Below are 55,457 nucleotides of genomic sequence, written 5' to 3'. Positions count from 1 at the left end.
TGGTGGTCAGCGCCACCCTGGTCGGCACCAACTGGAGCAGCAAGCAGGGCTTCGACTACACCCTGCCGGGCACCGGCACCAAGAACCTGGCCGGCAGCACCCTGGTGCTGGGCCTCAAGAAGAATTTCTAATTCCTTAACCCGTCGAGGAGAAGACATGAAACTCGTAACGGCCATCATCAAACCGTTCAAGCTGGACGAGGTGCGCGAAGCCCTCTCCGGCATCGGGGTGCAAGGCATCACCGTGACCGAAGTCAAGGGCTTCGGCCGTCAGAAAGGCCACACCGAGCTGTACCGCGGCGCGGAGTACGTGGTGGACTTTCTGCCCAAGGTCAAGATCGAAGCGGCGGTGGCCGACGAGTTGGTCGAGCGCGTGATCGAGGCGGTGGAGGCTGCGGCCCGCACCGGCAAGATCGGCGACGGCAAGATCTTCGTATACAACCTGGAGCAGGTCGTCCGCATCCGCACCGGCGAAACCGGCAAGGAAGCGCTGTAAATCTGCAGCCCTCAAGAAAGAGACGAACATGAAAAAACTACTTGCCTCCCTCGTGCTGGGAATCGGTCTGCTCGCCGGCAGCACGGCAGCGCTGGCGCAAACGCCGGCTGCTTCGGAACCTGCGGCCGCTGCCGCCTCTGCGGCGGCTCCTGCCGCTGCAGCCGCAGCGCCCGCGGCGGCGGCCGCACCTGCGGCCCCCGCTGCTGCACCGGCGCCCAAGCTCGACACCGGCGACACCGCCTGGATGCTGACCTCGACCATGCTGGTGATCCTGATGACCATCCCCGGCCTCGCGCTGTTCTACGGCGGCCTGGCCCGTTCCAAGAACATGCTGTCGGTGCTGATGCAGGTGTTCGTGATCTTCTCGCTGATCACCATCCTGTGGGCCATCTACGGCTACAGCCTGGCGTTCGGCGGCGAGGGCACCTTCTTCGGCGGCTTCGACAAGATCTTCCTCAAGGGCATCGCGCCGGACACCTTGTCCGCCGCCTTGCCGACCATTCCGGAATACGTGTTCGTGGCCTTCCAGTCCACCTTCGCGGCCATCACGGTGGGCCTGATCGTCGGCTCCTTCGCCGAGCGCATCAGGTTCTCCGCCGTGCTGCTGTTCTCCGTGATCTGGTTCACCTTCAGCTACATCCCGATGGCTCACATGGTCTGGGGCGGCGGCCTGCTGGGCAAGGACGGCGCGCTCGACTTCGCCGGCGGCACCGTGGTGCACATCAATGCCGGTGTCGCCGGCCTGGTGGGCGCCTACCTGGTCGGCAAGCGCATCGGCTTCGGCAAGGAAGCGCTGACGCCGCACAGCCTGACGCTGACGATGGTCGGGGCCTCGCTGCTGTGGGTCGGCTGGTTCGGCTTCAACGCCGGCTCCGCGGGCGCCGCCAACGGCATCGCCGGCCTGGCCTTCATCAACACCATCCTGGCCACCGGCGCTGCCACGCTGGCCTGGATCGGCGGTGAAGCGCTGTCCAAGGGCAAGGCCTCCATGCTGGGCGCAGCCTCCGGCGCCGTCGCCGGCCTGGTGGCGGTCACGCCCGCGGCCGGCTTCGTCGGCCCGATGGGCTCCATCGTGCTCGGCCTGCTGGCCGGCGTGGTCTGCCTCTGGGGCGTGAACGGCCTGAAGAAGATGCTCGGTGCCGACGATGCCTTCGACGTGTTCGGCGTGCACGGCGTCGGCGGCATCCTGGGCGCCCTCCTGACCGGCGTGTTCGCCGCGCCCAGCCTGGGCGGCGTGCAGCCGGCCGACTACGCCATGGGCCATCAGCTGTTCGTGCAGCTCAAGAGCGTGCTGCTCACCATCGTGTGGTCCGGCGTGGTGGCCTTCATCGCCTACAAGATCGCCGACCTGCTGATCGGCCTGCGCGTGCCCGAAGAGGAGGAGCGCGAAGGCCTGGACATCAGCTCGCACGGCGAGACCGCCTACAACCGTTGAGCGACACCGGCCCCGGCGCCCCTCCAGGCCGCCGGGGCAGAGCAAAGACAGCGAGAGTCTCCTTTGGATGTTGGGCCCGCAGCGATGCGGGCCCTTTTTTCTTTTTTATGCGGCAACCGCCTGCGGCGCTGGTGAGGGTTGACGCCGAGTCGAGGCCGGGCCGTCCCCGGGCACAATGAAGCCGAGGAGACAAAATCCGGCGATGACCGCTGCTGTGATCGAACTGGCCTGCGAAGGCCTGCGCTGCGAGGTACTGCCCGCCCTGGGCGGCTGCATCGCGGGCCTGTGGCTGGACGGCGTGCCCGTGCTGCGCGCCGCGGCCGATCCGCGAGCCCTGCGCTCGGCGCGCCAGGCCGGCTGCTACCCGCTGGTGCCGTTCTCCAACCGCATCGGCCACGCCACGCTGCAGTGGCAGGGCACCAGCCACCCGCTGGTCCGCCCGGGCGGCGACGAGCCGCATGCCATCCACGGCGTCGGCTGGCAGCGGCCCTGGGCCGTGCTGGAGCAGGACGCGCGCACGCTCATGCTGTCGTATGAGCACCAGCCCGATGCGGCCTGGCCCTTCGCCTTCGACACCTCGCAGACCCTGCGCGTGAGCGCCCACGAGCTGGCACTCACGCTGAGCCTCACCAACCAGTCGCCGCAGCCCGCGCCGGCCGGTCTCGGCTGGCATCCGTCCTTCGTCAAGCGCGCGGGCAGCCGCATTGCGTTCGAGGCCACGGGCCGCTGGGAGATGAACGCCGAGAAGCTGCCGACCCACCGCCTGCCGGCCCAGGGGCTGGACGCCGACTGCGCCGGGCTCGAGATCGACCACTGCTTCGACGGCTGGCACGGCAGCGCGCACCTGCGCGACCCGCTGCTGCGCACGCGCATCGACTCGTCGCTGAGCCACCTCGTGGTGTTCACCGGCGAGGCGCACGACTTCGTTGCGATCGAGCCGGTGAGCCATGTGAACAATGCCGTCAACCTGCTGGCCGCGTCCGCCATGCGGGCCGGCGACCTGGGCCTGCGCGTGCTCGCGCCCGGCGAGTCGATGACGGCGCAGATGAACATCCAAGTGGAAGGCAAAAACTGAAATGACCTGGCAAACCGTCGTGAAGCAGCCCAGCGGCCTGGGCGAATCCCCGTTCTGGCACCCGCAGGAGCAGCTGCTGTACTGGGTGGATATTCCAGGGCGGCGCATCCACCGCGCCAACGTCTTCATGGGCACGCTGGAGAGCTGGGAGCTGCCGCAGGAGCCGGGCTGCATCGCCCCGGCGCAACGCGGCGGCCTGGTGATCGCGCTGCGCGACGGCATCTACCGCGCGCCCGAGTGGGGCGGTGCGCTCACGCCGATCGCGCGCTTCAACCACGATCCGAAGACCACCCGCTTCAACGACGGCAAGGCCGACCCGCTGGGCCGGCTGTGGGCCGGCACCATGTACGAGCCGCGCGATGCGCGCCGGGCCGAGCTGTACTCCATCGACTGCCGCCCCGACAACGGCAACGGCGGCAAGCCGGTGGTTCAGCTCAAGGCGCTCAATGGCGTGATCGCCAACGGCCTGGCCTGGTCGCCCGACCACGGCACGGTCTACTGGAGCGACACCACGAACCATGTGATCCAGGCCTGGGACTGGGAGCCGCGCAGCAGCGCCATGCGCCGCCACCGCGTGTTCCGCCAGTTCCCGGGCAAGCCGGCCGGCTGGCAGCCCGGCATGCCGGGCTACGGCGGCCGGCCCGACGGCGCGGCGGTGGATGCCGAGGGCAACTACTGGGTCGCCATGTTCGAGGGCGGGCGCGTGCTCAAGCTCTCGCCCGCGGGCGAGACCCTGGCCGAGATCGCCGTGCCCGCGCGCTGCCCGACCATGCCCTGCTTCGGCGGCGACGACCTGCGCACGCTCTACCTCACCACCGCCTGCCACGGCCGGCCGGCCGACGAGCTGGCCGCCCTGCCCGAGTCGGGCTGCGTGTTCTCGATGCGCGTGGACGTGCCGGGCCTGCCCGTCAACTTTTTCAGCGACTGATTTCAAAAAGATCACAGCCCGCGTGCGCGGGCCGGGGGGCGGCCGCGCTTACCATGCAGCTCATGGACCCAGCCCTCAGCCAGATCGCCGACCGCATCCGCGCCGCCGCGGCCGCCGGCCAGCCGCTGCGCATCCGCGGCGGCGGCAGCAAGGATTTCTATGGTGAGCCGCCCGTGGGCGAGCTGCTCGACACCCGGCCGCTGGCCGGCATCACCAGCTACGAGCCGAGCGAGCTGGTGGTCACCGTGCGCGCCGGCACGCCGCTGGCCGAGCTGGAGGCCGTGCTGGCCGAACGCGGCCAGTGCCTGCCGTTCGAGCCGCCGCATTTCGGTAGCGCCGCAGGGAGCACAGCGACCGTCGGCGGCATGGTGGCTACGGGCTTGAGCGGCCCGGCGCGCGCCAGCGTCGGCGCGGTGCGCGACTATGTGCTCGGCATGACTTTGCTGAATGGCCGCGGCGAGCTGCTCACTTTCGGCGGCCAGGTCATGAAGAACGTGGCGGGCTACGACGTCTCGCGCCTGATGGTGGGCGCGCTCGGCACGCTGGGGCTGATTGCCGAGGTCAGCCTCAAGGTGCTGGCGCGCGCGCCGGCCGAGGCCACGCTGAAGTTCGAGATGGACCAGGCCGAGGCGCTGGCCCAACTCAACCGCTGGGGCGGCCAGCCGCTGCCGCTGAATGCGAGCTGCTGGGTCGAGGACATGGGCGTGGGCACGCTCTACCTGCGCCTGCGCGGCGCGGTGGCGGCGGTCGAGGCCGCCTGCCGCACGCTGGGCGGCGAGCGCCAGGACAACGCCCTGGTCGCGCCCGACTGGGCGCTGTGCCGCGAGCAGCAGTTGCCCTGGTTCCAGGCGGGCGGCGGGCGCGATCTGTGGCGCCTCTCGGTGCCGCAGACCGCGCCGGTGCTGGACCTGCCCGAGCCGCCGCTGGTCGAGTGGCACGGCGCCCAGCGCTGGGTGCACGCCAGCGCGCAGGACGCGCCCCGCCTGCGCGCCGCGGCTGCGGCTGCTGGCGGGCATGCTACGCTTTTCATAGCAAAAAAAGACCCCACGACAAGGACATTGGCCCGATTTGATGCCCTGAAGCCGCCGCTGGACCGTCTCCACCGCCAGCTCAAGGCCGAGTTCGACCCGGCCGGCATCCTGAACCGCGGCCGCCTGTACCGGGAGTTGTGATGCAGACGAACCTCGCTCCCGAATTCAAGAACACGCCCGACGGCGCCGAGGCCGAGGCCATCCTGCGCAAGTGCGTGCACTGCGGCTTCTGCACCGCCACCTGCCCGACCTACCAGCTGCTGGGCGACGAGCTCGACGGCCCGCGCGGGCGCATCTACCTCATCAAGCAGGTGCTCGAGGGCGAGGCGCCCACGCGCGCCACGCAACTGCACCTGGACCGCTGCCTGACCTGCCGCAACTGCGAGAGCACCTGCCCCAGCGGCGTGCAGTACGGCCACCTGGTGGACATCGGCCGCAAGATCGTCGATGAGAAAGTGCCGCGCCCGGCCGCCGAACGCGCCCTGCGCTGGGCGCTCAAGGAAGGCCTGCCCTCGCCGCTGTTCGGCCCCGCGATGAAGCTCGGCCAGAGCGTGCGCGGCCTGCTGCCCGCGGCACTCCAGGCCAAGGTGCCGCCGAAGCAGGAGGCCGGCGCCTGGCCCGTGCGCCAGCACGCGCGCAAGATGCTGATGCTGGCCGGCTGCGTGCAGCCCGCGATGCTGCCCAACATCAACCGCGCCACCGCGCGCGTGCTCGACGCAGCCGGCGTCCAGGCCGTGGTCGCGCCCGAGGCGGGCTGTTGCGGCGCGGTGAAATTCCACCTCAACGACCAGGACGGCGCCAGGGCCCAGATGCGCGCCAACATCGACGCCTGGTGGCCGCACGTCGAGCCGCAGGACGGCGGCGCCGGTGTCGAGGCGATCGTCATGAACGCCTCGGGCTGCGGCGTCACGGTCAAGGACTACGGCCACGTGCTGAAGGACGACCCGGCCTATGCCGCCAAGGCGCAGCGCATCAGCGCGCTGACGAAAGACCTGAGCGAGCTGCTGCCCGCGCTGGTGCAGGCGCTGCGCGGCCGGGTGAAGCCGCCCGCCGGCCTGCTGGCCTTCCACCCGCCCTGCACGCTGCAGCATGGCCAGCAGTTGCGCGGCGGCGTGGAGCAGCACCTGGGCGCGCTGGGCTTTCAGGTGCGCACGGCCACGAACGAGGCGCACCTGTGCTGCGGCTCGGCCGGCACCTACTCGGTGCTCAACCCCGGCATTGCCACCCAGCTGCGCGACCGCAAGCTCGGCCACCTGGGCGAGTTGGCGCCGCAGGCCATCCTCTCGGCCAACATCGGCTGCATCACGCACCTGCAAAGCGGCACGGCCACGCCGGTGCGGCACTGGATCGAGCTGCTGGACGAGGCACTGCCAGTCTCCTGACAGAGGGCTGTCAGCAGGGGCGGCGCAGCATGGCGTCCTGATCAACTTCTGGCAAGGAGCCAGGCCATGCAACACGCCCTCAACTGGTTTGAGATTCCCTGCGCGCAGATCGACCGGGCGCAGGCGTTCTACGAGCGCCTGCTGGGCGCCGCGCTCGTGCGCGAGAACTACGGCGGCCCCGGCATGGAGATGGCGGTGTTCCCGGCCGATGGCGAGGAGGCGGTGCGCGGCGCGCTGCAGGCCGGCCCCGGCGCCGCGCGGCCCGGCGAGGGCGGCACGCTGGGCTACCTGAACGCGGGCCCGTCGATCGACGCGGTGCTGGCGCGCGTGCAGCCCGCCGGCGGGCGCATCCACACGCCCAAGACCGCGCTGCCGCCGGGCCTGGGGTTCTTCGCCCACATCATCGACACCGAAGGCAACCGGGTCGGCCTGCACGCGCCGGCTTGAGCATGAGGAACTGGATTGCGGTGGCCAGCGCCGAGCATGCGCGGCGCGGCCGCGACGATGCGGGCGGCGGCTTCATGCAGGTGTGCCACGGCCGGCTCGCGCCGATCCGCCGCGTGCGGCCGGGCGACCGCGTGGCCTATTACGCGCCCGGCCTCGCGATGGGCGGCGGGCCGCGCTGCCAGAGCTTCGTGAGCATCGGCGTGGTGCAGCCCGGCGAGCCCTATGCCTTCGACATGGGTGGCGGCTTCGTGCCCTACCGGCGCGGCGTGGCCTATGTGCCGGCGCGCGAGGCGTCGATCCTGCCCTTGCTGGACGTACTGGAATTCGTGGACGACCGGCAGCATTGGGGCTACAAATTCCGCTTCGGCCTGTTCGAGATCGGTGACAGCGACATGCGGCGGATCGCCGAGGCCATGGAGGCGTCTCGTGTTTTGCTACATTTTTAATAGCTACATGCAACGGCTGGACAAGGACCCCAGGCCTAAAAGACCTTCGAAAGCAGGCGTGCCGGCCGCGCGGGCGGTGCGGGCGGCCTTGCCGCGGCCTGTGGCGGCACGCGGCCCGGTCCGGCCGGCCAAGAAAGGCTGAGATGCCCCGGGGCTTGGTTCAGGGACCGTCCTCCGGCGTCGCGGCGCGAGGCGGCAAAGAAAAAGGCGGCCTGCTTGCGCAAGGCCGCCTCGGGCAGGGGGCAGGCTGCTTAGAGCATCATGCCCAGTTCGCCTTCACCGATCTTGCCGGCGCGGTTGGCGGCGACGGCCTCGTTGCGCACGTCCAGGCGGCTGGTGCCGGACGCCACACGGGGCGCCACGCGCGAACCGTTGGGCTCCCAGTTGAAGTTCTTGGAAACCTGGGCTGCGGCCGTCTTGACTTCGGCACGGGTGAGCGTGCTGTTCACATGCTGCTGCTGTTCGGCGTAGTCGGCTTCGCCGGCGGCGAAGCTGGCGGTCGATGCCATGGTGGCGGCGGCAATCAGGGCGGTAGCGATCAGGGTGCGGTTCATGATGGTTCCTTTCAAAAATCGATTGACGTTTCCGGGCAGGTCGGGCTCCATCTCAACCCCGTCTTGTCCAGCCTCGGTGAGTCGTTGTTTTGATTGCGGCTCATCGATGGCTCAACTGTAGATGCCGAACGAAGAAAGAAAAACTACGAAGTATGAAATTACACATTGCGGTAATTGCAATAATTCTTAAATATGTAACCATTTAATTCCTGATTCAGCACGATTTATCACCATGCGCCGCGCCGACCGACTGTTCCATCTCGTCCAGCTCATCCGTGGCCGCCGCCTGACCACGGCGGCCTTCCTGGCCGGCCGGCTGGAGGTGTCCGAGCGCACCATCTACCGCGACGTGGCCGACCTGCAGCACCAGGGCGTGCCGATCGAGGGCGAGGCCGGCGTGGGCTACCGGCTGGGCGCCGGCTTCGACCTGCCGCCGATGATGTTCACCCAGGACGAGGCCAAGGCGCTGGTGGCCTCGGTGCGGCTGGCCGAGGCCTGGCTCGACCCGGCGCTGGCCCGCGCGGCGCAGGACGCGCTCGGCAAGATCCTGCCGCTGTTGCCGGTCGATGCCCGCGTGGCGGCCGAGAGCCTGGCGATCTTCGCCCCCGCCGTGGGGCTGGGGCCCACGGCCCAGCGCACGCTGCAGACCCTGCGCGAGGCGGTGCAGTCGCGGCGCAAGCTGTTCATCCACTATCGCGACCAGGACGACAAGCCCAGCGAACGCATCCTGCGTCCGCTGGGCTGCTTCTACTGGGGCAAGGTCTGGACGCTGGCCGCCTGGTGCGAGCAGCGGCAGGATTTCCGCAGCTTCCGTGTCGACCGCGTCAGCTTCGTGCGCACGCTCGACGAGCATTTCCGCGACGAGCCGGGCCGCACGCTGGCCGACCTGCTGCGCCGCCACGAGGACGAGCAGCGCCAGTGGGGCGCGACGGGCACCGCGCCGTGACGCGGCATGCCATTTACTTCAGAATTGATAGCAGAAAATGACCGCCCCACCTGGACCTCGGGCGGTTTCTGCCTGAAAAAAGGCAGATCAGGCCGCCAGCGCCGCCTCGATGTCGCGGGCCAGGCCCTGGGGCGTGTCGGTCGGCGCGTAGCGCCGGATCACCTGGCCGTCCTTGCCCACCAGGAACTTGGTGAAGTTCCACTTGATGGCCTTGCTGCCCAGCAGGCCCGGCGCTTCCTCGGTCAGCCATTTGTACAGCGGATCGGCCTGTGCGCCGTTGACGTCGATCTTGGCCATCATCGGGAAGCTCACGCCGTAGTTCACCTGGCAGAACGAGGCGATCTCGTCGTTGCTGCCCGGGTCCTGCGCGCCGAACTGGTTGCAGGGAAAGCCCAGCACCACCAGGCCCTGGCCGCCATAGGTCTGGTGCAGCTCTTCCAGCCCGCCGAACTGCGGCGTGAAGCCGCAGGCGCTGGCGGTGTTCACCACCAGCAGCACCTTGCCCTGGTATTTTTTGAGCCGCACGGTCTTGCCGTTGATCTGCAGGGCGTCGAAATCGTAGATGCTGGACATGAAGGGCTCCGGAAGAAGGGCGGCACCACACTGGGCCTCAGGCCATTTTCGCCATAATCGGGAAGCTGCGGCAAGCAGAGGGGGATGCCCAACGCGGGGCGAACAAGAGGAAGAGGGACAGCAAGCGCCACCACACCATGAACACACCGTATCCCATTGCCCTGCTGGGTTTCTCGGCCTTCGAGCGGACGACCTTCGAATCCTTCTTCCGGCTGGCCGCCCGGCGCCAGAACGGCTACCAGATCGTCGACGACGCGGCGCAGGCGGTGCTCCTCATCGCCAATGCCGATGACGCGGCCGTCCTGCAGGGGCTGCTCGCAAAGCCGCCGGCGCAGCATGTGCTGCTGGTCGGCGCGTCGGACGGCGGCAGCGGCTGGCCGCGCCAGCCGCGCCCGATCAAGCTCATGAGCCTGCTCACGGCCATCGACCAGATGCTGGTGCCGCGCGCCGCCGCGGCGCCGTCCGCCCTGGTGCCCGGCTTCGCCGACACCCGGCCCTTTGCGCCGACCGACCGGCAGCCGCCCGCGGCGCGCCCGCAGCCCGACGACGACGGCATCCTGGTGGTGGACGACAGCGACACCGCCCTGCGCTTCATGCAGAACAGCCTGCGCCGCTTCGGCTTCAAGGCCGAGATGGTGCACAGCGGCGAACAGGCGCTGGAGCGGCTGGCCGCGCGGCCCTACCGCTTCGTTTTTCTCGACGTGGTGATGACGGGCATGGACGGCTACCAGACCTGCCGCGCCATCAAGCAGCGCAGCTACCCCGACGGCAAGCCGCCCGTGGTCGTGCTGCTGACCAGCCGCGGCGGCGCCATCGACAAGATCAAGGGCTCGCTGGCCGGCTGCGACGCCTACCTCGTCAAGCCGCTGGACGAAAGCGATCTGGTGGGCATCCTGAGCCGGTACGACACCCAGATCCAGCGCGGCTTCCAGCACACCGACCTGGGCACCAGTATTCCCAACCCCGACGCCCTCAGGAAGCCGCGCTGAGCGGGGCCTCGGCCGGGCTTGGCGACAGCGCGGACCACAGCGCCGCCAGCAGGATCAGCGAGCCGCCCACCAGAATGCGCCCCGGCAGCTCGGCCGCGCCCAGCACCACGGCCGACACGCTGGCGAACACCACCTCGGACAGCATCACCAGCGCCGTGGTGTGCGCGTTCAGGCGCGAGGCGCCGAACTGCAGCGCGATGTTGCCGGCCAGGAAGCCCAGGCTCAGCAGCCCCGCCACCAGCAGCCAGGCCGTGGCGGGCGCCGGCGGCGCGCTCACCAGGCCCTGCGTCATGCCGATCAGCGCGGCGCCGCAGGCCGTCAGCGTGCCGCCGCTGAACATCGCCACCACGCGCGACTCGGGCGGCGCGCGGTGCAGCCGGCGCAGCAGAATGTTGGTCAGCGCGAAGCTGAAGCCGCCCAGCAGCGCCAGCCAGTCGGCATAGCCCTCGGGCACCGGCCAGGCCGAGTGCTCGGTCCTGAGCACGATCACCACGCCCGCCAGCGCCAGGGCCATGCGCAGCAGCGAGGCCGGGGCCGGCTTCTCGCCCAGCACCAGCCAGGCCAGCAGCACGGTCCAGGCCGGCATCAGGTAGAACAGCAGCACCACGCGCACCACGTCGCCCACCGTCACGGCCCAGTTGAAGCCCATGTTGGTGATGCCCGAGGAGAGCGCCAGCAGCCACAGCGCCGGGTGCCCCGCGAAGCCGCGCCAGGCGTTCGGGCGCAGCGCCAGCACGCAGGCCAGCGAGAACACATAGATGATGGCCGTGGCCCACAGCGGATGCAGGCCATGGCTTTCCAGCAGGCGAAACGGCCACCACGAAATGCCCCAGACGAAGGCGTTGAACAGGAGGGCGAGGGCGGGCAGCAGGGGGTTCATGGTGGGGGCGGGCGCCGCGGCGGGAAAGGGGGCCGGGGCGCAGAGGAAGCGGGCATCTGGAAACAGGGAGCGGGCGCAGCCCGCAGGGCCCCTGGATCAGCCGTGCATATTATCGTGCCGCGCGATGTCGAGCAGGTGGTCGACCTCCTCGCGGTACCGCACGCAGTTGTTGTCGTGCCAGTTCTTGATCAGCCACATCACGCCCGCCACCACCACGCCGAACGCGGTGATCGCGCCGAACACCGACAGGCCCAGCTTGATCGACAGGCTGTAGAACGCGCCCAGGCCCAGGATGCAGGCCTGCTCGTTGAAGTTCTGCACCGCGATCGAGCGGCCGGCGCCCATCAGGTTGTGGCCGCGGTGCTGCAGCAGCGCATTCATCGGCACCACGAGGAAGCCGCCCAGGCCGCCCAGCAGGATCAGGAAAGGCACGGCCAGCCACACGTTGTGGATGAAGTTCATCAGCACCAGCAGCAGGCCCATCGAGATGCCCATGGGAATCACGCGCGTCGCCATGTCCAGCCGCATGCGCATGGAGGCCACGATGGCGCCCACCGCCGTGCCGATGGCTACCACGCCGGTCAGCGCGGAGGCCTGCGTGGTGTTGTAGCCCAGGGCCACGGCGGCCCAGGCCAGCACGATGAACTTGAGGTTGCCGCCCGCGCCCCAGAACAGCGTGGTGGTGGACAGCGAGATCTGGCCCAGCTTGTCGCGCCACAGGCGCGAGTTGCAGCTCCAGAAGTCCGGCAGCAGATCCAGCGGGTTGCGCGGCAGCGGGCGCATCTCCACCCCGGTGTGCGGGATGCGCGTGTTGAACCAGGCCGCGACCAGGAACACGAACACCAGCACCAGGATGGCGGCTTCGGGCGGCGTGTCGATGCCGGTGTCGATGAAGGGGAAGTCGAACGACAGCAGCATGCTCGACATGTGGTGCCCGACCAGCTGGCCGCCCAGCAGCACGCCCAGGATGATGGAGGCGATTGTCAGCCCCTCGATCCAGCCGTTGGCCTTGACCAGCTGCGAGGCCGGCAGCAGCTCGGTGAGGATGCCGTACTTGGCCGGCGAGTAGGCCGCGGCCCCGAGCCCGATCACGGCATAGGCCAAGAGCGGGTGCAGGCCGAACAGCATCAGCAGGCAGCCCACCACCTTGATCGCGTTGCTGATGAACATCACCCGGCCCTTGGGCAGCGCATCGGCGAACGCGCCCAGCCAGGGCGCGAGGATCACATAGAACAGCGCGAACATCGGCACCAGGGCCGCGCGCTGCCACTCGGGAGAGCCATTGGTGCGCAGCAGTTCGACGGCAGCCACGAAAATAGCGTTGTCAGCCAGTGAACTGAAAAACTGGGCTGACATGATGGTGTAAAAACCGCGCTTCATCAAATAGCTGCTTGGGCATCAGTCGCGCTGATGCCAATTGATTTTGTCACTGTCTCCAATCGACAGGGGGTTATATCACGCCCCGCAGTGCCAAAATCTGCTGCATCTCCCCGCCGGAACTCCCTGCCGCCGCCATGCCACGCCCCATTCTCGCCACCATCCACACCTCGTCCCTGAGCCACAACCTGCTGCGTGCGCGGCAGGCCGCACCCGATGCGAAAGTGTGGGCGGTGGTGAAGGCCAATGCCTATGGCCACGGCATCGAGCGCGCCTACGAAGGCCTGCGCGGCGCCGACGGTTTCGCGCTGATCGACCTGGACGAAGCCGAGCGCGTGCGCCGCCTCGGATGGCGCGGCCCGGTCCTGCTGCTCGAAGGCGTGTTCGAGCCGCGCGACCTCGAGCTGTGCTCGCGCCTGGGCCTGTGGCACACCGTGCACTGCGACGAGCAGATCGACATGCTGGCCACCCACAAGACGCACCAGCCGCACCGCGTGTTCCTCAAGATGAACTCGGGCATGAACCGGTTGGGCTTCACGCCGCAGCGCTACCGCGCCGCCTGGACCCGCCTGAACGCACTGCCGCAGGTGGACGAGATCTCGCTGATGACGCACTTCAGCGACGCCGACGGCCCGCGCGGCATCGCGCAGCAGCTCGCCGCCTTCCAGGCCGCCACGCAGGACCTGCCCGGCGAGCGCACGCTGTCCAACAGCGCCGCCACGCTGCGCCACGCGGCCGATCCCGCCGTGCGCGCCGACTGGGTGCGGCCCGGCATCGCGGTGTACGGCAGCGCGCCCGACTTTCCCGAGCATTCCGCGGCCCACTGGGGTCTGCAGCCGGCGATGACGCTTGCTAGCAAAATCATAGCTGTCCAGCACCTGCTGGCGGGGACCTCCGTGGGATATGGCTCCAATTTTACGGCCGAGGCGCCGCTCCGGATCGGCACCGTGGCCTGCGGCTATGCCGACGGCTACCCGCGCCTGTGCCCCACCGGCACGCCGGTGCTGGTGGACGGCGTGCGCACCCGCACCGTGGGCCGCGTCAGCATGGACATGATCGCGGTGGACCTCACGCCGGTGCCCGAGGCCGGCTTCGGCAGCGAGGTCACGCTGTGGGGCCGCGCCGCCAACGGCACGGTGCTGCCGATCGACGAGGTGGCCGCCACCGCCGGCACCGTGGGCTACGAACTGATGTGCGCGCTGGCGCCGCGCGTGCCGGTGGTGGTGGCGGAGTAGCCGCGGGTGGCCGGCGACCACTGGGACGCGCTGCGCCACGTGCGCGAAAAGCGCCGCTTCATTGAAAGCCGGCTGCGCTGGCGCTGGGTGGGCGTGCATGCGGGCTTGATCTTCGGTGTGACCTGGGCCAGCGGCTGGCTGATCAGCGCACTGCTTGTGCGATGGAACGTCGCCAACATGCCCTTGCGCTATGCCATCAGCTTCGCGCTGTCGTACCCGGTGTTCTTTCTCTGTGTCCGGGTTTGGTCGGACTTCATGCGGCAGGAGCGTGGCTCCGGCGAGGCCATGACGGATCTGGGGGCGAATGTGGATTTTCCGGTCGGCGATGGAGAAGGCTGCCTGCTGGCGCTGGCGGCGGTAGCGCTGGGCATGCTGCTGGCGGCTGCGTTCGCATGGATCGGTGGTCCGGCGCTGCTGCTGGAAGCCGCTTTTGAAGTGGTGTTCGCAGGGGTGCTGGTCAAGCGGCTGGGGCGCGTGGACGTGATCGGGAGCTGGGCTCGCGTGCTGCTGCGCGGCACGCTGCCGTTCGCGGCGGCGACGCTGCTGGCGCTCGTCATGGTGGCTGGGCTGTTGCAGCACCATGCGCCTGCCGCCCGCACCTTCTCGGAGGCGGTGCGCCACATCTGGCCGGCGACGGACACGATGGATGGCGCGAAGACCACGACACGATAGCAAAGGGGGGAGGACATGAGCCGTACCGAGCGCAAGATCGCCGCCGCGCCGCTGGCCCCTCGCCTGCCCCTCGCCAGCCAAGCAGGCCAGCGAGAACCCCCACCCAGCAGGCAGCCGCTCAGTACAGCCCGTGCACCCGCGCATGCAGCCGGGCCAGGCCCAGCAGCGCGTCGGTGAAGGGCGTGGGCACGCCGGTCAGGGTGCCCAGTTCCTTCACCACGGTGACCAGTGCGTCGAGCTCCACCGCCTTGCCGGCTTCCACATCCTGCAGCATCGAGGACTTGAAGGCGCCGAGCTTGCGCGTGACCTGGTGGCGGTCCTCGGGCTGGTCGGCGATCGGGATGCCGATGCGCGCGCCGATCTCGCGCGCCTCCAGCATCACGCTGGAGATGAAGCCGCGCACCAGCTCGTCGTCGAGGATGAGGTCGGTGGTGGCGCCGGTCATCGCGCTGACCGGGTTGACCGTCATGTTGCCCCACAGCTTGTACCAGGCGTCCTTCTGGATCTGCTCGGACACCGGCGCTTCGAGGCCGGCCTGCGTGAGCAGCGCCGCCAGTTCCTGCACGCGCGCCGTTTTCTCGCCCGAGGGCTCGCCCAGGATCAGGCGGTTGCCGAAATGGTGGCGCACGAAGCCGGGGCCGTTGAGCGAGCAGCTCGCATGCACCACGCAGCCGATGATGTGGCGTGCCGGGATGGCCTGCGCGATCGCGCCCTCGGGGTCCACCGCCTTCAGGCGCGTGCCCTGCCAGCGGCCGCCGAAGCCCTCGAAGAACCACCAGGGCACGCCGTTCATCGCGGTCAGCACGAGGGTGTCCGGCCCGATCAGCGGCGCGATCCGGCGCGCCACCTCGGGCAGGGCCGGCGCCTTGACGGCAATCACCACGAGGTCCTGCACGCCCAGCTCGGCCGGGTCGGCGCTGGCCTGCACGGGAATGGACGTCGTCGCCTCGCCTTTCTGCAGCCGCAGGCCATGGGCCTTCAGGGCTTCCAGCGTGGCGCCGCGTGCCACCACGCTGATGCTGCAGCCGCTGGACGCCAGCGCCATGCCGATCCAGCCGCCGATGGCGCCGGCGCCGTAGATACATGCCTTGGAGATCGTTTTCTCAGTCATTTGGGCCTGATGTCCGCGTCGGGTGGTCAAAGTTTGCTCTAGTTTTGATAGCTGACGTCAATCCGGTCGACCTGCCGCACCAGCGCGTCAAACACATCCTGGCCGGCGCCGAACTGGGCGTCGAACTGGAACGAGTCATGCGTGGTCTTGCGCGCCACGGCCGGCGGCACGGCGATGGCCGGGCCCAGCGCGGCCTGCGCCATCTGGATCTCGCAGGCGCGCTGCAGCGTCCACAGCCGCACGAAGGCCAGCGGCAAGGTGGGCGCCCAGGCCAGCAGGCCGTGGTTGCGCAGGATCACCACGGGCTTGTCGCCGATGTTCTTCAGCAGGCGCGGCGCCTCGTCGGCGTGGATGGTGATGCCCTCGAAGTCGTGGTAGGCCACCAGGTCGTCGAGCTGGGCAGAGTAGAAGTTGTTCTGCGCCAGCCCGCCCTGGGTGCAGGCCACGGCCACGCCGGCCGTGGTGTGGGTGTGCATCACGCAATGCGCGTCGGGCAGGCCGTCGTGGATCGCGGCGTGCACGGTGAAGCCGGCCGGGTTCACCGGCCAGGGGTTGTCGTCCAGCTTGTTGCCCTGCAGGTCGATCTTGAGCAGGTTGCTCGCGGTGACCTCGCTGTAGTGCAGGCCGAACGGGTTGATCAGGAACTGCTTGGCGCCGCCCGTGGCGCTGTCAGGCAACCGCACCGTGATGTGGTTGTAGATCATCTCGGTCCAGCCCAGCATCGCGAACACGCGGTAGCAGGCCGCGAGCTGTACGCGGGCCTGCCACTCGTCGGGGTGCATGGCGGCGGAGGGTTTGGGGGTGGCGTTCACGGGCGGTCTCCAGGAAAAACAAACAGGGAAGGGCTCAGTCGCCGCCGGGCCGCCCCAAGGCGACTGCGGCCCCCTCGGGGGGCCGCGAAGTACACGGCGTGACGAGCGTGGGGGCGCATCAGGCGTCGGCGGTGAAGCCGATCGATTTGACGATGGGCGCCCACATGGCCGTGTCTTTCTTGATCAGGGCGCTGAGCTCGGCCGGCGTGGACGACAGGGCCTCCAGGCCGAAGCCGTTGAGGCCGTCGATCACGTCCTTGGAGGCCAGCGCGCTCTTGAGCCCGGCGTTGAGGCGGGCCACCACGTCCTGCGGCGCCTTGGGCGGCAGGAAGAAGGCGAACCATTCGCTGTAGGCCATGTCCTTGAGGCCCTGCTCGGTCAGCGTGGGCACGTCGGGCGCGAAGCGGCTGCGCTTGGCGCCCGAGACGCCCAGGATGCGCACCTTGCCGGTGGGCAGGTGCTGCGTGATGTCGCCGATCGGCCCCGAGACGGCCGAGATCTGGCCGCCCAGCAGGTCCAGCATGGCTGGCTGCGTGCCGCGGTAGGCCGCGTGCTTGAGCTCGATGCCCGCGCTCTTGCCGAGCAGCGCGCCGACGAAGTGCGGCGTCGAGCCCGCGGCCGGCGAGCCGAAGTTGGCGCCCAGCGGGTTGGCCTTGGCCCAGGCCAGGAAGTCGGGCACGGTCTTCACGCCCAGCGGCACGGCCGGGCCGACCGCGAAGCCGAAGTCGAACACGCAGCCCAGCGACACCGGCGTCAGGTCGGCCTGCGGATCGTAGGGCAGCTTCTTGTAGATGTGCGGGTAGATCGTGAGCATGGACGTCGGCGTCTGCAGCATCGTGGCGCCGTCGGCCGGCGCGCCCTTGACGTACTGGATCGCGATCTGGCCGCCGGCGCCGGTGCGGTTCTCCACCACGGCGGTCTTGGCGTAGTCGGGGCTCAGCCGGGTGGCCACGCGGCGGCAGGTGGTGTCGGAGGTGCCGCCCGCGGCAAAGCCCGTGATGATCTTGAGCGTCTCGATCTGGGCCTGCGCGAAGGCGCGTTCGCCCAGCATGGCCAGCAGCGCGCCGGCGCCGGTGGATTGGATCAGGTGGCGGCGGGAAATCGTCATGTCGTGTCTCCTGGGGGTTGTGATGGGAAAGGTCAGGACTCGTCGCGCAGCCAGGTCACCGCCCCCGAATGGGTGACGGCGCCCTGGTGGCTGGGGCGAACCGTGAGCGCGTATTTTTCCAGCAGGCCGCGGTGCTGCACACCCGGGGAGACCCCACGCGCGGCGAGCCGGCGCGCGATCTCCTCGCCGCTCAGCTCCACCGTGATGCTGCGCGAGCCGGCGCGCGCGTCGATGCTCACGATGTCGCCGTCGCGCAGCGCCGCGATCGGCCCGCCGTCGGCGGCCTCGGGCCCCGCGTAGCCGATGCACAGGCCGCGCGTGGCGCCGGAAAAGCGGCCGTCGGTCAGCAGCGCCACCTGATCGCCCATGCCCTGGCCGTAGAGCAGCGCGGTGATGCCCAGCATCTCGCGCATGCCGGGGCTGCCCTTGGGGCCTTCGTTGCGGATCACGATCACGTCGCCGCGCTGGTAGCGCTGGTTCTGCACCGCCGCCTGCGCCTCCTCCTCCGACTCGAACACCCGCGCCGGGCCGCGGTGCACCAGGGTCTTCAGGCCCGCGGTCTTGAGCAGGGCGCCGTCGGGGCAGAGGTTGCCCTTGAGCACGGCCAGGCCGCCGTCGCGGCTCAGCGCGTCGGCCACGGGGCGCACCACGCGGCCATCGGGCGCGTTGGCGCCGGCCAGCTCTTCGGCCAGGCTGCGGCCGGTGAAGGTGAGCGCGTCGCCGTGCAGGAAGCCCTGCGCCAGCAGCTCGCGCATCACCACGCCGGCGCCGCCGATGTAGTACATGTCGCGCGCCAGGTACTTGCCGCCTGGGCGCAGGTCGGCGATCAGCGGCGTGCGGGCGAACACCTCGGCCACGTCGTCGAGGTGGAACCGGATGCCGGCCTCGTGCGCGATGGCCGGGATGTGCAGCGCCGCGTTGGTCGAGCCGCCGGTGGCGCTGACCACCGCGCAGGCGTTCTCCAGGGCCTGGCGCGTCACGATGTCGCGCGGCAGCGGGCTGTCGCCCATGACCGCCTTCATGAGCTGCCTGGCGGCGCGGCGCATCAGCGGTGCTCGCTCGCTGAACACCGCCGGCACCATGCTGGAGCCGATCGGCGCCAGGCCCAGCACCTCCGACACCATGCCCATGGTGTTGGCCGTGAACTGGCCCGCGCAGGCGCCGGCGGTGGGCAGGCAGGCGTGGCTCATGGCGTCGAGCTCCTCGTGCGTGGCATCGCCGGCCAGCACCTTGCCGATGGTCTCGTAGGTGTCCACCACGTTGAGGTCGCGGCCGTCGGGGCCCGGCATCTGCCCCGGCAGGGCCGAGCCGCCATGCACGAACACGCTGGGCACATTGCAGCGCACCATGCCCATCATCAGGCCGGGAAGATTCTTGTCGCAGGCGCCGATGCCGAAGATGCCGTCCCACTGGTGGCCGCGCACCGAGGCTTCCACGCTGTCGGCGATCAGCTCGCGCGAGATCAGCGAGAAGCGCATGCCCGAATGCGCCATGGTGAGGCCGTCGCTCACCGACACCACCGGGCATTCGTGCGGCGTGCCGCCGCCCGCGTAGATGCCGGTCTTGGCATGCTGGGCCTGCTCGCGCAGGTTCAGGTTGCACGGGCTCATCTCGCCGCCGGTGTGGAACACGCCGATGTGCGGCCGCGCGATGTCCTCGTCGTCCTGGCCCAGCGCGTGCAGGAAGCTGCGCGTGGTGGCGCGGATCGTGCCCTCGTAGATCGTGGCCGAGCGGAACTTCTTCGGGGCTGTCATGGGTGTGTGTCTTCCGTGGGTCTCTTTTTGGGGGGGCGGATCAGCCGGCGTTCAGGTGCAGGCCGTTGTCGAGCTGGATCACCTCGCCGGTCATGCCCGGCGCGCGCGCGGCGATGAAGAAGGCGAGCGCCGCCACTTCTTCGGGCTGCGACACGCGCGCCAGCACCGAGGCCAGGGTCTGCGCATCCAGCACCTGCGCGTGGTTCGCCGCGTCGAGCACGCGGCTGGGCAGGCCGCCCTCCACGAAGCCGGGCGCGATGGCGTTGACGCGGACCGCGGGCGCCAGCGCGCGGGCCAGCGCCAGCGTGAGCGTGTTGAGCGCGCCCTTGGAGGCCGCGTAGGCCATCGACGAGCCCCGGCCCAGCACGCCGCCGATGGACGAGATGTTGACCACGGCGCCGGCCTCGCTCTCGCGCAGCGCGCCAGCGCAGGCGCGCACCATCTGGTGCACGCCCACCACGTTCACGCCGTAGGTGCGGTGGAATTCACCGGCGTCCAGCGCGTCCAGGTCGGCATGCGGGACGAAGCGTGTCGTGCCGGCGCAGTTGACCAGGGCGTCCAGGCGCGAGAAGCGCTGCAGCGCGGCCTGGGCCGCCTGCGTGCAGCTGGCGTCGTCCGTCACGTCCAGCGGCTGCAGCAGCACGCTCGCGCCCGCTTGCGCGCAGTCGGCGGCCACCGCCTCGGCGTCGGCCCGCTGCGCCTCGCCCAGGTAAGTGACGGCCACGTTCCAGCCGCGCCGCGCGAACTCGCGCGCGCAGGCCGCCCCGATGCCGGTGGCCGAGCCGGTGACCAGGCACACGGGCGCGTCGGCCATCTCAGTAGACTTTGCCGGTGGTGGTGGGGGCCGGCGCGAGCCCGGCCTTGAACTTCGCGGCCAGCGCGCTGGTGCCGCGCGCCAGCAGCCCGGTGTCCAGGCCCACGGCCACGAACAGCGCGCCGAGTTCGAGGTAGCGCCGCGCCAGCGCCTCGTCCGCGCTCAGGATGCCGGGCGCCTTGCCGGCCTTCAGGATGCGCGCGATGGCGTCCTCGATGGCGGACTGCACCTCAGGGTGGCCCGGGTTGCCCACATGGCCCATCGAGGCCGACAGGTCGGCCGGGCCGATGAAGACGCCGTCCACGCCCTCGGTGGCGGCAATGGCGTCCAGGTTGTCCAGGCCCAGGCGGGTCTCGACCTGCACCAGCAGGCAGACCTGGGCGTTGGCCTCCTTGGCATAGCCCGGGTAGCGGCCCCAGCGCGAAGCGCGGGCGCCGGCCATGCCGCGCACGCCGCCGCGGCCGTCGTCCTGCGGGTAGCGCATGGACTGCACCAACGTGGCCGCCTGCTCGGCCGTGTCCACCATCGGCACCAGCAGGGTCTGCGCGCCCACGTCCAGGTACTGCTTGATCAGCATCTGGCCCACATGCCCGTGGCCCATGGGCACGCGCGCGACGGCATGGGTGCCGGGCACGGTGGCGATGGCCTGCAGTTGCGCCAGGATGTCGGTGAGGCCGTTGGGCGCGTGCTCGCCGTCGACCAGCAGCCAGTCGAAGCCGGCGCCGGCGCAGATCTCGGCCGTGTAGGCATCGGCCAGGCCCAGCCACAGGCCGATCTGGGCCTGCTTCGCGGCCAGGGATTGCTTGAAGGGGTTCGCGGGGGTTTGCATGGCGGGTCTCCGGACAGGGTCAGACGAAGCGGAACTCGAAGCGGCCCAGCGGGCCGTAGTCGGCGTCGAAAACATCGCCGGCCTTGGCCGCCACCGGCCGCGTGAAGGAGCCGGCCAGCACCACCTGGCCCGGCTCCAGGGATTCGCCCCAGGGCGCGAGCTTCATCGCCAGCCAGGCCACGCCGATCGCGGGATGGCCCTGCACGCCGGCGGCCAGGCCGGTCTCCTCGACCGCGCCGTTCTGGCGCAGGATGGCGCCGCACCAGGGCAGGTCCACCTCGCGCGGCGCGACCTGCCGGCCGCCGAGCACGATGGCCGCATTCGCGGCGTTGTCGCTGATGGTGTCGTAGACCTTGCGCATGGCCTTGGTGTGGCGGTCGAACTGCTCGATGCGCGAGTCGATGATCTCGATCGCCGGCGTCACGTACTCGGTGGCGTCGAGCACGTCGTCCACGGTTACGTTCGTACCGCTGATGCGCTTCCTGAGCACGAAGGCCAGCTCGACCTCCACGCGCGGCGCGATGAAGCGCGCCATCGGGATGTCGCCGGGCTCGAAGAACATGTCGTCCAGCAGCGTGCCGTAGTCGGGTTCGTCGATCTGGCTGGAGATCTGCATGGCGCGCGAGGTCAGGCCGATCTTGTGGCCGCGCACGGTGCGGCCCTCGGCGAGCTTGAGCTTCATCCAGGCGCGCGAGATCGCGTAGCCGTCCTCGACGCTCATGCCGGGGTAGCGCTTGGAGAAATGCTCCACCTGCACGCGGGTCTTCTCGCTATGGTGCAGTTCGGCGGCGAGCCGGTCGATCAGGTCTTGGGGAAACATGGGATCACTTCTGGAAGAGCGGGTGGATGTTGCTGTGCTTGGCGTCGTAGACCTGGCCGGGGCTCTCGTCCACCTGCACGGTGATGCCGACCAGGCGCTGCGCCATCAGCGGATCGAAATGCGCCCGGGCCGCCGCCAGCACGGCGTCGCCCGCACGCTGGTGCGTGGCGGCCGAGCGGCCGGCACCCATGCGCAGGTTGAGGTAGACGAAGGCGTAGTCGCGCTGGCCGTCGGCCACGGCATGGTGCGCGGCCGGGTAGGCCAGCACGCGCGTGCCGCCGGTGGGGAAGACCTGCTTGCCGGCCTCGTCGCGCACCGTGAGCATGGCGTCGGCCAGGCTGCGGCACAGCGCCGTCATGTCGGTTTCGCGCTCGAGGTTGCCGGTGTAGAGGATGACCAGGTGCGGCATGGGCCTACTCCACGCTCATGGTCGCGGCCGTGCAGCTCACCGCGAAGATCGGGATCGGCTTGAAGTGCAGCACCTCGCCGCGTCCTCGCGCGGCGGCCGCCACGGTGATGAAGGTGCGGATCTCGAAGCCGCCCTGGCCGGCCTCGCGGTAGGTGGCCTCGTCGGTGTAGTCCAGCATGGCCGCGCGGTCGTTGCGGCACCAGCGGTCCAGGAAATCGCGGTCCCAGGCCTCGTTGACCTTGCCCGAGTCGGGCGTGCAGGGCCAGTGCGAGATGCCGCCGGTGCCGACCAGCGCGATGCGCTCGGGCGCCTGGTCGCAGGCGCGGCGCAGCGCCTCGCCGAAGGCCCAGGCGCGGTGCAGCGGCGTGAGCGGCGGGCCCTGGCAGTTGATGTTGACCGGGATGATGGTGGTGTCGTACTTCGGGGTCAGGAAGTTCAGCGGCACCATGATGCCGTGGTCGAACTTCCATTCCTCGGCATAGGCCACGTCCACCGTCTGCATCACCTCGCGGATCAGGCGCTGCGACAGCGCGGCGTTGCCGGGCACGCGGGTCTTCTGGATGCCCAGCCACTGCGGGTCCTCGATCGGGCCCTCGTAGTGGTCGGCCATGCCGATCGCGTAGGCCGGCATGTTGTTCATGAAGAAGTTCGCGAAATGCTCGGCCGCGACGATGATCACCGCGTCGGGCTTGGTGGCGCGCAGCGCCTCGCCGAAGCGGTGGAACTGCGCGTGGAACTCGTCCTTGACGGCCGGATCGGCCAGGTGCGCGCGGCCGGTGATGCCGGGGGCGTGGCTGCAGACGCCAGCGAATACCAAACTCATGACAGCGATCCTTTTCGCAGATGGTTTTCTTGTCCGGGAACACCGCGGAACCGGCTTGGCCGGGCCGCTGGTGTTGCCCCCTGCAAGGGGGGAGGCGAAGCGGCACGAAGTGCGCGGAGCCTGGGGGTCAGCGTCATACGCCTGCTACTTTTTCGTCGCCGCGCGTGGTCATCGCGTAGATGCCGGCGCGCACCGGGCCGTATTTCTCCACACCCTCGCGCATCGCGGCGATGTATTCCGCCCAGGGCATGCCCAGCAGCGGCGCGAAGTGCATCAGCAGCTGGCCGTTGCAGCCCAGCACGTAGAGCTTGCCGATGTCGCCATCGCGGATCGCCGCGCGCTCCTCGTCGTCGAGGTCATAGCCCGCCAGCAGGGGCTCGCGGTCCTCGCGGTAGCGGCGCTGAACCTCGGGCTCGCGGTTCAGCGCGAACAGGAATTTCTGCATGCCGTAGAGACTCATGGCGCTTCTCCCTTCAGACGCCCCAGTGCGGGATGTGGTGCGAACCCAGCGACACCGCCACGTTCTTCGGCTCGCAGAAAACTTCGTAGCTCCAGGTGCCGCCTTCGCGGCCCGTGCCCGAGGCCTTGGTGCCGCCGAAGGGCTGGCGCAGGTCGCGCACGTTCTGGCTGTTGACGAAGCACATGCCGGCCTCGATCGCAGCGGCTACGCGGTGGGCGCGGCCGATGTTCTCGGTCCAGACGTAGCTGGAGAGGCCGTACTGGATGTCGTTGGCCAATTGAATAGCATGGGCCTCGTCCTTGAACGGGATCAGGCAGGCCACCGGGCCGAAGATCTCGTCCTGGGCGATCTTCATGCGGTTGTCCACGTCGGCGAACACGGTGGGCACCACGTAGTTGCCGCGCTGAACGCGGTCAGGCAGGTTCGATGGCGCGTCGAGGCCGCCGCACAGCAACGTCGCGCCTTCCTTGGGGCCCAGCTCGATGTAGCTGCGCACCTTGGCCAAATGGGCCTGCGAGATCATCGGGCCGACGATGGTCTTCTCGTCCAGCGGGTCGCCCACCGTGATGCGCTTCGCGCGCTCTGCGAACTTGGCCGCGAAGTCGGCGTAGATCGACTGTTGCACCAGGATGCGCGAGCCGGCCGTGCAGCGCTCGCCGTTGTTGCTGAAGATCATGAACACGGCCGCATCGAGCGCGCGGTCGAGGTCGGCGTCGTCGAAGATCACGAACGGGCTCTTGCCGCCGAGTTCCATGCTGAATTTCTTCAGGCCCGCGCTCTTGACGATGCGGTTGCCCGTGGCAGTGGAGCCGGTGAAGCTGATGGCGCGCACGTCGGGGTGGGCCACCAGCGGCTCGCCGGCTTCCTTGCCGTAGCCGTGCACCAGGTTCAGCACACCGGCCGGGATGCCGGCTTCCAGCGCCAGCTCGCCCAGGCGCGCGGCCGTCAGCGGCGACAGCTCGCTCATCTTCAGCACCGCAGTGTTGCCAAAGGCCAGGCAGGGCGCGACCTTCCAGGTCGCGGTCATGAAGGGCACGTTCCACGGGCTGATGAGCGCGCACACGCCGACCGGGTGGAACAGCGTGTAATTGAGGTGCGTGGGCGTGGGGTAGGTGTGGCCGTCCACGCGCGTGCACATCTCGGCGAAGTAGTAGAAGTTGTCGGCCGCGCGCGGGATCAGCTGCTTGCCGGTCTGGGCGATCACCTGGCCGCAGTCGTTGGTCTCGGTCTGCGCGATCTCGGGCACGTTTTTCGCGATCAGGTCGCCGAGCTTGCGGATCAGCTTGGCGCGATCGGGCGCGGGCGTGTTGGCCCACTTGGGGAAGGCTTCCTTCGCGGCGGCCACGGCGGCGTTGACTTCCGCCTCGCCGCCCGAGGCGACTTCGGCCAGCACTTCCTGCGTGGCGGGGTTGACGGTTTCGAAGTAGTCGCGGCCGGCGACCGACTTGCCGTTGATGAGGTGATTGATCTGCATGAGAAGGGTCAGTCCAGTTTGATGTCGCGGGCCTTGATCAGCGCATGCCATTTGATGCGCTCGGCCGCGGTGTAGCGCGCCATGTCGGCGGCGCTGGCGGGGCGGGCCTCCCAGCCCGCGTCATAGAGCTTCTGGCGCACGCCGGGCTCGTTCATGGTTTTCTGCAGCTCGGCGCCCAGCCGGGCCTGGATGTTCTTGGGCGTGCTGGCCGGTGCGACCAGGCCTTGCCAGGTGTAGGCCTCGACGCGGGGGAAGCCGAGCTCCTTGGCCGTGGGGACGTCGGGCAGCTGCGGAATGCGCTCGCCCGACATGGCCAGCAGGGGGATGACCTTGCCGGCCTTGACCGCGTTGATGCCGCTGGGCAGATCGAGCATCATCAAGGGAACCTGGCCGCCCATCAGGTCCTGCAAGGCCGGGGCCCCGCCCTTGTAGGGGATGTGCAGCAGGGAGACGCTCGCCTCGCGCTGGAACAGCTCGAGTGCCAGGTGATGCGGGCTGCCGGTGCCGGCCGTGGCGATGCTGAGCTTGCCGGGCTCGGCCTTGAGCTTGGCCAGCAGCGCCTTGGCGTCGGCGATGCCGGCATTCGGCGCGGCCGTGATGATCAGCGGCGAACGGCCCATCATGCCCAGCAAAGCGAAGTCCTTCTCGGCGTCGTAGGGCAGCTTCTTGTAGAGCACCGGGTTGTAGATCAGCACGCCGTTGTCGGCCGAGAACACGGTGTAGCCGTCGCCCGGTGAATGCGCGACGTTGTCCGAGGCGATGATCGCGCCCGCGCCGGGGCGGTTGTCCACCAGCACCGGCTGGCCGAGCTGCTGCGAGAGCTGGGCCCCCGCGGTGCGTGCCAGAAAATCGGTGCCGCCGCCGGCCGGGTAGCCCACCACCCAGCGCACCGGCTTGGCGGGATAAGTCTGCGCCTGGGCTCCAGCGAGGACGAGTGAAGCGGCCAGGCCGGCAGCGATGGCGAGTTTTCGGGCGAAAGTCATCGGTCTGTCTCCAGTAAGGGGGGGTAGATGAAATCAGGCGGCAAGAATGGTGTTGTGCAGCGCGCCCACGCCTTCGATCTCGGTCACGATCACATCGCCCGGCCTGCAATCGACCACGCCGTCGGGCGTGCCGGTGAGGATCAGGTCGCCGGGCTGCAGCGTCATGAAGCTGCTGAAATACTCGATCAGGAAGGGTACGTCGAAGATCATGTCCTTCGTGTTGCCCGACTGCGTGACCTTGCCGTTGACCGTGGTTTGCAGTGCCAGCGCCATGGGGTCGGGCACGTCCGCGGCATCCACGCGCCAGGGGCCGAGCGGGGTGCAGGTGTCGCGGTTCTTCACGCGCAGGTTGGGGCGGTACCAGTTCTCGAGGTAGTCGCGGATCGCGTAGTCGTTGGCCACCGTGTAGCCCGCGATGAAGTCGTAGGCGTCGCCGCGCTTCACGTGGCGGGCGGTCCGGCCCACCACCACCGTGAGTTCGCACTCGTAGTGCATGAACTGCACGTCGGCCGGCCGCTGCGTGAACTGGCGGTGGCCGGTGAGCGTGCTTTCGCCCTTGATGAAGACCAGCGGCTCCTCGGGGGCCTTGAATTCGAGCTCCTTGGCGTGGTCGGCGTAGTTGAGGCCGAGCGCGAGGATGGTGCGCGGGCGCGCCGTGGGCGCGAGCGGCGGCAGCCAGGCCGTGACCGCATCGGGCGCCACCAGGCGGCCATCGGCCAGCAGCAGCTGGCCGTCGCGCTCGGTGGCGTCATGGGTGGCGCCCTCAAAAACAATGCGTGCGTGCTTCATGCGGCACTCCCTTCGGGCGCCAGGGTGTTGCTCAGCGTGGCGAAGCCCGGCGCGCTGATGTCGATGCGGTCGCCCGCCTGCGCCAGCGGCCGGCCGGGGCCGCAGCCCAGCATCAGCACATCGCCGGCGTGCAGCGTCATGAAGGCGCTGACATCGGCCAGCAGCTGCGAGGCGTTGCGCACGAGGTCGGCAAAACGCAGGGATTGCTTCAGCACGCCGTTGACATGCACCTCCAGCGCGAAGCCGGCCGGGTCGCCGGCTTCGGCGGCCGCGCGCAGCTGCGGGCCGACGCCGAGAAAGCCGTCCAGGCACTTGAACTTGACCGGCGGCCGGAAGAAGCTCGCATGCGGAATCGAGAGATCGTTCATCAAGACGTAGCCTGCTACTGAATCGATAGCATCCGAAGACCGCGCGGCCTGGACATCACGCCCCATCACCATCGCAATCGTGGCGCCCACCTCGACCTGCGGCACGCGCGCCGGCACGGGGATGGCCGCGCCGTGCGCGCTCCAGGTGTTGGCCGGCTTCACGTACAGGATGGGCGCGCGGGGCGCGGCCTTGTAGGGCGGCTGGTTCATCTGCGGTTCGAGCGCCTGCACTTCGCCATGGAAGTTCAGCAGGACGCCGTACACCGTTCCCGATATCGGAAGGTTCACGGTTGCTCCAGTTCGATCACGGCGTCCAGCAGTTCATACAGCTGCGCCAGTTTTTGTTTACCCAGGGACTTCTCCATCCACGCGTAGTGCGCCTCGATGGTCTGCGACAGCTTGGCCACGAGCTTCAGGCCCTTGGCGGTGGCCTCGACCACGGTGCGGCGCTGGTCCTCCGGATCGCGCTCGCGGCGGATCAGGCCGTCGCGCTCCATGCGCGAGAGCACGCCGGTGAGGCTGGGCCCGAGGATGAAGGCCTCGCGCGCGACGCGGCCGGTTTCCACCACGCCATGCTCGCCGAGCACGCGCAGCACGCGCCACTGCTGGTCCGACAGGCCATGCTCGCGCAGGCCGGGCCGCGTGTGGGCCATGACCGATTCCCGGGCCTGCAGCAGCAGGCGGGGCAGGTTGCGGTGGACGAAAGGGGCGCTCATACGGTGGGGCGATTAATTATTTAACATGTTAAATGATACTGCACCACCGTTCATCGGGATTTTCCCGAGGCCGGGCTGCCGTCAGTCCACGGTGGCTCCGGAGGCGCGGATGACTTTGCCCCAGCGCTCGGTCTCGGTCCTGATGTAGGCCGCGAGCTGTTCCGAGGTGGCCGTGCCGGGCTCGAAGCCGTCCTGCTCGAGCTTGGCGCGCAGCTCCGGCTGCGCCATCACCCTGGCCAGCGCCTGGCTGTAGCGGTCGACAAGGTCCTTGGGCGTGCCGGCCGGCGCCACCAGGCTTTGCCAGGCCACGGCCTCGAAGCCGCGCGTGCCGGGCGCCCCGGATTCGGCCACGGTGGGCACGTCCGACAGGGCCGGCTGGCGCTTGAGCGAGGTGACGGCCAGGGCGCGTAGCCGCCCCGAGCGCACATGCTGCAGCGCGGGCGGGATGTCGCTGAACATCACCTGGATCTGCCCGCCCAGCAGGTCGGTCACCGCGGGCGCGCTGCCCTTGTAGGGCACGTGGGTGAGGTTGGCGCCGGTCTGGGCCTTGAACATCTCCACGCCCAGGTGCTGCGGGCTGCCGTTGCCCGCCGAGCCGTAGCTCAGGCCTTCGGGCTTGGCCTTGGACAGCGCGATCAGCTCGGCGATGTTCTTCACCGGCAGCGAGGGATGCACCACCACCAGCAGCGGCACGGCGCCGATCATGCCGATGGGCGCGAAGTCCTTGGCCGGGTCGTAGCTCAGCTTCTTGTAGAGCCAGGGGTTGATCGCCAGCGTGGTGCTGGTGGCCACCAGCAGCGTGTTGCCGTCGGGCGCCGAGCGCGCGACGTAGCCTGCGCCGATGCCGCTGCCCGCGCCCGGCTTGTTGTCCACGATGATCTGGCGGCCCAGCAGCGGCGCCATCTGTTGCGCCAGCATGCGGCCCAGCATGTCGGTGGTGCCGGCGGGCGCGTAGGGCACGACGATGGTGATGGGCTTGTCGCCCTGGGCCAGCAGCGAGGCGGGGCTGGCCGCGGCGGCAGCGGCCAGCAGGCCGGTGAGGCGGTTGAGCGCGTGGCGTCGGTTCATGCGGATGTCTCCTGTGAGGGGGTGGAATGGGCGCCGCGCACGCGGTCGATGAGGGCCAGCGGGTCGCCGGGAAGCGCGTTGCCGCGCCAGGCCACATGCTGGTCGGGGCGCGACAGGACCAGGGCATGGCCATAGAGTCCGCGCGCGGCTTCAGCGCTCACGTCCAGCACGGCGAGCGGGACGCCGCGCAGGCGCGCCGCGTCCTGCAGCGGCGCGGTGTCCAGCGAGGGATCGAAGCGCAGCAGCGTGTAGTCGGGCCCCAGCGCATCGTAGAGCGAACGGCCGTCGTCGAGCCAGACATGCGGCGTGCGGCAGCCCGGCACGGTGGACGGCGTGAAGCCGTCCATGGTGTAGGCCGGCGCGGCCTCGCCGTCGTAGGCGATCAGCGGCGACTGGTCATAGAAGTAGCCAAAGTTGAGCCCGCCGCAGCAGTACTGCCGGACGTTCAGTTCGTACAGGGCCTGTCCTGCCGCGGCGCGCGCCGCCGCGCCGGCCTCGCCCGGTGCTTCGATGCCGGGGGGCACGCCCTCGCGCTGCTTCTGCAGGGCCAGCGCATGGTTCATCGCGAACTTCGACACCTGCTCGGTGATCGGCTGGCGCTCGGCCTCGTAGGCCGTGAGGATGCCTTCCGCCGCCCAGCCCTTGATGCGGGCGGCCAGCGTCCAGGACAGGTTCATCGCATCGGCGATGCCGGCGTTCATGCCGTAGCCGGCCATCGGAATCCACAGGTGCGAGGCATCGCCGCAGATGAAGACACGGCGGTCGCGGAAGCGGTCGGCCACCAGGCGCCGGCCGATCCAGTCTTCCTTGCTGATGATCTCGTACTGGAAACCGGGCCCGACGCCCAGGATCTCGCGGATCGCCCAGTCGCGGTCGACCGACTCGAAATCGGTCTCGTCGGCCTTGAGGTAGTTGTGCAGCAGCCAGGTTTCGCGGCCGTCGATCGCATAGACGTTGCCGCAGCGGCGCGGGTTGAGCGAGAAGGTGGCCCAGGCCGGCGGGTGCTTCTGCAGGCCGCGCAGGCTGGGCGCGCGGAAGTAGGTGGACTGCACGCGGCCCACCACGTCGGTGCCCGACAGGCTGGCGCCGATCTTCTTGCGCACGTTGGAGCGGCCGCCGTCGCAGCCGATCAGGTAGTCGCAGCGGATGTGGATGGCTTCGCCGGTGTCGAGGTGGACTCCGCTGGCGCTCACGCCGTGTTCGTCCTGGCTGAAGTCGTCGATGCGGCTGCGGTTGAGGATGCGCAGGCCGGGCGTGGCCTCGGCATGGGCGAACAGCACGGGCTCCAGGTAGATCTGGTTGATGCGGTGCGGCGGCTCGGCCGTGGGCCAGTGCGTGTCGGGCCCGCCGGTGGCGGTGTAGCGGTCCTGGCGCGCCGGGATCGGGATGCGCGACAGTTCTTCGCCGGTGAAGCTGGTGCGGTAGGCCACATCATTGGGGTAGTCGGGCGGCAGGCCCGCGTCACGCAGCTTGGCGGCCACGCCCAGGCGGCGGAAGATCTCCATCGAGCGCGCCGACACGTGGTTGCATTTGACGTTGGGCGGCTCGCCGCGGTGGCGGGTTTCCGCCACCAGCACCTCGATGCCGCGCTGCGCCAGGTCCATCGCCAGCGTCAGGCCCACGGGGCCTGCGCCAACAATCAGCACCTGGGCTTGAAGGGTCTGGCCCATGCCCTGTCTCCGGTGAATTTGGTAGAACGCGCATTACAGGTCGAAACGCGATCCGGGAAAAATGAAACTTCCATGGCGATTCATAAAAAAACTTCATCTTTGAAGCATCTGCCCTCGGTGCGCCAGCTGCGCGCCTTCGTCGCGGTGTACCAGAGCGGCCACCTGTCGGCCGCGGCCGAGATGCTGTCGCTGACCCAGCCGGCCGTCACCGTGCTGCTGCGCGAGCTGGAAGAGAAACTGGGCGTGCGCCTGTTCGACCGCACCACACGCACGCTGCGCCGTACCGACGCCGCGGCCGAGGCGATCGCCTATGCCGAACGCGCGCTGGCCGAGCTCGACGCGATGGGTGCCAGCATGGCCGAACTGGCCGGCAGCCGGCGCGGCCGGTTGCGCATTGCCGCCACGTCCACCGTGGCGCAGACGCTGCTGCCGCGGGCGGTGCGGCGCTTCATGGACCTGTACCCGCAGGTGCAGGTGCTGATCGACGACTGCGCGCCGGGCGAGTTCGTCGAGCATGTGCTCGGCGAGCGGGTGGACCTGGGCGTGGGCACGCTGGAGGCGCCCACCGCGGGCCTGCGCGAGCAGGTCTTTCTGCGCGACGGCCTGGCGGCCGTGGCGCTCGCGTCGGCGGCATTCGCCGACGGACGGCCGATCACCTGGAAGCAGCTGGCGGCGCTGCCGCTGATCACCGTCAAGCCTGGCTACGGCGTGCGCCGGCGCATCGACCAGGCGGCCGAGACGGCCCAGGTGAAGCTGACGGTCGTGCACGAGGTCTCGCTGCTCACCACGGCCATCGCGCTGGCCAGCAGCGGGCTGGGCGTGGCGGTGGTGCCGGCCTCCACGGCCGCGGCCGCGCCCTATCCGGGCCTGGCCGTGCGCCGGCTGGTGCGCCCGTCGGTGGAGCGCAACACGGCCGTGGTCTTCAAGCCGGAGCGCTCGCTGCCGCCGCCGGCGCAGGCCTTCGCCGATCTGCTGGCGCGCGAGTTCGGCCAGCGTTGAAGCGCTTGGCCGTGTTGTTCGATTTTTTCATCAATCCGGTGATCGGGCACACTCGGGCATGGCCAAGGAAAAGACAATCTACACCTGCACCGAGTGCGGTGGCACCAGCCCGCGCTGGCTGGGCAAATGCCCGCATTGCGAGGCCTGGAACACGCTGATCGAATCGGTGGCCGAAACGGCCGCCCCCACGAAGAACCGCTTCGCCTCGCTGGCCCGGACAGCCGAAGTCACGACGCTGGCCGACATCGAGGCCAGCGACATCGAACGCACGCCCACCGGCCTGGACGAGCTCGACCGCGTGCTGGGCGGCGGCATCGTCGAAGGCGGCGTGGTGCTGATCGGCGGCGACCCGGGCATCGGCAAATCCACGCTGCTGCTGCAGGCGCTGGACGCGCTGCAGCGCGCCAGCGTGCCGGCGCTCTACGTCACGGGCGAGGAGTCGGGCGCCCAGGTCGCGCTGCGCTCGCGCCGGCTCGGGCTGGATGGCTCGCAGGTGAAGGTGCTGGCCGAGATCCAGCTCGAGAAGATCCTGGCCACGCTGAACGCCAGCCAGCCCGCGATCGCGGTGATCGACTCGATCCAGACCGTCTACTCGGAGCAGCTGACCTCTGCGCCCGGCTCGGTGGCGCAGGTGCGCGAATGCGCGGCGCACCTCACGCGCGCGGCCAAGGCCGGCGGCACCTGCATCGTGCTGGTGGGCCATGTCACCAAGGAAGGCGCGCTGGCCGGCCCGCGCGTGCTGGAGCACATGGTGGACACCGTGCTGTACTTCGAGGGCGACACCCACAGCAGCTTCCGCCTGGTGCGCGCCATCAAGAACCGCTTCGGCGCGGTCAACGAGATCGGCGTGTTCGCGATGACGGAGAAGGGCCTGAAGGGCGTGGCCAACCCGAGCGCGATCTTCCTGAGCCAGCATGCCGAGCCGGTGCCCGGTAGCTGCGTGCTGGTCACGCTCGAAGGCACGCGCCCGATGCTGGTGGAGATCCAGGCCCTGGTGGACAGCGGCGGCCCGAGCCCGCGCCGGCTCTCGGTCGGGCTGGACCGCGACCGCCTGGCCATGCTGCTGGCGGTGCTGCACCGCCACGCGGGCGTGGCCTGCATGGACCAGGACGTGTTCGTCAACGCGGTGGGCGGCGTGCGCATCAGCGAGCCCGCGGCCGACCTGGCGGTGATGCTGGCCATCACCTCCAGCCTGCGCGGCAGGCCGCTGCCCCGGGGCTTCATCGCGTTCGGCGAGGTCGGCCTGGCTGGCGAGGTGCGGCCCGCGCCGCGCGGCCAGGAGCGCCTGAAGGAGGCGGCCAAGCTCGGCTTCAGCGTGGCCGTGGTGCCCAAGGCCAATGCCCCGAAAAAACCGGTGGAAGGCCTCACCATCCATGCCGTGGAGCGGGTGGAGCAGGCCATGGAGGTGGTGCGCGGCCTGTCGTGACCGACTACGCACTCGCCACAAGCCGCGGGCCGGCGCGGACATAAGACAATGGCGGGATGAATTTCCAGAAAATCATTGTCCCCGTGGTCGGCGTCGTGCTGGTGGCCGTGGCCTACCGCGCCTATGGCTGGGGCGGCGTGGCCATCGTGGCGGGCGCCGCCGTGATGTGGATGCTGCTGCACTTCACGCGCATGATGCAGGTGCTGCGGCGCGCCGCCAACCGGCCGGTCGGCTATGTCGACAGCGCCGTGATGCTCAACGCCAAGCTCAAGCCCGGCATGACCCTGCTCCATGTGGTGGCCATGACCCGGGCGCTGGGCGAGGGCCGCTCGCCCAAGGACGAGCAGCCCGAACTCTTTCGCTGGACCGACGGCAGCGAGTCGCACGTGACCTGCGAGTTCCTCAACGGCAAGCTCGTGAAGTGGGAACTCGTGCGCCCGGCCCCGCCGGCGGAATCCGCGTAGGCGCCCGCGGCCCGGCCCCAGGGTGGCGCGGCCCGGGCCTGCGCGCCGTAAAATCAGGGGTTTTGCGACACAACATACCCGCGAAGGACGCACCGCATGAGCTCCGTAATTTCTTCAATGGCCGACCGCGATGGCAAGATCTGGATGGACGGCCAACTGGTCGACTGGCGCGACGCCAAGATCCATGTGCTGACCCACACGCTGCACTACGGCTGCGGCGCCTTCGAGGGCGTGCGCGCCTACAACACGGTCAACGGCACGGCCATCTTCCGCCTGCAGGAGCACACGCAGCGCCTGCTCAACAGCGCCAAGATCCTGCGCATGAAGGTACCGTTCACGGCCGAGCAGCTCAATGAAGCGCAACTGGAGGTGGTGCGCACCAACGGGCTGCAAAGCTGCTACCTGCGCCCGCTGGTCTGGATCGGCTCGCAGAAGCTCGGCGTCTCCCCGAAGGGCAACACCATCCACGCCATGGTCGCGGCCTGGGAGTGGGGCGCCTATCTCGGCGAGGAAGGCCTGCGGCGCGGCATCCGCGTCAAGACCTCGAGCTACACCCGCCACCACGTCAACATCACGATGACGCAGGCCAAGGCGGTCAGCAACTACAGCAACTCGATCCTGGCCAACATGGAAGCCACCGACGACGGCTACGACGAAGCCCTGCTGCTGGACAGCGCCGGCTTCGTGAGCGAAGGCGCGGGCGAGAACGTGTTCGTGGTCAAGGACGGCGTGATCTACACACCCGACCTGTCGGCCGGCGCGCTCAACGGCATCACGCGCAACACCGTGCTGCACATCGCCAAGGACCTCGGCATCGAGGTGGTGCAAAAGCGCATCACGCGCGACGAGATCTACATCGCCGACGAGGCCTTCTTCAGCGGCACGGCCGCCGAGATCACCCCGATCCGCGAGCTCGACCGCGTGGAGATCGGCATCGGCTCGCGCGGCCCCGTGACCGAGAAGGTGCAGAACGCCTTCTTCGACATCGTCAACGGCCGCAATCCCAAATATGCCCACTGGCTGACGAAGGTATGACCATGAGCCAAGCCTCCGTCGAACTCCTGGCCAAGAACCTGAACGACCAGGGCGGCGTGTTCTGCCCCAATCCCCTGGCCGACATGAAGCTCTGGAACAGCCATCCCAAGGTCTACCTGGACGTGGCCCGCACCGGCGAGGCCAAGTGCCCGTACTGCGGCACGGTCTACCGGCTCAAGGACGGCGAGCATTTCGGCGCCGGTGGACATTGACCCACCCCCGGGGCGGCCTGTGGCCGCTTCCCCCTCAAGGGGGCGCCACCTGCGGCCCGGCAAAGCCGGTTCCGCGATGGCTCTGGAAGGGAAAGTCTGATGCCTGAAGCGCTCGTCATTGCGCCGCAGTGGATCGGCGACGCGGTGATGACCGAGCCGCTGCTGCGCCGCCTGCACGCGCGCGGCGAGCGGCTTGCCGTCGGGGCGCTGCCCTGGGTGGCGCCGGTCTACCGCGCGATGCCGCAGGTGGACGAGGTGATCGAATTCCCGTTCCAGCATGGCGGCCTGCAGTTCAAGGCCCGCCGCAGCCTGGCGCAGCAGATCGAGGGCCGCTTCGACACGGCCTACGTGCTGCCCAACTCGCTCAAGAGCGCGCTGCTGCCGTTCCTGGCCAGCATTCCGCGGCGCATCGGCTATCTCGGCGAGGCCCGCGTGGGCCTGCTCACGCACCGGCTGAAGAACCCCAAGGGCAAGCCGCCGATGGTGGCGTTCTACTCGGCGCTCAGCGGCGAGACCGGCTTCGAGGCGGACCGCCCGCAACTCTCGCTGCCCGGGGCCGAGGTGGAGGCGGCGCTGCAGTCCCTGGGCCTGCAGCGTGGCGGCTACCACGTCTTTGCCCCCGGCGCCGAGTACGGGCCGGCCAAGCGCTGGCCCACGGCGCATTTCGCCGAACTGGCGCGCGCGCTCACGCTGCCCGTGGTGCTGCTGGGCTCGGGCAAGGAGGCCGCGCTGTGCGAGGAGATCAGCGCCGCGGCGCCCGGGCGCTGCCTCAATCTCGCGGGCAAGACCTCGCTGGTCGAGGCGCTCGCCGCGATTGCCGCCGCCAGCAGCGTGGTGAGCAACGACTCGGGCCTGATGCATGTGGCCGCCGCGTTCGGCGTGCCGCAGGTGGCGGTGTTCGGCTCGTCGAGCCCGCTGCACACGCCGCCGCTGAGCGAGCGCGCCACCGTGCTCTGGCTCAAGAACGACCCGGCCTACCAGCCGCCGTTGGACTGCGCGCCCTGCTTCGAGCGCGAGTGCCCGCTCGGCCACACGCGCTGCCTGAACGACATCACGGCCGCCCGCGTGCTACAGAATTTATAGCTAGAAACGACCACTGCACCTGGACATCAGGCCGATTTGACTGATAAATCGGGTGCCAGCACCGCTTGCAGCGCATCGAGCGCGGCCGAGCGGTAGCCGCGCCGGCGCACCAGCAGCGTGGTGACGCGCCGCAGCAGATGGGTGCGCAGCTGCAGCGGCTCGCGCTGCAGGGCCAGCACCGAGTGCGGCGCCACGCCGATGGCGGCGCCGGCCGCCACGCAGGCCAGGATGGCGTGGTACGAGCCCAGCTCCAGCACGCGCCGGGGCGGCCCCGGCGCCAGCCAGTCCAGCGCCAGGCGGCGGTAGGTGCAGCCGGTCTCGAAGGCGGCCAGCGGCAGGGCCTGCACGTCGGCGGGGCCGCGCACCTCGGGGTGGGCGGCCGGCAGCACCAGCACCAGCTCCTCGGTGAACAGCGGCAGGCCCTGCAGGCTGGCATCCAGGCCGTCGGAGCCGGTGGCCGGGTCGGCGTAGGGCGCCACCAGGGTCGCATCCAGCGCATGGTCGCGCACCCGGTCGAGCAGCTGCTGGGACGGCGCGGTGGAGAGCTCCAGTGCCACGGCCGGCCAGCGCTGGTGGAACTGCGCCAGCGGCTGCGGCAGCCGGCTGGCCGCCGTGCTCTCCATGCTGCCCAGGCGCAGCCGGCCGGCCGGTTCGCCGGGCCGCAGGGCCTGGCGCGCCTCCTCGGCCAGCGCCAGCAGGCGCTGGGCGTAGCCGTGCAGAATCTCGCCCTCGGGCGTGAGCGCCATGCGCCGGCCTTCGCGCAGGAACAGCGTCGTGCCCAGCGCCTGCTCGAGCCCGCGCACCCGCGTGGTGACGTTGGACTGCACGCGCTGCAGCCGCGCGGCGGCGCGCGTCACGCTCTGCTCGGCCGCCACGGTGCAAAATATTTCCAGGTCTGCCAGTTCCACGCCAAGCCCTCTACGGTTCGATTGAATCTTGTTTTGAGATTAGAATATTTTAATCGTTCTTAATATGAGATGAATAGGGCCTGCGGGCCTGCCGCATCCACGCTCGCTCATGGCTGCTTTCCTTCCTGCTGCGTCCCGGCCTGCCGGCGGGCGCCCGTTCGTTGTCGGGCTGGCCGGCGCGCTGGCGCTCGCGGTGGCCATGGGCATCGGCCGATTCGCTTTCACCCCGCTGCTGCCGATGATGCTCGGCGAGCAGTCGATCGACCTGCCGCAGGCCAGCTGGCTGGCCACGGCCAACTACCTGGGCTACCTGATCGGGGCGCTGCTGTGCATGGTGCTGTCGAACCGCTGGCGGCTCGACGCGGCACGCCTGGTGCGTGCCGGCCTCGTGGCCACCACGCTGCTGACGCTGGCCATGGCGCTGCCCTGGGTGCCGGCCTGGGGGGCGCTGCGCTTTTTGGCCGGCGTGGCCAGCGCCGTGGTGTTCGTCTTCACCTCGGGCTGGTGCCTGGCGCGGCTGGCGGCGCTGGGCACGCCGGCCCTGGGCGGCCTGATCTACGTCGGCCCCGGCGCGGGCATTGCGCTCAGCGGGCTGGCGGTGAGCGCCATGGTGGCCTGGCACTGGCCGTCCGCCTCGGGCTGGCTGGTGTTCGGCGTGCTGGCGGCGGGGCTCACAGCCCTGGTCTGGCCGATCTTCCGGCCGGCGCATCCCGCACCCGCAGCCACCGCCCCGGCCCCTGTGGCGCCGGCCGCGGCCGGGCGCAGCCCAGACGGCCCGGTGGCGACGGGGCTGTTCGTGCTGGCCTACGGCCTGGCGGGCTTTGGCTACATCATCACCGCCACCTTCCTGCCGGTGATCGCGCGCGAGGCGCTGCCGGGCTCGGTCTGGCTCGACCTGTTCTGGCCGCTGCTGGGCCTGGGCGTGGCCATCGGCGCCCTGCTGGCCACGCGCATTCCGCTGCGCCACGACGGGCGCCACCTGCTGGCCGGCTGCTACGCGGTGCAGGCGCTGGGCGTGATGGCCAGCGTCTGGTTGCCGAGCCTGGCCGGCTTCGCGCTGGGCAGCTTGTTGGTGGGGCTGCCGTTCACCGCGATCACCTACTTCGCGATGCAGGAGGCGCGGCGCCTGCGCCCCGGCGGCGCGGCGAGCTTCATGGGGCTGCTGACGGCCGCCTATGGCCTGGGCCAGATCGCCGGGCCGCCGCTGGCCAATGCGCTGCTGCACGGCGGCGCCAGCCGGGCCCGGGGCTTCACGCTGTCGCTCGGCACGGCCAGCGCGGCGCTGCTGCTCGGCGCCCTGATCTTCCTGTGGCTGGGCTGGGCCCATCCCGTCCGTTCCTCTTCCTCTTCTGGAGCCGCACCATGAACCTGTCGCAAGGCTGGCCCGACACCCGCATCCAGCAACTGCTGGGCATCGATCTGCCCATCATCCAGGCGCCGATGGTCGGGCCGGCGCTGTCCGAGCTGATGATCGCCGTGGCGCAGGCCGGCGGCCTGGGTTCGCTGGCCTGCGCCGCGCTGGACGGGGCGCGCATCCGCAGCGAGGTGGCGCTGTACCGGGCCGCCGCGCCGCGGCCGGTGAACCTCAACTTCTTCTGCCACCGCCCGGCGCCGGTCGATGCCGCGCACGAGGCCGCCTGGCGCGCCCGGTTGGCGCCGTACTACGCCGAGCTGGGGCTGGACCCGCAGGCCACGGTGGCCGCGGCCAACCGCGCGCCGTTCGACGCGGCCGCCTGCGCGCTGGTGGAGGAACTGCGGCCCGAGGTCGTGAGCTTTCACTTCGGCCTGCCCGCGCCCGACCTGCTCGCGCGCGTGCGCGCCACCGGCGCGAAGCTGCTGTCCTCGGCCACCACGGTGGAAGAGGCGGTCTGGCTCGAGGCGCAGGGCTGCGATGCCATCATCGCGCAGGGTTTCGAGGCCGGCGGCCACCGCGGCGTGTTTCTGGGCGAGGACATCGCCACCCAGGTCGGCACCTTCGCCCTGGTGCCGCAGGTGGTGGATGCGGTGCGCGTGCCGGTGATCGCGGCCGGCGGCATCGGCGATGCGCGCGGCATCGCGGCCGCCTTCGCGCTCGGCGCGGCGGCGGTGCAGCTGGGCACGGCCTACCTGTTCTGCCCCGAGGCGCGGGTGCCGGCCCCGCACCGCGAGGCGCTGCGCACGGCGCGCGACGACCAGACCGTGCTCACCCGCCTGTTCACCGGCCGGCCCGCGCGCGGCCTCGTCAACCGGCTGGTGCGCGAACTCGGGCCGATGTCGGCCCTGGCGCCGGCCTTCCCGCAGGCGGCCCAGGCGCTGGCGCCGCTGCGCGCGCGGGCCGAAGCGCAGGGCTCGGGCGATTTCTCGCCGCTGTGGTCGGGCCAGGCCGCGCGGCTAGGCCGGGCACTGCCGGCTGCGGAACTGACCCGCGAGCTGGCCGCGCAGGCGCTTGCGAAGTTCAAGGCCTGACCCCGCCGCCCGGCCAGGCGGAGTCGGGCGGAAAAACGGCGGGCGAAAAAAAAGCCACCTTTCGGTGGCTTTTAAAGTCCTTGGAAGGACGTCGTTGGGAGACTTGAAACTTGAAACCGTTGGAGGCTTACTGTTTAAATTGTTGTGCCCTTGTTCTTGTGACAGCAGATGAGTGAACTGTAGGTTGAGTCATGGTTTTCCGCATCCCCTAATTAGGGGAGAGCTTTCTAATTTTTCGGGAAAAGAGGGCTTTTTCCGTGATTAATTGCACGATAAATACCAGATGAGAGGATTTATTACAACTCATTACACCTGCTGAAGCGGCAGTTGCAGCACGAAGCAGGCGCCGCCGCCTTCGCGCGCCTCGCAGCGGACCGAGCCGCCGTGGCGCAAGGCGATCGAGCGGACCAGCGACAGCCCGAGCCCGACGCCGCCTTCGCGTTCGCTGGCGCCGGGCATCCGGTAGAACGGCTCGAAGATGCGCTCGCGCTGCCCGGCGGGCACGCCCGGGCCGCGGTCGCAGACCTGCAGTACGGCCTGCCGGCCTTCGCAGCGCACGATCACCGTGATGTCGCCATCGGTATAGCGCCGCGCGTTTTCCAGCAGGTTGCGGATCGCGCGCCGCAGCAGCTTGGAGACGCCGCGCACCGTCACGTCCTGCGTGCCGGCATCGAGCTCCGCGCCGAGCCGGGCGCATTCCTCGGCAGCGAGGCCGGTCAGGTCGACCGGCTCCACGGTGCCCAGGTCGGCCTCGCGCGCGTCGAGGCGGCTGGCCAGCAGGATTTCGTCGATCAGTTGGTCCAGCTCGGCGATGTTGCGCGAAATCTCCTGGCGGAAGGCGGGCGACGGCTGCGTGCCCATCAGCTCCAGCCCCATGCGGATGCGCGTGAGCGGCGAGCGCAACTCGTGCGAGGCATTGGCCAGCAGCGACTTGTGCGACTTCACCAGCGTTTCGATGCGCTCGGCGGCGCTGTTGAAGCGCTCGGCCAGGAAGGCCACCTCGTCCTGCCCGCGCACCGGCACGCGCACCGACAGGTCGCCCGCGCCCCACTGCTCGACCCCGCGCTGCAATTGCTCCAGGTGCCGCGTGAGGGTGCGGATGATGGGGTAGGTGGCCAGCGCCACGGCCACCCCGACCAGCCCGAGCATCCAGAAAAAGCCGAACGGCGCGCGCGTCCACGGCGAGCGCTGCGGGCGTGGCAGGTGGATGTGCAGGGTCTGGCCGTCGTTCATGCGGACCACGAACTGCGGCCCCGGGCCCGGATGGCCCGGCGCGCCGGCGCGCGACTCGTCCTCGGGCGATTCTTGCGGCGGCGCGGTGGCCTCGGCATCGGCCGGCGGCGGCGGGCGCATGCGCGACTGCCCGTTGCCAATCACCTGGCCGGCCTCGTTGCGCACCACCACTTCGCGCAGCGGCAGGTCCGCTGCCGCGCGCCAGGCCCAGCCCACCAGCAGGGTCAGCACCGCGACCGCCAGCACCACCGCCAGCCAGAGCCGCACGTAGAGGCGCCGCGCCAGCGTGGCCAGGGGATTGATCAGGCTCCGGCCCGCCGAGGCGGCCGGCGCGGTCTGCAGCGTGGCGGCCATGGTCAGTCCTGCTGTTTGGCGAACACGTAGCCCACGCCGCGCACGGTGAGGATGCGCTTGGGGTTCTTGGCGTCGCTCTCGATGGCCGCGCGGATGCGGCCCATGTGCACGTCGATCGAGCGGTCGAACGCCTCCAACTCGCGCCCGCGCACGGCTTCCATGATCTGGTCGCGCGTGAGCACGCGGCCGGCGCGCTCGGCCAGCGTGATCAGCAGGTCGAACTGGTAGGAGGTCAGGTCGCAGGGCTGGCCGTTGACCGTGACGCTGCGGGCATCGCGGTCGATCTCGAGCGAGCCGAAGCGCAGCAGCTTGAGCGAGGGCGCGGCGCCTTCGGTGCGCCGGCGCAGGATGGCGCGGATGCGCGCGAGCAGCTCGCGCGGCTCGAACGGCTTGGGCAGGTAGTCGTCGGCGCCCAGCTCCAGCCCGATGATGCGGTCCATCGGGTCGCCCTTGGCGGTGAGCATCAACACCGGGGTCTGGGCCGTTTCGCCCGGCAGGGCGCGGATGCGGCGGCACACTTCGAGCCCGTCCAGGTCGGGCAGCATCAAGTCCAGGATCACCAGGTCGGGCAGCACGCCGGAGGTCGGGTCCTGCAGCCGGGCCAGGCCCGTGTGCGCGTCGGCCGCATGGGTGAAGCCAAAGCCCGATTGCGCAAGATACTCCCCGACCATCTGGGCCAGGCGGGTATCGTCTTCGATCATCAGCAGTTGTGCGCTCATTGGGGCAGTTTAGTCCGGACAGGGGGGCAAGGGAATCCGGGCGGGCTTCAGCCCGGCCCGGGGCGTGACAGGCGTTCTTTCAGGCGGGTTGCCAGCAGCCGGCGCTGCTGGGGCTGCAGCACCTCGGCCGCATCGGCCAGGGCCTGCGTGGCGCGCCGGCTCAGCGCGTCGAGCAGCCGCAGCTGCGACTGCCGCAACTGCTCGAGCGCCGCGCGGTCGAGCGTGGGCGCGGCCAGCAGCGCCAGGCCCTGCAGGCGCGCCGCGCGGTGCTGCTCGCGCAGCGGGCCGATGTCCGCCAGCGCCGCGTGCGCGATGCCGGTGATCCGTTCCTTTTGCGCGGGGCTGCCGTCCACGCGCTGCAGCATCCGCGCCACCAGGGCGTCAATGCGCGCGGCCGCATCGCCCGGTCGGTCGCTGCGCGGGGCGCGGCCCTGGGTGTCCTGCGCACGGCTTTGCAACGACAGCATGACCAGTCCGCTCAGGGCGGCCAGTCCGGCCATCCTGCGGCGGTCGGGCAGACGCAGCACATCGGGCGTGGGAGCGGGGGTCATCGGGCGTCCTTTCGGCAAGAGGTGGAGCAGCAGGATGTTCCGATCTTGGGCGCGGCGAATCACGCCGGCTTGAACCGGCGGTAAAGTTAAGTAAATGAAATCTGCTGTCGTTCTTCCCGACGTGCTGCTGCGCCACGCTGCCGCGCGCCCGCAGGCCACGGCCCTGTGCTTTGGCGAGCGCCGCTTCAGCTATGGCGAACTGGCCCGCCGCGCCGAGTGCGCGGCGGCGCGGCTGTGGCACGACGGGGGGGTGCGCGCCGGCGACCGCGTGGCCTATCTCGGCCTGAACCATCCCGACCAGCTGACCCTGCTGTTCGCGCTGGCGCGCATCGGCGCGATGCTGGTGCCGATGAATTTCCGGCTGGCGCCGCCCGAATGGGAGGCGGTGCTGGCCGACTGCACGCCGCGCGCCGTGCTGCACGACGAGGCTTGGCGCGAGGCCGCGCGGGCGCTGGCGCAGCGCTACGGCCTGGCCAGCCACGACATCGAGGCGCTGGCGGGCGAGCCGGCGCCAGGCGCCGCGCCCGACCACGCCGCGCCGTCGGCGCCCGCGCTGCTGGTCTACACCTCGGGCACCACCGGCCGGCCCAAGGGGGCCGTGCACACGCAGGCCAACCTGTTGGCCAACATGGCAGCGGCGCAGGCGGTGCAGTCGCTCGATGCCGCCGACGTGGTGGCCACCATGCTGCCGATGTTCCATGTGGGCGGGCTGTGCATCCAGACGCTGCCGGCGCTGTACGCCGGCGCCTCGGTGATCCTGCACGCCCGCTTCGAGCCCGGGGCGGCGCTGGCCGGCTTCGAGCGCGACCGGCCCACGCTCACGCTGCAGGTGCCCGCCACCCTGCGCGCGCTGGTCGAGCACCCGGACTGGGCCGCCGCGGACCTGTCGAGCCTGCGCGCGGTCTGGGCCGGCTCGAGCACGCTGCCGCACCAATGGGTGCAGGCCTTCCATGCGCGCGGCGTGCCGGTCTGCAACGTGTACGGCGCCACCGAGACCGGCCCGTTCTCGATCGCGCTGCCGCCCGCGCAGGCGTTCAGCCACGCGGGTTCCTGCGGCTGGCCCGCGCCCGGCGTGGAGCTGCGCCTGGCCCATCTGCAGCAGGAGGTGGGCGAGGTGCTGCTGCGCGCGCCGAACGTGGTGCAGCACTACTGGCCCGAGCAGCCCGCGCGTGATGCCGAGGGCTGGTTCCACACCGGCGACCTGGCCCGCCTGGCGGCCGACGGCAGCTGCACCATCGTCGGCCGGGCCAAGGACATGATCATCTCGGGCGGCGAGAACATCTATCCCGCCGAGATCGAGAACCTGCTGGCCGAGCACCCCGACATCGCCGAGTGCGCGGTGCTGGGGGTGGAGGATGCCCGCTGGGGCGAAGCCGTGGTGGCGGCCGTGGTGCTGCGGCCCGGCGGCGCGGTGGCCGACGACGCGCTCGACGCCTTCCTGCGCCAGCGCCTGGCGCGCTACAAGCTGCCGCGCCGCTACGTGCGGCTCGAGGCCCTGCCGAAGACCGCGCTGGGCAAGGTGCAGAAGGCCGCGCTGCGGTCCCGGCTGGCGCCGCAGGCCGGGCCGCTGCCATCGTGAGCGGCGCCGGGCGGGGCCCCGGCGCACGGACAAAGGCCTGTGCACGGCCTGAAAGGGCTACCATTCCCACCGTCAAAGGACTATCGCGATGCAACGTGTTCTGATCACAGGGGGGGCCGGCTTCATCGGCTCGCACAGCGCCGAGGCGCTGCTGGCGCAAGGCGTGCAGGTGCGCGTGCTGGACAACCTGTCCAGCGGCCGGCGCGACCGGCTGCCCGCCGATGCGCTGGCCGACGGCCGGCTCACGCTGCTCGAAGGGGACGTGCGCGACGCGCGGGCGGTGGACGCCGCCGTGCAGGGCTGCGACGCCGTGCTGCACCTGGCGGCGCAGGTCTCGGTGCAAAGCTCGGTGGCCGAGCCCGTGGCCTCGTCGAGCCACAACGTCACCGGCTTTCTCAACGTGATCGACGCGGTGCGCCGCCTGCAGGTGCCGCGCCTGGTCTACGCGTCCAGCGCCGCGGTGTACGGCGCGCCCGCGTCGCTGCCGCTGGACGAGGCGTCGGTGCCGCTGCCGCTGTCGCCCTACGGGCTGGAGAAATTCATCAACGACCAGTATGCGGCGCTGTACCGCACGCTGTATGGCGTGTCGGCCATCGGCATGCGCTATTTCAACGTGTACGGCCCGCGCCAGGACCCGCGCTCCTCCTATGCCGGCGTGATCAGCAAGTTCGCCGACGGCCTTGAATCGGGCGCTGTGCTGCGGGTCTTCGGCGACGGCTCGCAGACCCGCGACTTCGTCTACGTGGGCGACGTGGCCGAGGCCAACCGGCGCGCGCTGGCCTCCGGGGTGCAGGGCGTGCTCAACGTCGGCACCGGCCGCTCGGTCAGCCTGCTGGAGCTGATCGAGGCCATGACCGAGGCCTTCGGCCGGCCGGCGCAGGTGCGCCATGAAGCGCCCGCCGCCGGCGACGTGCTGCACTCGGCCACCACGCCGGCGCGCCTGCAGCAGGCCCTGGACTACCGGCCCGGGACCTCGCTGGTGCAGGGCCTGCGGGCCCTCGCCGCCTCGCTGAGGGGAGCCTGAGCGTGCGCCGGCTGCGGCTCTGGCTGGCAGCGATTGCTGCAGTTTTGATAGCAACCGGCGTCCATGCGGCGGGGACCCTGGGCACATTCGCCTTCTATTACGGCCGGGACATCCCGTGGGAGGCGCTGGGCGCCTTCGACGTCGCCGTGGTCGAGCCGGGCCATGTCGGCCCCACGGGCTGGGCGCACCGCCTCAACCCGGACACCACGGTCGCGGCCTACGTCTCGGTGGGCGAGGTGCATCCCACGCGTCCCTATTTCGCGCAGCTGCGGCCCGAATGGAAGCTCGGCGAGAACCGGGCCTGGGGCTCGGTGGTGGTCGACCAGGCGGCGCCGGGCTGGAGCGCGTTCTACCTCGCGCAGGTGGTGCGGCCGCTGTGGCAGCAGGGCTACCGCGCGTTCTTCCTCGACACGCTCGATTCGTTCCAGCTCGTCGCCAAAACGCCCCAGGCGCAGCAGCGCCAAGTGGCCGGCCTCGCGGCGCTGGTGCAGGAGATCAAGCGCGCCTACCCCGACGCCCGGCTGATCCTGAACCGCGGCTTCGAGATCCTGCCGCAGGTGCACGGCCAGGTGGACGCGGTGGTGGCCGAATCGCTGTTCCAGGGCTGGGACGCCGAGCGCAAGGAGTACCGCGAGGTGACGGCCGAGGACCGCGACTGGCTGCTCGCGCAGCTGCGCAAGTGCCGCGACGAGTACCGCCTGCCGGTGGTGGCCATCGACTACGTGCCGCCCGAGAACCGGGCGCTGGCGCGCGAGACGGCGCGCCGCATCAAGGCGCTGGGCATCGTGCCCTGGGTGGCCACGCCCGAGCTCGACAACCTCGGCGTCGGCCAGGTGGAGGTGCTGCCGCGCCAGGTGCTGGCGATCCATGACGAGCCCGGCAACCTGTCGGAGCTGGCCACGCACGAGATCCACCGCGTGGGCACGCTGCCGCTGAACTACCTCGGCCTGGACGCGAAGTACGTCTACTACGGCGCCGACGAGATGCGCGAGCTGGCCGAGCAGCCGCTGGCCGGGCGCTACGCGGGCGTGGTGACCTGGTTCAACCGCGGCTCGTTCGACGAGACGCCTGCGCTCATGAAGCTGCTCAACGCCGCGCGCGTGCAGGGCGTGCCGGTGGTGATGGTCGGCGCGCTGCCCGGCGACACCGCGATGAACGCGTTCGGCGTGGACATCGGCGAGACCAAACGCAGCACCACCTCGCTGACGCTGGAAAAACTCTCGAAGTACACCGGCTTCGAGATCGAGCCCAAGCCGCTGGCCGCCAGCTTCACGCCTGCCACCGTGCGCCAGGGCGAGGTCTGGCTGCGCGTGCGCAGCGCACAGGGCGAGCGGGCCGACGTGGTGGCCGTCACGCCCTGGGGCGGCTTCGCGGCCGACCGCTACTGGAAGGTCGACCTGCCGCAGGACAACGGCGAGCGCTGGGTGGTCGACCCGATCGCCTTCTTCCGCGCCGCGCTGCGCGTGGCGCCCGGCGTGCCGGTGCCCGACGTCACCACCGAGACCGGCCGCCGCCTGCTGATGGTGCACGTGGACGGCGACGGCTTCCCGAGCCGCGCCGAGATTCCCGGCACGCCGATCGCGGGCGAGCACCTGCTGCGCGAGTTCCTGGAGCGCTACCGCTGGCCCAGCACCATCTCCATCATCGAAGGCGAAGTCTCGCCGCGCGGCCTGTATCCGGCGCTGTCGGCCCAGATGGAGGCCACGGCGCGCAGGATCTTCGCGCTGCCGCATGTCGAGATCGCCAGCCACACCTGGAGCCACCCGTTCTTCTGGGCCGACTCGGAACTCGGCCGCGCCCACGGCAACGCCGTCATGGCGCTGCCGATCCCGGGCTACCGCTACGACCCGGTGCGCGAGATCGTCGGCGCGCGCGACTACATCAACACCCTGGCGCCGCCCGGCAAGAAGACCCGCATGGTGCTGTGGAGCGGCGACACCCAGCCGCTGGCCGAGCCCGTGAAGCTGGCCTACCAGGCCGGCCTGCTCAACATGAACGGCGGCGACACCCTGATCACGCGTGCCGAGCCCTCGCTGACCCTGGTCGGCCCGCTGGGCATGATGAAGGGCGACTGGTTCCAGGTCTACGCGCCCAACCAGAACGAGAACGTCTACACCAACGACTGGACCGGCCCGTTCTACGGCTACGAGCGCATGACCGAGACCTACGAGATGACCGACCTGCCGCTGCGCCTCAAGCCGGTGGACATGTACTACCACCTCTACATCGTCACCAAGCGCGCCAGCATCGCCTCGCTGCACAAGGTCTACGGCTGGGCCGAGGCCCGGCTCAAGGCCCAGACGCTGCACCCGGTCTACGCCAGCGAATACGCCGAGCGCGTGCTCGACTGGCGCCGCGCCACCGTGGCGCGCACCGACGGCGGGCTGGAACTGCGCGGCGGGCGCTTCCTGCGCGAATGGCGCATCGAGGCCGACCAGCCGCTGCCGGCCTTCAGCCCGGCCAGCGGCTTCGCGGGCCACCTGCGGCATGCCTCGGTCGAGTACCTGCATGCTTCGAAATCGATAGCAAACTATGACCAAGGGACAAGGACCTCCGCCGGTTTTTATCTCGAATCGGCGAATGCGCGGCTGATTTCGTGGACGCAGGACGGCGCGCTGCAGCGGCTGGCCTTCGAGGGCCACCTGCCGCTCAACGCGCGGCTGGTGGCCCCGGGCTGCGAGCTGCAGGGCGCCGTGCCCGGCCTGCGCGCCAGCCGCAGCGGCGAGGCGCTGGTCATTGAAGGAAGCCAGGTTGGACAAACCACCGTCGTACTCCGTTGCGCCGGGTGACCGCGGGCGCGACCGCATCCTGCCGCGCGGAGGCGTGCTGGGGCTGGTCGGCATCGCGGTGATCGGCCTGGTGCTGGTGTTTCCCAAGCGCGACCTGCTGACGCTGTTGCGCCAGGAGTCCGAGCTCGGCAACCGCGATCTCACCATCGCCTACCTGCGCAACATCATCCGCACCGAGCCGCGCGACCTCAACCTGCGCCTGCTGCTGGCCGAGAAGCTGATCGCGGCCGGCGAACTCGACGAGGCGCGCCAGGCGCTCGGCCAGGCCCAGGCGCTGCTGGGCGGCGACGCCGCGGCCCAGGCGCGCTGGGCCGAGTGGGACCTGGCCTGGTGGCGCGCGCGCTACCGCCAGGTGGCGGCCACCGGCCAGCCGGCCGACATGGCCGCCGCCGAAGTGCTGCAGCGCCTGCGCGGGCAGATCGCCGCGGTGGACCGGCCGGCCCGCGTGTTCGCGCTGGTGGGCACCCTGCACGAGCTGCAGCCCGAGCCGCCGCAGGCCCGCCAACTGGTGGCCGGCCTGCTGCAAAGCCTGCTGCGCATGCCCTCGGCGGGCCTGGGCGACCTGACCCAGGGCGCCCGCCTGGCGCTGGCCGAAGGCGCGCTGCCGCAGGCGGCCGACCTGTTCTTCGCGGCGCGCGGGCGCACCGCGCAAACCGATGCGCGCCAGCGCCTGCTCGAGCAGGGCGTCCAGGCGCTGCTGGCCGCCGGCCAGCCGGTGCAGGCCTACCAGGCGGCGGCGCGCGAGTCGGCGCCGCTGCCTTCGGGCGACCCCTACCACTGGACGCTGGCCAGCCTCGCGCTCGGCGCCGCGCTGCCGCGCGAAGCCGCCGCGCACCTGCGCCAGGTGCTGCCGCCCTCGATGAGCGCGGCCGCGCTGGCCGCCAGCCTGTCGCCGCAGCAACTGCGCACCGCCTACGACACCTTCGCCGCCGCCAGCGACCTGCCGCAGGCGCTGCGCATGGCCGAAGCCGGGCGGCTGCAGCAGCCCGGCGATGCCGGCTGGCTGGAACGCTATGCGCAGGTGTCCGAGTGGTCCGGCCGGGGCCCGCAGGCGCTGGCCGCCTGGGTGCAGCTCATGCAGCGGGGCGCCAGCGAGCGCGCCCTGGACAACGTGTTCCGCCTGAGCCCCATGCTCTACGACGACGATGCGCTGCTCGCAGCCTGGCTGGCGCTGCAGCGGCGCCGCCCGCTCTCCGACGACGAGACGCGCCGCGTGGTGGCGGTCTACGAGCGGCTGGGCAACGTCGACGGCGCGCTCGCCTTCCTGCGCCGCCTGATCGAGACCCAGCCCGGCACGCAGCGCGGGCTGCTGTCGCAGCAGGCCGCGCTGCTCGAGCGTGCCGGCCGCCCGCGCGAAGCCATCGCCGTGCTGGAGGCGCTGCGGCCCGCCGGCCTTGCGCGCGACGACGCCATGCGGCTGGCGCAGCTGCACCTCAAGCAGGGTGACCAGCCCGCCGCGCTGCGCGCCCTGCAGGCCCGGCTGCCCGACGAGGCCGGCCAGGCCTTCGACGCCGACTACTGGAACCTGCTGGCCGATCTGGCCTGGGAAACCGGCGAGCGCGCCGCGTCATGGCGCGCGCTGGACGAAGTGATCGCGCGCGGCGCGCCCAAGCCCTACCAGGCCGAGCGCGCCGTGCGGCTGCGGCTCGAAGCTGGCGATGCGCCGGCCGCGCGCGCGCTGGCCGCGCGGCTGTACCCGCGCACGCCCAGCGACGAGCTGGTGTTCGCCTGGCTCGACGCCATCGATGCGCAGCCCGACACGGCCGAGCTGCAGCAGCTGCTGGCGGCCCTGCAGGCGCCGCACCGCGCCCGGCTGGAGCAGAACACGGCCTTCCTGGAGCGGCGCGCCGGCCTGCACGTGCGCCTGGGCGAGCTCGCCAGCGCGGCGCGCGACTACCGCCAGGCGCTGGCGCTGCGCCCCGACCTGGCCGCGGCCCGCGTGGCCTACTGGTGGCTGCTGATCGACCAGCAGGACGATGCCGCGCTGCGCGCCGAACTCGGCCGGCATCTGGGCCGCGTGCGGCACAACGCCGCCTACCGCGAGGTGCTGGCGGCCGCGATGCAGCAGCTCGACCAGCCGCGCCAGGCGCTGGCGCTGATGCTGCCGCAGGCGCCGGCGCACGCCGATGATTTCCTCTGGCTCATGAACTACGCCGACGTGCTCGAACGCGCCCAGCAGGGCTCGGTGGCGCTGCGCGTGCGCCGCCATGCCTGGGGGCTGGCGAACCGCGCCGCGGCCCAGCCGGCCGACGCGGCGCAGGCGCGCCAGGCCCTCATGACGCAGCTGCGGCTGGCCGCGGCGTTCGCCGGCGGCACCCAGAAGCAGCGCTGGCAGCAGCAGCTCGGCGCCCTGCTGGCGGCGCCGCAGGCCGATGCCGAGAGCCGGCGCCAGCTCGATGACCTGGCCGCGGCCTGGCTGCTCTCGGCCGGGCGCTTCGACGCCGCCGCGCGCTGGCTCTGGCGCCAGCAGGCAGCGCGCATCGAGACCCCGGCCTACCAGCAGGCCGCGCTGGCACTGGCCAACGGCGACCTGCAGCAGCTCGACCGCCTGCTGGACCGCCCGGCCCCGGCGCGCGGGCGCGGCGCGCAGCGGCTGGACATCCAGGACGAGATCACCGCCCTGCGCGAGCTCGACCGGGTGCCGCAGGCGGCCGCCGCCGGCGTCACCCTGGGCCAGCGCCTGCCCGAGGGGCTGGACGACGACACCCAGCAGGCGGTGCAGGAAGACCTGCTGCGCAGCAGCTCGAATGCCGGCGTGCAAAGCCTGTACCGCACCACCGGCGGCCTGGCGCGCAGCGGCGTGGGGGCGCAGGTCGAGCGGGTGCTGGGGCCGGGGCTGCGCCTGACGGTCGAGCTGACCTCGCTCGACAACCGCGTCACCGATGCCAGCCAGATCGCCGCCGTGCCCGCGCACGACCGCGAAGCGCGCCTGGGGCTGCAGGCGAAGACCGCCTGGGGCGAGGTGGTGGCCGAGGTGTTCGCGCGCGACGCGCTGGCCTCCTTCCAGGGCGGCCGGCTGCAGCTCACCCGCAAGCTCGACAGCCGCAGCACGCTGATCCTGCAGGCGGCGCGCAACGACCGCACGGACGACAGCGCGCCGCTGTCGGTGGCCGGCATGCGCGACCGCCTGGCCGCCAGCCTCGGCTACCGGCTGAGCAAGGAGGCCGAGCTGGAGGCCAGCGTGGCCGGCAGCCGCTACCGCACCCAGACCGGGGCCTACCTCGGGCGCGGTGTCGACGCCGCGCTCACCGGCAACTGGTACGTGCGGCGCGACTACCCCGACATCCGCCTGCAGGCCAGCCTGCGGCGCAGCCATGTGCGCTCCGACGGCCAGCCCGATGCGCCGGCCCTGTTCCTGATCCCGCCCGGCACGGCGCCCTCGGCGAGCTTCTTCCTCGGACAGGACGCGACGGCGTTCTCCGCCACCGTGGGCGTGGGCCTGTCGCAGTCCGACCCGGCCGTCTACAGCCAGGCCTGGCGGCCCTATGGCGAGATCGGCTTCGACACGCGCTGGGGCGCGGCTGGGCAATCCACACAGGGCTTGCTACGATTGGGCGCGAAGGGAGCGGTCGCCGGGCGAGACCAGCTTTCCATCAACCTGGACATCCGGCCCAGCCCGCCCGGACAGCCCAGCAGCGCGGGCTTGCGCGAGCTGCGGCTGCAGTACCAGATTTTCTTTGATCGGTGACACCATGAAAACTGCCTTCAACCCTGTTTGCGGCGCGGCCGGCCTGCTGGCCGCGGCCCTGCTGGCCGGCTGCGGCTCGCTCAGCCCCGGCGGCGCCGCGGGCCGCGCGCCGATGGAGCAGGCCATCGCGCCCGCCGACAAGGTGGCGATGCTGCCGATCGCCAATTTCACCGACGTGCCGCAGGCCGGCCTGCGCGCCGAGGCGCTGCTGGAATCGGCGCTGCGCCAGGCCGGGCTGCGCCAGCTCGTGGTCTACCCGCCGGCGCTGAACCCCGAAACCCTGTTCGAGCCCGGCGAGCGCAAGGCCCAGGCCGAGGCCGAGAAGTGGGCGCGCGCGCAGGGCATGCGCTACACCATCAGCGGCGCGGTCAACGAGTGGCGCTACAAGGTTGGCGTGGACGGCGAACCCGCCGTCGGCCTGATGCTGCAGGTGCGCGACTTGAAGACCGACCAGGTGGTCTACTCGACGGCCGGCGGGCGCACCGGCTGGAGCCGCGAGGCCCTGGCCGCGGTCGGCCAGAAACTGACCGCCGAACTCGTCTCGGGAATCCGCATTGAGCCCGCCGCCAGCCTCCCCGCCGCCAGCCGGTAAGAAGCCGCCGCCCCGCGGCGCCGAATGGCGCCACAGCGGGGTGCCGGAGTCGGACTTCACGGCCTCGGTCAACGAACTGCTGGACGTGCTGCGCGAGCCCGAGCCGTCCGTGCGGCGCGGCAGCTTCGCGCCGGGCCGGCGCGCCCTGCCGCGCTGGCTGTCGCCGCTGGCGCGCGGGTTCAACATGCTGCGGCGCCTGCTGATGGCGCTGCGCCTGCTGCTGCGGCGCGCGCTCAGGTTCCAGCCCGGCCTCTACGGGCGCGTGGCGGAAACCCTGCTGTGGCCCGCGTTCTTCGTCTACCTGAGCTGGGTCAGCAACACCGAGAACCCGTTCTACATCAACGAAGGCTTTCCCTGGCCCTGGCTCGGGCCCTGGCTGATCGCGCTGCGCTACGGCGTGGGCTGGGGTGCGGCGGCCGCGCTCGGCCTGCTCGGCGCCTGGTCGCTGCTGGCGCCGGTGCCTGAGTTCCCGCGCCTGTACTTCCTGGGCGGCGCCATCATGACGCTGATCGCCGGCGAGTTCGGCGGCTACTGGAGCCTGCGCGCGCTGCGCCTGCGCGAGGCCGCGCACTTCCTCAGCGACAAGGTCGAGCGCCTGACGCGCCGCCTGTACCTGGTCAAGCTCTCGCACGACGAGCTGGAGTACGAGCTGGTGGACCAGCCCGGCACGCTGCGCGGCGCGCTGCGGGACCTGCGCATCATGCTGGACGAGCAGATGCACGACATGCGCGCCGACAGCGGCCGCCTGCCGGCGGCGCAGACCCTGCTCGACTTCATCGGGCTGCACTGCCGCCTCGAGTCGGCCGCGCTGTACGAGCTGCGCACGGAGCCGGTGCTGCGGCTGTACCGCGTGGCGTCGATCGGGGAGATCAGCGACCCCAAGCCCGACGACCCGATGATCGTGCGCGCCATCGAAACTGGCCGCCAGACGCACCTGCAGGAAACCCTGCTTGAAAAATCCCACCGCTCGGCCCTGATCGCGGCGGCGCCGCTGCTGGACGGCGAGCGGCAGGCCTTCGGCCTCATGGTCATCAAGAGCATGCCGTTCACCGCGCTGACGGGCGAGAACCTGCAGACCGTGGCCGTGCTGCTGGAGAGCTATGCCGACTACCTGCGCCTGACGCGCCAGGCCGGCGACCTGACCACGCTGTGGCCCGCGGCACCGCGCGGGCTGGCCGGCGAGTTCGCCTGGCTGGCGCGCCTGCGCGGCGAATACGGGCTGGAGAGCCACTGCGTGGTCTGGCGCGCGCAGCATGAGCGCCAGCAGGACATCATCGAGGAGATCCAGCAGCTGCACAGCCGCGGCGAAACCGCCTGGCACTGGCCGACCGAGCGCGGCGACGCCAACCTCACGCCCTGCATCATCGCGCTGGTGCCGTTCGCCTCGCCGGCGGCGGTGCGCGTCTACAAGCACCGCATCATGCACGGCGTGCAGCGCGTGTTCGGCGACCTGCCGGCCAATCAGCTGCTGGCCTTCGATTTCGCGATCAGCGACGAGGCCATGTTCGGCAACCTGCGCAGCGTGGTGGAGAGCCTCGGATGATCGGAACCTGGAAACTCGCCACGCTGGCCTTCAGCGCCGAAGTCGCCTCGCTGGCGCTGCTCGACCGCGACAGCTCCGAACTCGTGCTGGCGGGCTACTTCGCGCTGCACGCGCTGGCCAGCGCGCTGTCGGCCGGGCTGGCCTGGACGCTGCTGCCCGCGCCCTACCGCCAGCCGCGCGTGCCGGCGTTCGCCCTGCTGTTCTGCTTCGGCTTCTTCATTCCCGGCCTGGGCGTGGTGGCCACGGTGCTGACGGTGCAGATCGCGCAGCGCTTTCCCAAGATCCTGCGCACCGAGCGCTACGTGCAGGTGGCGATGCCCGAGTTCTCCACCGTGCAGCAGGAGGCCACGGCGCGCAGCGACCTGCGCGCCGGCGATGCGCGCCACATCCTGAAGGACCATTCGCTGCCGCTGGAGACGCGGCTGCGCGTGCTGGTGGCGCTGCAGTCGATGCGGCCCAAGGCCGCCGTGCCGCTGCTGCAGGGCCTGCTGTCCGACCCCTCCGAGGACATCCGCCTGCTGGCCTACAGCATGGTGGACGCCTGGGAGAAGGACCTGAGCGAGCAGATCCGCAGCACCCAGCTGCGCCTGCAGGCGGCGCGCCAGCAGGACGACCGCGCGCCGCTGGTGAACGCGCTGCAGCGCCTGGCCGAGCTGCACTGGCAGCAGGCCGACACCGGCCTGGCGCGCGGCGACCTGCGCCGCTTCGCGCTGCAGCAGGCGCAGAAGCACTGCGAGGACGTGCTGATGCTGGAGGCCCACGCGCCGGGCACCTGGCGCCTGTATGCGCGCGTGCTGATCGAGCTCGACCAGCTCGCGGCCGCGGCGCGCGCCCTGAGCCTGGCGCGCAAGCTGCGCATGCCGCCGGCGCAGGTCTGGCCGCTGATGGCCCACATCGCCTACCTGCGCCGCGACTACGACGGCGTGCGCAAGTACATCGGGCGCCTGCCGCCCGACGCCCAGCTGCCGCACCAGTGGCGTGGCGTGGCGGCCTACTGGCGCCAATACCGCATCGCGGGCGTGGATCTGCATGTCTGAGCCCGGCGGCCTGCCGCCTCCCGCGCCGGTGGCCGATGTCGGGCTGCTGCTCGAAGGCACCTACCCCTATGTGTCGGGCGGGGTGTCGAGCTGGGTGCATCAGATCATCACCGGCTTTCCCGAGCTCACGTTCGCGATCTGCTTCCTCGGCTCGCGCCGCCAGGACTACGGCGAGCAGAAGTTCAAGCTGCCGCCCAACGTGGTGCACCTGGAGGAGCATTACCTCTACGAGGGCTCGGGCGCGCCGCCGGTCACGCCGCAGCCGGGCGACGCCGGCATGTTCGAGCTCAACCGCGAGCTGCACGACTATTTCCGCGACCCGGCGGGCCAGGCCGTGCGCGGCGCCGAGGTGCTGGAGACGGTGGTGGGCGAGCTCAACGGCCGCATGGACCGCTCGCAGCTCCTGTACAGCCAGGCCGGCTGGAACTACATCACCGAGCAGTACCGCGAGCGCTGCACCGACCCGAGCTTCGTCGACTACTTCTGGACCGTGCGCACCATGCACGCGCCGATCTGGACGCTGGCGGCCATCGTCGAATCGTTTCCGCCGGTGCGCTGCTACCACTCCGTCTCCACCGGCTACGCGGGCTTTCTCGGCGCGTTGCTCAAGCGGCGCTGGCAGCGCAGCCTGGTGCTGAGCGAGCACGGCATCTACACCAAGGAGCGGCGCATCGACCTGTACGCCGCGCGCTGGATCGCCGACAACCGCACGCTGCTGCAGCGCGACCCGACGCAGGCCGGCTACTTCCGCCAGATGTGGATCCGCTTCTTCGAGGCGCTGGGCCGCATGTGCTACGACGCGAGCGACCAGATCATCGCGCTGTACGAGGCCAACCGGCTGCGCCAGGTGCAGGACGGCGCGCGGCCCGAGCGCACCAGCAACATCCCTAACGGCATCGACGTGGTGAAGTTCGGCGCGCTGCGCGCGCTGCGGCCGGCCGAGGTGCCGCCCATCATGTGCCTGATCGGCCGCGTGGTGCCGATCAAGGACATCAAGACCTACATCCGCGCCACCCGCGTGATCGTCAACCGCCTGCCCGACTTCCAGGCCTGGATCGCCGGCCCCGAGGACGAGAGCCCGGCCTATGCGGCCGAATGCAAGGAGCTGGCCGAGAGCCTGGGCGTGCAGAACAACGTGAAGTTCCTCGGCTTCCAGAAGCTCACCGACCTGCTGCCGCAGATCGGCCTGGTGGTGCTCAGCTCGATCAGCGAGGCGCTGCCGCTGGTGCTGCTCGAAGGCTATGCCGCGGGCGTGCCCGCCGTCAGCACCGACGTGGGCTCGTGCCGCCAGCTCATCCACGGC

54 protein-coding genes (2 of these 54 only partly in view) are annotated in these 55,457 nt (G+C 70.6%); 29 read left to right on the top strand and 25 right to left on the bottom strand.

Annotated elements, in window-relative coordinates:
- From MMF98_RS19885 to MMF98_RS19845, 9 genes are all read left to right on the top strand, one after another.
- Positions 1-131, top strand: partial view of a TorF family putative porin gene (locus MMF98_RS19885; protein WP_243308936.1) — the 3' portion only. 652 nt of this gene lie to the left of the window's left edge; the window shows 131 of its 783 coding nt (coding positions 653-783); its start codon lies beyond the left edge, outside the window; it ends in the stop codon at positions 129-131.
- Between the two features lie 25 nt (positions 132-156).
- The gene (gene glnK / locus MMF98_RS19880) at positions 157-495 is read left to right on the top strand and encodes a P-II family nitrogen regulator (RefSeq protein WP_243308935.1); all 339 of its coding nucleotides are present in this window, start codon (positions 157-159) and stop codon (positions 493-495) included.
- A 28-nt stretch (positions 496-523) separates the two neighbouring features.
- Positions 524-1,930: an ammonium transporter gene (amt, locus tag MMF98_RS19875; RefSeq protein WP_243308927.1), complete on the top strand. Its 1,407-nt coding sequence runs from the start codon at positions 524-526 to the stop codon at positions 1,928-1,930.
- Between the two features lie 202 nt (positions 1,931-2,132).
- Complete coding sequence (locus MMF98_RS19870) at positions 2,133-3,005, top strand: aldose 1-epimerase (protein WP_243308925.1); 873 nt, start codon at positions 2,133-2,135, stop codon at positions 3,003-3,005.
- 1 nt (position 3,006) lies between these two features.
- A complete protein-coding gene (locus MMF98_RS19865) occupies positions 3,007-3,933 on the top strand; it encodes an SMP-30/gluconolactonase/LRE family protein (RefSeq protein ID WP_243308923.1) in 927 nt (308 codons plus the stop codon).
- A gap of 62 nt (positions 3,934-3,995) precedes the next feature.
- Positions 3,996-5,105 (top strand): glycolate oxidase subunit GlcE, encoded by a 1,110-nt coding sequence (glcE, locus tag MMF98_RS19860; RefSeq protein WP_243308920.1) that lies wholly within the window; start codon positions 3,996-3,998, stop codon positions 5,103-5,105.
- Entirely contained in the window at positions 5,105-6,346 is a 1,242-nt protein-coding gene (gene glcF / locus MMF98_RS19855) for a glycolate oxidase subunit GlcF (RefSeq protein WP_243308910.1), read from the top strand. Before glcE ends, glcF begins: the two co-directional genes overlap by 1 nt.
- Positions 6,347-6,412: 66 nt before the next feature.
- Positions 6,413-6,793, top strand: a complete 381-nt coding sequence (locus MMF98_RS19850; protein ID WP_243308908.1) for a VOC family protein — start codon at positions 6,413-6,415, stop codon at positions 6,791-6,793.
- A 2-nt stretch (positions 6,794-6,795) separates the two neighbouring features.
- Positions 6,796-7,239, top strand: a complete 444-nt coding sequence (locus MMF98_RS19845; RefSeq protein ID WP_341481327.1) for an EVE domain-containing protein — start codon at positions 6,796-6,798, stop codon at positions 7,237-7,239.
- A 251-nt stretch (positions 7,240-7,490) separates the two neighbouring features.
- On the opposite strand, the gene MMF98_RS19840 is transcribed toward MMF98_RS19845, so the two are convergent.
- A complete protein-coding gene (locus MMF98_RS19840) occupies positions 7,491-7,793 on the bottom strand; it encodes a hypothetical protein (RefSeq protein WP_243308905.1) in 303 nt (100 codons plus the stop codon).
- 232 nt (positions 7,794-8,025) lie between these two features.
- Between MMF98_RS19840 and MMF98_RS19835 the strand changes: the two genes are divergently transcribed.
- Positions 8,026-8,739 carry a helix-turn-helix transcriptional regulator gene (locus MMF98_RS19835; RefSeq protein ID WP_243308904.1) on the top strand — a complete coding sequence of 238 codons (714 nt, stop codon included), beginning with the start codon at positions 8,026-8,028 and terminating at the stop codon, positions 8,737-8,739.
- Between the two features lie 87 nt (positions 8,740-8,826).
- Here MMF98_RS19835 and MMF98_RS19830 read toward each other — a convergent pair whose 3' ends face one another.
- Positions 8,827-9,312 carry a glutathione peroxidase gene (locus MMF98_RS19830; protein WP_243308903.1) on the bottom strand — a complete coding sequence of 162 codons (486 nt, stop codon included), beginning with the start codon at positions 9,310-9,312 and terminating at the stop codon, positions 8,827-8,829.
- Between the two features lie 137 nt (positions 9,313-9,449).
- Here MMF98_RS19830 and MMF98_RS19825 point away from each other — a divergent pair, with 137 nt between their 5' ends.
- Positions 9,450-10,301, top strand: a complete 852-nt coding sequence (locus MMF98_RS19825; RefSeq protein ID WP_243308902.1) for a response regulator — start codon at positions 9,450-9,452, stop codon at positions 10,299-10,301.
- Here MMF98_RS19825 and MMF98_RS19820 read toward each other — a convergent pair.
- Complete coding sequence (locus tag MMF98_RS19820) at positions 10,285-11,181, bottom strand: DMT family transporter (protein ID WP_243308895.1); 897 nt, start codon at positions 11,179-11,181, stop codon at positions 10,285-10,287. The genes MMF98_RS19825 and MMF98_RS19820 overlap by 17 nt on opposite strands.
- Before the next feature lie 96 nt (positions 11,182-11,277).
- The gene (gene lplT / locus MMF98_RS19815; protein WP_243308894.1) at positions 11,278-12,561 is read right to left on the bottom strand and encodes a lysophospholipid transporter LplT; all 1,284 of its coding nucleotides are present in this window, start codon (positions 12,559-12,561) and stop codon (positions 11,278-11,280) included.
- A 134-nt stretch (positions 12,562-12,695) separates the two neighbouring features.
- Here lplT and alr point away from each other — a divergent pair, with 134 nt between their 5' ends.
- Positions 12,696-13,793: an alanine racemase gene (alr, locus tag MMF98_RS19810; protein WP_243308892.1), complete on the top strand. Its 1,098-nt coding sequence runs from the start codon at positions 12,696-12,698 to the stop codon at positions 13,791-13,793.
- A 6-nt stretch (positions 13,794-13,799) separates the two neighbouring features.
- A complete protein-coding gene (locus MMF98_RS19805; RefSeq protein WP_243308891.1) occupies positions 13,800-14,465 on the top strand; it encodes a hypothetical protein in 666 nt (221 codons plus the stop codon).
- A gap of 118 nt (positions 14,466-14,583) precedes the next feature.
- On the opposite strand, the gene MMF98_RS19800 is transcribed toward MMF98_RS19805, so the two are convergent.
- The 17 genes from MMF98_RS19800 to MMF98_RS19720 all read right to left on the bottom strand — a co-directional run bounded on the left by MMF98_RS19800 (position 14,584) and on the right by MMF98_RS19720 (position 30,473).
- Positions 14,584-15,576: a 2-dehydropantoate 2-reductase gene (locus tag MMF98_RS19800; protein WP_243308889.1), complete on the bottom strand. Its 993-nt coding sequence runs from the start codon at positions 15,574-15,576 to the stop codon at positions 14,584-14,586.
- Between the two features lie 38 nt (positions 15,577-15,614).
- Positions 15,615-16,388, bottom strand: a complete 774-nt coding sequence (locus MMF98_RS19795; RefSeq protein WP_341481326.1) for a class II aldolase/adducin family protein — start codon at positions 16,386-16,388, stop codon at positions 15,615-15,617.
- Between the two features lie 118 nt (positions 16,389-16,506).
- Complete coding sequence (locus MMF98_RS19790) at positions 16,507-17,496, bottom strand: Bug family tripartite tricarboxylate transporter substrate binding protein (protein ID WP_243308887.1); 990 nt, start codon at positions 17,494-17,496, stop codon at positions 16,507-16,509.
- 32 nt (positions 17,497-17,528) lie between these two features.
- Entirely contained in the window at positions 17,529-19,250 is a 1,722-nt protein-coding gene (gene ilvD / locus MMF98_RS19785) for a dihydroxy-acid dehydratase (RefSeq protein ID WP_243308886.1), read from the bottom strand.
- Between the two features lie 40 nt (positions 19,251-19,290).
- Positions 19,291-20,064, bottom strand: coding sequence for an SDR family NAD(P)-dependent oxidoreductase (locus MMF98_RS19780; protein ID WP_243308884.1), 774 nt, complete (start codon positions 20,062-20,064; stop codon positions 19,291-19,293).
- Position 20,065: 1 nt separating this feature from the next.
- On the bottom strand, positions 20,066-20,893 hold the full coding sequence (locus MMF98_RS19775) for an aldolase/citrate lyase family protein (protein WP_243308881.1): 828 nt from the start codon (positions 20,891-20,893) through the stop codon (positions 20,066-20,068).
- Positions 20,894-20,912: 19 nt separating this feature from the next.
- The gene (gene hpaH / locus MMF98_RS19770) at positions 20,913-21,713 is read right to left on the bottom strand and encodes a 2-oxo-hept-4-ene-1,7-dioate hydratase (RefSeq protein WP_243308878.1); all 801 of its coding nucleotides are present in this window, start codon (positions 21,711-21,713) and stop codon (positions 20,913-20,915) included.
- 4 nt (positions 21,714-21,717) lie between these two features.
- The gene (locus MMF98_RS19765) at positions 21,718-22,122 is read right to left on the bottom strand and encodes a 5-carboxymethyl-2-hydroxymuconate Delta-isomerase (protein WP_243308876.1); all 405 of its coding nucleotides are present in this window, start codon (positions 22,120-22,122) and stop codon (positions 21,718-21,720) included.
- A 4-nt stretch (positions 22,123-22,126) separates the two neighbouring features.
- A complete protein-coding gene (locus MMF98_RS19760) occupies positions 22,127-22,945 on the bottom strand; it encodes a DODA-type extradiol aromatic ring-opening family dioxygenase (protein WP_243308873.1) in 819 nt (272 codons plus the stop codon).
- Positions 22,946-23,078: 133 nt separating this feature from the next.
- The gene (locus MMF98_RS19755; protein ID WP_243308872.1) at positions 23,079-23,405 is read right to left on the bottom strand and encodes an aromatic ring-opening dioxygenase subunit LigA; all 327 of its coding nucleotides are present in this window, start codon (positions 23,403-23,405) and stop codon (positions 23,079-23,081) included.
- Positions 23,406-23,418: 13 nt separating this feature from the next.
- On the bottom strand, positions 23,419-24,879 hold the full coding sequence (gene hpaE, locus MMF98_RS19750) for a 5-carboxymethyl-2-hydroxymuconate semialdehyde dehydrogenase (RefSeq protein WP_243308870.1): 1,461 nt from the start codon (positions 24,877-24,879) through the stop codon (positions 23,419-23,421).
- Between the two features lie 8 nt (positions 24,880-24,887).
- Positions 24,888-25,862, bottom strand: coding sequence for a Bug family tripartite tricarboxylate transporter substrate binding protein (locus MMF98_RS19745; protein ID WP_243308864.1), 975 nt, complete (start codon positions 25,860-25,862; stop codon positions 24,888-24,890).
- A 33-nt stretch (positions 25,863-25,895) separates the two neighbouring features.
- Entirely contained in the window at positions 25,896-26,651 is a 756-nt protein-coding gene (locus MMF98_RS19740) for a fumarylacetoacetate hydrolase family protein (RefSeq protein WP_243308862.1), read from the bottom strand.
- Positions 26,648-27,307 carry a fumarylacetoacetate hydrolase family protein gene (locus MMF98_RS19735; RefSeq protein WP_243308860.1) on the bottom strand — a complete coding sequence of 220 codons (660 nt, stop codon included), beginning with the start codon at positions 27,305-27,307 and terminating at the stop codon, positions 26,648-26,650. The genes MMF98_RS19740 and MMF98_RS19735 overlap by 4 nt, the downstream gene beginning before the upstream one ends.
- Positions 27,304-27,735, bottom strand: a complete 432-nt coding sequence (gene hpaR, locus MMF98_RS19730) for a homoprotocatechuate degradation operon regulator HpaR (protein ID WP_243308852.1) — start codon at positions 27,733-27,735, stop codon at positions 27,304-27,306. The genes MMF98_RS19735 and hpaR overlap by 4 nt, the downstream gene beginning before the upstream one ends.
- Before the next feature lie 81 nt (positions 27,736-27,816).
- A complete protein-coding gene (locus tag MMF98_RS19725) occupies positions 27,817-28,803 on the bottom strand; it encodes a Bug family tripartite tricarboxylate transporter substrate binding protein (protein ID WP_243308850.1) in 987 nt (328 codons plus the stop codon).
- Entirely contained in the window at positions 28,800-30,473 is a 1,674-nt protein-coding gene (locus MMF98_RS19720; protein ID WP_243308848.1) for an FAD-dependent oxidoreductase, read from the bottom strand. Before MMF98_RS19720 ends, MMF98_RS19725 begins: the two co-directional genes overlap by 4 nt.
- A gap of 99 nt (positions 30,474-30,572) precedes the next feature.
- On the opposite strand from MMF98_RS19720, the gene MMF98_RS19715 reads away from it, so the two are divergent.
- The 6 genes from MMF98_RS19715 to waaF all read left to right on the top strand — a co-directional run bounded on the left by MMF98_RS19715 (position 30,573) and on the right by waaF (position 35,692).
- Positions 30,573-31,472: a LysR family transcriptional regulator gene (locus MMF98_RS19715; RefSeq protein WP_243308845.1), complete on the top strand. Its 900-nt coding sequence runs from the start codon at positions 30,573-30,575 to the stop codon at positions 31,470-31,472.
- A gap of 58 nt (positions 31,473-31,530) precedes the next feature.
- Positions 31,531-32,898, top strand: coding sequence for a DNA repair protein RadA (gene radA / locus MMF98_RS19710; RefSeq protein ID WP_243308837.1), 1,368 nt, complete (start codon positions 31,531-31,533; stop codon positions 32,896-32,898).
- Between the two features lie 56 nt (positions 32,899-32,954).
- Complete coding sequence (locus MMF98_RS19705) at positions 32,955-33,362, top strand: glycerate kinase (protein ID WP_243308836.1); 408 nt, start codon at positions 32,955-32,957, stop codon at positions 33,360-33,362.
- 96 nt (positions 33,363-33,458) lie between these two features.
- Positions 33,459-34,397, top strand: coding sequence for a branched-chain amino acid transaminase (locus tag MMF98_RS19700; protein ID WP_243308835.1), 939 nt, complete (start codon positions 33,459-33,461; stop codon positions 34,395-34,397).
- A gap of 2 nt (positions 34,398-34,399) precedes the next feature.
- Complete coding sequence (locus MMF98_RS19695) at positions 34,400-34,609, top strand: zinc-finger domain-containing protein (RefSeq protein ID WP_243308834.1); 210 nt, start codon at positions 34,400-34,402, stop codon at positions 34,607-34,609.
- 99 nt (positions 34,610-34,708) lie between these two features.
- Positions 34,709-35,692 carry a lipopolysaccharide heptosyltransferase II gene (waaF, locus tag MMF98_RS19690; RefSeq protein ID WP_243308833.1) on the top strand — a complete coding sequence of 328 codons (984 nt, stop codon included), beginning with the start codon at positions 34,709-34,711 and terminating at the stop codon, positions 35,690-35,692.
- 26 nt (positions 35,693-35,718) lie between these two features.
- Here waaF and MMF98_RS19685 read toward each other — a convergent pair whose 3' ends face one another.
- Entirely contained in the window at positions 35,719-36,600 is an 882-nt protein-coding gene (locus MMF98_RS19685) for a LysR family transcriptional regulator (RefSeq protein ID WP_243308832.1), read from the bottom strand.
- Between the two features lie 109 nt (positions 36,601-36,709).
- On the opposite strand from MMF98_RS19685, the gene MMF98_RS19680 reads away from it, so the two are divergent.
- Together MMF98_RS19680 and MMF98_RS19675 are read left to right on the top strand one after the other, a co-directional pair.
- Positions 36,710-37,966 (top strand): YbfB/YjiJ family MFS transporter, encoded by a 1,257-nt coding sequence (locus MMF98_RS19680; RefSeq protein ID WP_243308831.1) that lies wholly within the window; start codon positions 36,710-36,712, stop codon positions 37,964-37,966.
- On the top strand, positions 37,963-39,045 hold the full coding sequence (locus tag MMF98_RS19675) for an NAD(P)H-dependent flavin oxidoreductase (RefSeq protein WP_243308830.1): 1,083 nt from the start codon (positions 37,963-37,965) through the stop codon (positions 39,043-39,045). The genes MMF98_RS19680 and MMF98_RS19675 overlap by 4 nt, the downstream gene beginning before the upstream one ends.
- Before the next feature lie 306 nt (positions 39,046-39,351).
- Here the strand turns inward: MMF98_RS19675 and MMF98_RS19670 are convergent, their stop codons facing one another.
- From MMF98_RS19670 to MMF98_RS19660, 3 genes are read right to left on the bottom strand one after another with little or no spacing between them, the layout of a single operon-like run.
- On the bottom strand, positions 39,352-40,632 hold the full coding sequence (locus MMF98_RS19670; protein ID WP_243308829.1) for a sensor histidine kinase: 1,281 nt from the start codon (positions 40,630-40,632) through the stop codon (positions 39,352-39,354).
- Between the two features lie 2 nt (positions 40,633-40,634).
- Entirely contained in the window at positions 40,635-41,351 is a 717-nt protein-coding gene (locus MMF98_RS19665; RefSeq protein WP_243308828.1) for a response regulator transcription factor, read from the bottom strand.
- Between the two features lie 47 nt (positions 41,352-41,398).
- Positions 41,399-41,902, bottom strand: a complete 504-nt coding sequence (locus MMF98_RS19660) for a Spy/CpxP family protein refolding chaperone (protein WP_243308826.1) — start codon at positions 41,900-41,902, stop codon at positions 41,399-41,401.
- 94 nt (positions 41,903-41,996) lie between these two features.
- On the opposite strand from MMF98_RS19660, the gene MMF98_RS19655 reads away from it, so the two are divergent.
- From MMF98_RS19655 to pelF, 8 genes are all read left to right on the top strand, one after another.
- Positions 41,997-43,481 (top strand): class I adenylate-forming enzyme family protein, encoded by a 1,485-nt coding sequence (locus tag MMF98_RS19655; protein ID WP_243308824.1) that lies wholly within the window; start codon positions 41,997-41,999, stop codon positions 43,479-43,481.
- A gap of 88 nt (positions 43,482-43,569) precedes the next feature.
- Entirely contained in the window at positions 43,570-44,505 is a 936-nt protein-coding gene (locus tag MMF98_RS19650) for an NAD-dependent epimerase/dehydratase family protein (RefSeq protein ID WP_243308816.1), read from the top strand.
- Positions 44,506-44,507: 2 nt separating this feature from the next.
- Positions 44,508-47,294: a bifunctional glycoside hydrolase/polysaccharide deacetylase family protein gene (locus MMF98_RS19645; RefSeq protein WP_243308815.1), complete on the top strand. Its 2,787-nt coding sequence runs from the start codon at positions 44,508-44,510 to the stop codon at positions 47,292-47,294.
- Complete coding sequence (locus MMF98_RS19640) at positions 47,257-50,982, top strand: tetratricopeptide repeat protein (RefSeq protein ID WP_243308814.1); 3,726 nt, start codon at positions 47,257-47,259, stop codon at positions 50,980-50,982. Before MMF98_RS19645 ends, MMF98_RS19640 begins: the two co-directional genes overlap by 38 nt.
- 4 nt (positions 50,983-50,986) lie before the next feature.
- Positions 50,987-51,574, top strand: a complete 588-nt coding sequence (locus tag MMF98_RS19635) for a penicillin-binding protein activator LpoB (protein WP_243308813.1) — start codon at positions 50,987-50,989, stop codon at positions 51,572-51,574.
- A gap of 40 nt (positions 51,575-51,614) precedes the next feature.
- Positions 51,615-53,117, top strand: coding sequence for a PelD GGDEF domain-containing protein (locus tag MMF98_RS23750; RefSeq protein ID WP_243308812.1), 1,503 nt, complete (start codon positions 51,615-51,617; stop codon positions 53,115-53,117).
- A complete protein-coding gene (locus MMF98_RS19625) occupies positions 53,114-54,154 on the top strand; it encodes a tetratricopeptide repeat protein (protein WP_243308811.1) in 1,041 nt (346 codons plus the stop codon). Before MMF98_RS23750 ends, MMF98_RS19625 begins: the two co-directional genes overlap by 4 nt.
- Positions 54,147-55,457 carry the 5' portion of a GT4 family glycosyltransferase PelF gene (gene pelF, locus MMF98_RS19620; protein WP_243308810.1) on the top strand. It continues 237 nt past the right edge of the window, so only the first 1,311 of its 1,548 coding nucleotides appear in the window; its start codon is at positions 54,147-54,149; its stop codon lies off the right edge, out of view. Before MMF98_RS19625 ends, pelF begins: the two co-directional genes overlap by 8 nt.

Source organism: Variovorax terrae, assembly GCF_022809125.1.
In the GTDB taxonomy this organism is placed as follows: Bacteria; Pseudomonadota; Gammaproteobacteria; order Burkholderiales; family Burkholderiaceae_C; genus Variovorax_A; species Variovorax_A terrae.
The sequence above is the reverse complement of the archived record's forward strand: the minus strand, read 5'-3'. Positions and strand labels throughout refer to the sequence as shown.

Coding starts and splice junctions, on each gene's coding strand:
- MMF98_RS19850 (WP_243308908.1), top strand. CDS start 6,413: ATGCAACACGCCCTCAACTGGTTTGAGATTCCCTGCGCGCAGATCGAC.
- MMF98_RS19840 (WP_243308905.1), bottom strand. CDS start 7,793: ATGAACCGCACCCTGATCGCTACCGCCCTGATTGCCGCCGCCACCATG.
- lplT (WP_243308894.1), bottom strand. CDS start 12,561: ATGAAGCGCGGTTTTTACACCATCATGTCAGCCCAGTTTTTCAGTTCA.
- MMF98_RS19675 (WP_243308830.1), top strand. CDS start 37,963: ATGAACCTGTCGCAAGGCTGGCCCGACACCCGCATCCAGCAACTGCTG.
- MMF98_RS19870 (WP_243308925.1), top strand. CDS start 2,133: ATGACCGCTGCTGTGATCGAACTGGCCTGCGAAGGCCTGCGCTGCGAG.
- MMF98_RS19780 (WP_243308884.1), bottom strand. CDS start 20,064: ATGGCCGACGCGCCCGTGTGCCTGGTCACCGGCTCGGCCACCGGCATC.
- MMF98_RS19625 (WP_243308811.1), top strand. CDS start 53,114: ATGATCGGAACCTGGAAACTCGCCACGCTGGCCTTCAGCGCCGAAGTC.
- MMF98_RS19755 (WP_243308872.1), bottom strand. CDS start 23,405: ATGAGTCTCTACGGCATGCAGAAATTCCTGTTCGCGCTGAACCGCGAG.
- MMF98_RS19835 (WP_243308904.1), top strand. CDS start 8,026: ATGCGCCGCGCCGACCGACTGTTCCATCTCGTCCAGCTCATCCGTGGC.
- MMF98_RS19765 (WP_243308876.1), bottom strand. CDS start 22,122: ATGCCGCACCTGGTCATCCTCTACACCGGCAACCTCGAGCGCGAAACC.
- hpaE (WP_243308870.1), bottom strand. CDS start 24,879: ATGCAGATCAATCACCTCATCAACGGCAAGTCGGTCGCCGGCCGCGAC.
- MMF98_RS19705 (WP_243308836.1), top strand. CDS start 32,955: ATGAATTTCCAGAAAATCATTGTCCCCGTGGTCGGCGTCGTGCTGGTG.
- MMF98_RS19830 (WP_243308903.1), bottom strand. CDS start 9,312: ATGTCCAGCATCTACGATTTCGACGCCCTGCAGATCAACGGCAAGACC.
- MMF98_RS19720 (WP_243308848.1), bottom strand. CDS start 30,473: ATGGGCCAGACCCTTCAAGCCCAGGTGCTGATTGTTGGCGCAGGCCCC.
- MMF98_RS19800 (WP_243308889.1), bottom strand. CDS start 15,576: ATGACTGAGAAAACGATCTCCAAGGCATGTATCTACGGCGCCGGCGCC.
- MMF98_RS19820 (WP_243308895.1), bottom strand. CDS start 11,181: ATGAACCCCCTGCTGCCCGCCCTCGCCCTCCTGTTCAACGCCTTCGTC.
- MMF98_RS19760 (WP_243308873.1), bottom strand. CDS start 22,945: ATGAGTTTGGTATTCGCTGGCGTCTGCAGCCACGCCCCCGGCATCACC.
- MMF98_RS19725 (WP_243308850.1), bottom strand. CDS start 28,803: ATGAACCGACGCCACGCGCTCAACCGCCTCACCGGCCTGCTGGCCGCT.
- MMF98_RS19680 (WP_243308831.1), top strand. CDS start 36,710: ATGGCTGCTTTCCTTCCTGCTGCGTCCCGGCCTGCCGGCGGGCGCCCG.
- MMF98_RS19865 (WP_243308923.1), top strand. CDS start 3,007: ATGACCTGGCAAACCGTCGTGAAGCAGCCCAGCGGCCTGGGCGAATCC.
- glnK (WP_243308935.1), top strand. CDS start 157: ATGAAACTCGTAACGGCCATCATCAAACCGTTCAAGCTGGACGAGGTG.
- MMF98_RS19775 (WP_243308881.1), bottom strand. CDS start 20,893: ATGCAAACCCCCGCGAACCCCTTCAAGCAATCCCTGGCCGCGAAGCAG.
- MMF98_RS19655 (WP_243308824.1), top strand. CDS start 41,997: ATGAAATCTGCTGTCGTTCTTCCCGACGTGCTGCTGCGCCACGCTGCC.
- waaF (WP_243308833.1), top strand. CDS start 34,709: ATGCCTGAAGCGCTCGTCATTGCGCCGCAGTGGATCGGCGACGCGGTG.
- glcF (WP_243308910.1), top strand. CDS start 5,105: ATGCAGACGAACCTCGCTCCCGAATTCAAGAACACGCCCGACGGCGCC.
- ilvD (WP_243308886.1), bottom strand. CDS start 19,250: ATGACAGCCCCGAAGAAGTTCCGCTCGGCCACGATCTACGAGGGCACG.
- hpaH (WP_243308878.1), bottom strand. CDS start 21,713: ATGTTTCCCCAAGACCTGATCGACCGGCTCGCCGCCGAACTGCACCAT.
- MMF98_RS19635 (WP_243308813.1), top strand. CDS start 50,987: ATGAAAACTGCCTTCAACCCTGTTTGCGGCGCGGCCGGCCTGCTGGCC.
- MMF98_RS19740 (WP_243308862.1), bottom strand. CDS start 26,651: ATGAAGCACGCACGCATTGTTTTTGAGGGCGCCACCCATGACGCCACC.
- MMF98_RS19825 (WP_243308902.1), top strand. CDS start 9,450: ATGAACACACCGTATCCCATTGCCCTGCTGGGTTTCTCGGCCTTCGAG.
- hpaR (WP_243308852.1), bottom strand. CDS start 27,735: ATGAGCGCCCCTTTCGTCCACCGCAACCTGCCCCGCCTGCTGCTGCAG.
- MMF98_RS19695 (WP_243308834.1), top strand. CDS start 34,400: ATGAGCCAAGCCTCCGTCGAACTCCTGGCCAAGAACCTGAACGACCAG.
- MMF98_RS19670 (WP_243308829.1), bottom strand. CDS start 40,632: ATGGCCGCCACGCTGCAGACCGCGCCGGCCGCCTCGGCGGGCCGGAGC.
- MMF98_RS19700 (WP_243308835.1), top strand. CDS start 33,459: ATGAGCTCCGTAATTTCTTCAATGGCCGACCGCGATGGCAAGATCTGG.
- MMF98_RS19845 (WP_341481327.1), top strand. CDS start 6,796: ATGAGGAACTGGATTGCGGTGGCCAGCGCCGAGCATGCGCGGCGCGGC.
- alr (WP_243308892.1), top strand. CDS start 12,696: ATGCCACGCCCCATTCTCGCCACCATCCACACCTCGTCCCTGAGCCAC.
- radA (WP_243308837.1), top strand. CDS start 31,531: ATGGCCAAGGAAAAGACAATCTACACCTGCACCGAGTGCGGTGGCACC.
- glcE (WP_243308920.1), top strand. CDS start 3,996: ATGGACCCAGCCCTCAGCCAGATCGCCGACCGCATCCGCGCCGCCGCG.
- MMF98_RS19660 (WP_243308826.1), bottom strand. CDS start 41,902: ATGACCCCCGCTCCCACGCCCGATGTGCTGCGTCTGCCCGACCGCCGC.
- MMF98_RS19650 (WP_243308816.1), top strand. CDS start 43,570: ATGCAACGTGTTCTGATCACAGGGGGGGCCGGCTTCATCGGCTCGCAC.
- amt (WP_243308927.1), top strand. CDS start 524: ATGAAAAAACTACTTGCCTCCCTCGTGCTGGGAATCGGTCTGCTCGCC.
- MMF98_RS19790 (WP_243308887.1), bottom strand. CDS start 17,496: ATGACGATTTCCCGCCGCCACCTGATCCAATCCACCGGCGCCGGCGCG.
- MMF98_RS19665 (WP_243308828.1), bottom strand. CDS start 41,351: ATGAGCGCACAACTGCTGATGATCGAAGACGATACCCGCCTGGCCCAG.
- MMF98_RS19745 (WP_243308864.1), bottom strand. CDS start 25,862: ATGACTTTCGCCCGAAAACTCGCCATCGCTGCCGGCCTGGCCGCTTCA.